Below are 55929 nucleotides of genomic sequence, written 5' to 3' on the forward strand. Positions count from 1 at the left end.
GCACGTTCCGCGTCACCTGCTCCGCCGCCGCCGAGACCAGCTCCGACTGCGACGCCGACTCCTGCGCCGACCCCGACATCTGCATCGACACGCTCGACAGCTCCTCCGACGCCGACGCCAACGCCTGGGAGCTGGCCTCGATGCCGCGCAGCGTCTCGCTCATCCGGTCCAGCGCGACGTTGAGGGCGGTGCCCATGTCGGCGACCTCGTCCTTGCCGACGACGTCGACCCGGGTGCCGAGCCGACCCTCGGCGACCTCGCGGAGGGCAGCGACGGTCTCGCCCACCGGCCGGGTGATGGAGCGCACCAGCACTCGCACCAGCCCGGTGGCCAGGACGACAGCGAGCAGCAGCCCGACGTACACCGAGCGGCGGCCGGAGTCCTTCATCGACTGGAGCTCGGCGCGCATCTCCGCGAGCCGCTCGTCGATCATCACCTTGAGCCGGTCGGTGGCGTCGTAGACCGCGCTCCAGGCTGCGCCGGCGTCACCGCCGTTGATGCTCTTCATGATCCCGGGCAGCGCCGAGACCCCGTCGGTGCGGAGCCGCTGCTGGATCTTCGCGTCCTCGGCGAAGAACTGCGTGAACTGCTCCTCGGTCTCGGCGACGACGGCCTTCTCGTCCGCGGTCAGCCCCGAGGTGTCCGCGGTGGCGAAGAGCTCCTCGACGCCCTTCTTGGCGTCCGCGAGCCCCTGGGCGTTGTAGCCGTCCGGGCCGAGCGCGCGCTCCACACCGTACGCCGCGGCGTCGGCGAGGTAGAGCCCCTGCCAGCCGGTGACGTCGTTGATGGAGATCAGCAGCTCGTCGGCGATCTGGCGGCCGTCCTGCACGGCGTTCATGTCCTCCTGGAACGCGTCCGACCGGCTCTGCGAGGAGAGCCCGTTGTAGGCGGCGGCCCCGATGCAGAGGCCGCAGAGGGTGAGGATGACAGCCAGCCGAACCCCGATCCGGAGGTTCCTCAGCCGACGGGTGATCGTGCGCATGTGTGTGTGCTTCCCGTGCTCGTGGTGACGCGCGGAAGCCGGGTCTCGACCCCCGCGCCGGTGTCATCGGCCGGGAGACGAGGTTCCTGAGGGGTTGGCCCAGTCGGCGGTTCGCGGAAGGCTCGACACGTCGATCCCCTTCCGGCGTGCTCAGAGGCGGTCGCCGTACGTCTCGACCGCGTTGTCGACCCTGACCCGCTGACGGAGCTCCGCCGGCAATGTGGTCAGTGCGTGCCGCGGGTCGTCGTAGTCCCAGTGTGGGTAGTCCGAGCTGTACATCAGCGTCCGCTCCGCATGGGCGATCTCGCAGAGCACGTGCAGGTGGTGCCGGCGCCTCGGCTCGGGCATCGGCTGGCTCGTGAACCGGACGTGGTCGACGATGTACTCGCTCGGCAGCCGGCGGACCCACGGCACCTCGTCGCGGAGCCCCTTCACGTTCTTGTCGAGCCGCCACATGACGTCGGGGACCCAGCCCAGCCCCCCCTCGGTGAGCACCACCTTCATCTCCGGGAACCGCTCGAAGACGCCGTGGCAGACGAGGCTGATGACGTTGGCCTGGAACACCTGGCTGAGCCCGGCATGCCACTCGACGTAGTAGGTGGGGGTGCCGCCGGCCATCGGCGGCGAGGTGCGGAAGATCCCCTCGCCGGAGTTGGGGTGCACCGTGACCGGCAGCCCGAGCTCTGCCGCGGCCTCGTAGACGGGGTAGTAGTGCCGCTCCCCCATGAGCAGGTTGGTGAGTGGGAGCAGCACCGCGACGAACCTCCGGTCCGCTCCGGCACGCCGGACCTCGGCCGCGGCGAGCTGCGGGTCCTGCGCCGCGACGACGAGGTTGCCGCGGTAGCGGGGATCGGCCGACAGCCAGGTGTCGGCCAGCCAGTCGTTGTACGCCGACGCGATGAGCGCCGCGGCGTCGGGATCCGGCATCGCGCCCAGCCCGAGCACCTCTCCCCCGATCAGCACGGCCCTCGACACCCGGTTGCCGTCGAGGAGCTGGTGGGCCGTGAACGCCGGGTCCGCGCCGGGCGCCGAGCCGTCGGGAGCACGCGCGTCGTCCCGCAGCACGCCGGCCTGGTTGACGTAGAGGGTGTTGCGTGGGATCGAGACGGCTTCCCGGTGGCCGACGGTGGTCAGGTTCCGCCGCTCGTCGAGGCCGAGCCGGCGACGCTCCGCCTGCGAGAGGTACGGCGACAGGTCGGCCAACCCACGCTTCATGATCGGGTGGACGTCGCAGTCGACGAGGTCGTCGGGGCCGAGCGTCTCGGTCATGCGCAGCTCCAGGCGTGGGCAACCGTTGCGGAATGACGGCCCGATCCGTCAGGGTCATGCTTAGCAAATCGTTTGGCACCGCGATAGGGGTTCGCCGTGGAGATCAGGCTGGGGAGCGTGGAGGAGCTGCGCGCCGAGGGGTGCCGGGTGGTCGAGGTCGAGGGGCGGCCGGTCGGCGTGGTGAGCGTCGGCGAGGAGTTCTTCGCGATCCACGACCGGTGCCCGCACATGGGGGCGTCGATGTGCGCCGGCTCGGTCGGCGGGACGCTCCTGGCGTCCGCCCCGCACACGCTGGTCTACGGCATGGACGGCGAGGTCATCCGCTGCCCGTGGCACGGCTGGGAGTTCGACCTCCGCTCGGGCCGGTCGCTGCTCGAGCCCGACCGCGTCGGGTTGCGCACCTACCGGGTGTCCGAGCGCGACGGCGACGTCGTGCTCCACACCTGAGCGCCCCGCCCCCTTGCGACCCCGCGCTCGTGGCTCTACGGTCGGACGCAATCGATTTGCGTGACTGCCGTCACACGCCGTCCGCACCCGTCTCGCACCACCGACTCCGAGGAGCGCCGTGATGACCGAGAGCACCGTCTCCAGACGATCCCTGCTGGTGGGAGCAGCGGCAGCGGCCGCCGCCGGCGTCGCGTCCGGGGTCGCAGCCCCCGCGGTCGCGGGGACGGGAGCCCCGTCCCTCCCGCCGACCGGGCGTGCCCCGCTGTGGAAGCAGGCTGCCCGCAAGGGCATCGTCTTCGGCTCGTCGATCGCCACCTGGCAGCTCGACAAGGGCTACCCGCGGCTGCACGCACGCGAGGCGGGATTGCTGTTCACCGAGGACGACCTGCTGTGGTACCAGCTCAAACCCAGCCCCGATGCGCCACTGAATTTTGGTCCCGGTGACCAGATCATCGACTTCGCCGAGAGCAACAAGCAGCTCACGATCGGCGCGCACCTCGCCTGGGACGAGGGGTTCGGCGAGGGGTGGACCGATGACGACCTCTGGGGGTTGAGCCGCAAGGAGGCGCGGCGGCTGCTCTACGGCGTGATCCGGAAGCAGGTCGCGCACTACAAGGGGCGGATGAACGGCTGGATCGTCGCCAACGAGGTGACCGACCCCGAGGAGCGCAACAAGCACGGGTTCCGCACCAACGTGCCGTGGTTCAGCACGATCGGCCCGAGCTATGTCGAGAAGTCCTTCCACCTGGCCGAGCAGGGCGACCCCAAGGCGCTGCGGATCATCAACGAGTTCGGCTTCGAGACGGTCAACGAGTGGGGCGACCGCCCGGAGCCACGTCGCCGCGCGTTCCTCAAGGCCGTCGACTGGCTCCTCGACCGCAAGGTGCCGGTCCAGGCCGTGGGCATCCAGGGCCACCTGCTCGCCGACGGCTTCGGCCGGAAGTTCGACGAGCGCGGCTACCGCGGCTTCCTGCGGGAGATCGCCGACCGCGACCTGAAGATCCTGATCACCGAGCTCGACGTGCTCGACGAGGGGCTGCCGCGCAACATCGTCAAGCGGGACCAGGCCGTCGCCGACACCTACCGCCGCTACCTCGACGTCACCCTCGACGAGAAGGCAGTCAAGGCGGTGGTCGCGTTCGGGCTGACCGACCGTTACACCTGGCTCGACGAGGACCAGCCGCGCGAGGACGGCGGCCACCGGCGCCCGCTGGCGTTCGACCGCCGGCTCCGTCCCAAGCCCGCATACACCGCGATCAGCAACGCGTTCAAGCACGCCCCCGAACGCCGGCAGCTCTGGAAGCTCGAGAAGGGGCGCTGAGCACCCCCGCCGCCAGCACCGAGGGGGGCGCCGAGGACGGCGGGCTATCGGAGCTCCACGACCTGCCCGAGCCGAGCGGACCGGTAGCCCGCCACCGCGACCTCCAGCGCCCGCACCCCGTCGACCCCCGACGCGCACGGCTCGAGCAGGGTGCCGGCACGCACGGACGCGACGAACGCCTCGAGCATCGCGCGGTCGGCGTCCTCGGCGAAGGACTCGTGCCGCAGCCCGGCCGGTGATCGCTCGCCGACGCCGGCCGCGACCACGTGCACGGCCTCGGCGCCGTCCCAGAGGTCCAGGGAGCCCTCCGCGCCGACCAGGCGGAGGTAGAAGTCGTGGTCCCAGGGGTTGCCGGCCGGCACCGACCAGCTCGGGTCCACGCTGCCCACCGCCCCGTTGTCGAGGCGCAGGGTGAGCACCGCGGTGTCGTCGACGTCGCACCCCCACAGCAGGGCGCCCGCCTCGGCCGACACGTGCGTGACCTCGGACCCCGTCACGTGGCGCACCGCGTCGGTGACGTGCACCGAGTGGTCGATCAGCGCGCCACCGCCGGCGGCGACCGGGTCGGTGATCCAGGCGGGGTGACCGGGCGGCAGCGGCGGGCGGCCACGGTTGCCGCCGACGACGCCGACGAGCTCCCCGATCCGGCCCTGCCGCACGGCGGCCCGGGCGCGCGCCACGAGGGGCAGGAACCGGGCGACGAACGCGACGTGGAGCTGCACGCCTGCCGCCTCGCAGCACGCCACCATCGCCTCGGCGTCCTCGACCGTCGTCGCCAGTGGCTTCTCGCAGAGCACGTGCTTGCCGGCGGCCGCGGCCCGCTCGACGTGGTCGCGATGGTCGGCGTTCGCGCTGCACACGACGACCGCGTCGACGTCCGGGCTCCCGAGGAGCACGTCGGCGTCACCGGCGTACGGCGCGGCGAAGTCCCGCTCGATCCAGCGCGTGTGCTCGCGGTCGACGTCGTGGACCCCGACGAGCCGGACCCCCTCCATCGAGGTGAACGCGCGCACGTAGGCCCAGGCGTGCGGCATGTGTGCGGCGCCGAGCACCGCGATCCCGAGCTGCCGGCTCACGTCCGCTCCCACGAGGTGAGGTCCACGGAGCGTCCGGTCCGCGCGGACTCGAGGGCGCCCAGGGCGGTGTGCAGCGCCTCGAGGGCCTCGGCAGCGGGCACCGGCGAGGGGCCACCCTGCCGGACCGCGGCGAAGAAGGCGGCGAGCTCGCTGGTGAACCCGCGGTCGGCCAGCACGTCGAACCACTCGGCGTCGCCGTCGCGCGGGTGGAGCACGCCGCCCATGAGGTGGTCGTAGCTCCATGCCACGCGGCCGGCCGTCCCGACCACCTCGCAGCCGAGCTTGAACCCGCGGCCCGCCGGGTGCGCCCAGCTGCACTCGACGTGCGCCAGGGCGCCGTTGCGGTAGCGCACGGTAGTCAGCGTGTAGGTCCGGGGACCGGCCCCGCTGTCGGCCGCCATGCAGGTCACCCGCACCGCTGGGCTCCCGACCAGCCACCGCGCGTAGTCGAAGGCGTGCACCGCCTGGTCGAGCAGCGGTCCCCCGGACACCGTCGGGTCCGCCAGCCACCCGGCCTCGCTCCAGCCCGGGAGTGCGCTGGCGGTCGAGTGCGTGACCATGCGCACCTCGCCGATCCGCCCCGACACCGCGACGTCGCGGGCCGTGCGGTGGTCGGGTTCGAACCGCGCGGCGTGACCGACCATCAGCAGCCCGGGCGCGCGCTCCGCGGCCCGCACCACCCGGCGTCCCTCCTCCATCGTGCGGGTCAACGGCTTCTCGCAGATCACGTGGCGCCCCGCGTCGAGCGCCGTGATCGTCGCCTCTGCGTGGGCCGTCGGCGGCGTGCACACGTCGACCACGTCGACGCCCGCGTCCAGCAACCCGGTGACACCGTCGACGACCTCGGCGCCGTGCTCCCGTGCGAGCCGGTCGGCCTTCCCGGCGGCCGGGTCTGCCACCGCCACGAGCCGCACACCGGGGTCGACCCGGTAGGCGCGGGCGTGCACCCCGGCGATCAGCCCGGCCCCGAGCAGCCCCACCGTGAGGGTGCGGCTCACCCCCGCCGGACCTCGATCGACGGGGCGGTGGGCTGGAGGTCCGGGCCGAAGAAGGAGAACGCCACGAGCTCCTCGGTGCCGGTGCAGGTCACCTCGTGCACCCAGGTGGCGGCCGCGTGGGTGAGCACCAGCTCGTCGCGACCGGGCACCCCACCCTCGACGTCGACGCCGGCGTACGTGCCGCTACCCGACCACACGAAGACGCTGTGCACGCCGGGCTCCTGCAGCCGGTGGGTGGCCCCGTGCGGGACGACGATCCGCTTCCCGGCGTACTTGGTGGTGTTGTAGAAGACCCAGCTCTCCTGACCGGCGCTGTCGGCGCCGAGCACCTGTTGCGGGGAGAGGTGGCGGTTCTCGTAGAACCATGGGTCCCCGTTGGTCTCCCAGTCGACGAAGCGCAGCGGGAACCGCTCCCCCTCCCGCTCGCGGTCCTGCGGCCGGACGTCCTTGAAGAGCAGCTCCTTGGAGATGATCCGGCCGGCGTTGAGCGCTTGGAACATCGCGAGCACGTCGGAGTCCTCCTGGAGCTCGAGCGTGAGCGCCGTGCCGGGCGCGTGCAGGACGCCACTGGGGACGTGGAACCCCTCACCGACGACCTGGAGCTCCGCGCGCGCGTGGCGCAGGATCAGGTCGCTGTCCCAGTCGACGAGGTAGGGCAGCAGCACCTCGTGGGCCCGCTGCTCGGCGATCCACGGGTGCACGCCGAAGAAGGTCTCGGGGTGGGCGCCGAGGTCGACGCCGCCCAGGAAGTGGTAGGACTCGTCCTTCGCGTTGCACCCGACGAGCGCGGCGTACTCCTGCGGCGGGTGGATGTGGTACGGCAACCGGGCCGCGTAGTCGAACAGCTTGGCGAGCCGGCCGAGCCCCGCCGGGTGGGAGGCGGCGTACTCCTCCCCCATGACCGCGACGGGGTCGGCGGCCACCGCGTCGCGGAGCAGCAGCCGCTCGCCGTGCTCGCCGACGAGGTGGCTGAGCCCTTCGTCGTCCGGGCCGACCCGGTTGTCCGCCCGCGTCGTCGAGGCGAGCCACCGCTCGCAGATCGCCCCGCGCTCGCCCACGTCGTAGGCGTCCTCGGGCAGCCCGAGCCGCCGTCCCGGCGGGACGAGGTCGCGGGCCACCCATGCCGGCTCGCACCGGAGGACACCATCGCCCTGCTCGAGCAGCTGCTCGAGGACGCCGCGTGTCGCAGCCGGCTCCATGTCAGCCCTTCACCCCGGTGAGCGCGATGCCCTGGACGAACTGACGCTGGAAGATCATGAAGACGATGATCATCGGCAACGTGGCGATGACCGAGCCCGCGAAGAGCAGGGTCCACGAGGTCTTGTTCTGCACGACGAAGAGCGCCAGCCCGACGGGGACCGTCATCTTCTCCGGGTCGGTCATGATGACCAGTGGCCAGAAGAAGTCCTCCCAGGCGCTCTGGAAGGTGAAGATCGCGTTGGCGGCGAGCGCGGGGGTGCACAACGGCAGCACCACGGTCCAGAAGATGCGGAACTCCCCTGCCCCGTCGATGCGCGCGGCCTCGAGCAGCTGGTCGGGGATCGACAGCATGTACTGCCGCAGCAGGAAGATCCCGAACGCCGAGACGATGCCCGGCATGATCAGCCCCCAGTAGGAGTCCAGCCACCCGTGGCCACCGTTGCCCGTCCAGTCGTTGCCGCCGAAGAACGGCACGTGCTGGATGATCAGGTAGTTCGCGATCAGGGTGATCTGCCCGGGCACCATCATCGTGGCCAGGAACAGGATGAAGATCGTGTTGCGTCCGGGGAACTTCCGCTTCGCGAAGACGTAGGCGCAGAGCGCGTTGAAGAAGGTCTGGAGGACGGTGATCGTGATCGCCACGAACGCGCTGTTGAGGAACCACCGCCACTCGCCGTGCCCCTGACCCTGCTGGGCCTTGGTCAGCTCACCGATGTTGAGGAACCCCTTGTACCCCGACGTCGTGGGGTCCTCCGGGATCCAGTGCGGGGTGGAGGAGAAGATCTCGCCCATGGGCTGGAAGGAGGCGCTCACCAGCCACGCGAAGGGCGCCACGAAGAGCAGCGCGAGCGGCGTCAGCACCAGGTAGGTCAGCAGCTTCTGTCGCAGCCCGAACTGGCTGTTGCCTTCCTTCGGTTTCTTCCTCGGCTTCTCGGGCTGGGTCACCACGGGTGCGGACGAGCGCACCTCGTGCCCGTCGACGACGCCGCTCATGCGTGCTCACGGTCGGTCACGTGTCGTACCCCTGTCTCATCAGCCGCAGCTGCAGGGCGGTGAAGACCAGCAGCATCGCGAACAGCGCGAAGGCGAGGGTGCTGGCGTAGCCCATGTCGAAGTACTTGAAGCCCCAGAGGTACATGTAATAGACCATCGTGGTCGTCTTGTTGACCGGTCCGCCGCTGGTCATGATGTAGATCTGCGTGAAGACCTGCAGCGACCCGATGATCCCGAGGACCAGCAGGAACACCGTCGTCGGGCGGAGCATCGGGATCGTGATGTACCACAGCCGCCGCAGGGGACCGCACCCGTCGATCCGGGCCGACTCGTAGAGCTCCTCGGGGATCGCCTGGAGCCCGGCGAGGTAGACGACCATCGAGAAGCCGACGCTCGCCCAGACGCTCATCAGGATGACGCCGGGCATGGCGAGGTTCTTGTCGGAGAGCCACAGCAGCGGCTCGTCGATGATGTGCAGCTCGAGCAGGTAGTGGTTGAAGAGCCCGTAGTCCCCGTTGTAGAGCCACTTCCAGAGGATCGCGGAGACCACGAAGGGCGTCACGACCGGCAGGTAGAAGGCGGTCCGGAAGATGCCACGGAACCGGAACGGCAGGTTGAGCAGGAGCGCGAGCAGCAGCCCGATCGCCATGTGCAGCGGCACCGACGCCCCGGTGAAGTACGCCGTGTTCAGCACCGACTCGACGAACCGCTCGTCACCGACCATGTCCCGGTAGTTGTCGAGGCCGACGAACGGCTTCTCCGGCTCGATGATGCTCCACCGGCGGAAGGTGAGCCAGAAGCCGAACACGAGAGCGCCCAGGGTGAAGACCGAGAAGATGATCATCCCGGGAAGCAGGAAGAAGTACGCGGACCGTTCGCCCCAGATCCGGCCGCCGAGGCCGGGTCGGTTCTCGTGCGGGATGTTCGGCTTGGCCTTCCGCCGCGACCGCCGCCCCCCGACCTCGGGGGCGGGGGTCGCGGCGTCGGTGCCGGCCGTCAGGTGCGATGCGGCCATCAGCGAGACAGGATCGCGCGGCCCTGCTCGGCAGCGCTCTCCACGGCCTCCCGGGCAGTCACGTCACCGTAGATCGCCTTGCCGAGCTCCTCGTTGAGGATGGTCTCGACCCGCGGGTACTTCGGGTTGTTCACGGTGCTCGCCACGCCGCACTCCATCAGCTCCGCGAAGGGCTTGAGGATCGGCTTCTCCTTCTCCAGGTCCTCGCTCTCGAGCAGCGACCGCGTCGGGGGCAGCAGGGTGCCCTCGGTCTTGTAGGTCCAGTCGGCGAGGTTCTCGGGACGGGAGAGGAACTCCATCCACAGCCACGCCGCGTCGGAGACCTCGGTGTCGTCGAACATGACCAATGAGTCACCGGCGATCGTGGTCTTGCAGCCGGCGTCGCCCTCCGGCAACGGAGCCGCAGCCCACTTGCCGTCGATCTGCGGGAACTCGTCGGCGAGCGTCCCGGCGAACCAGGCTCCGGCGACGTACATCGCGACGTCTCCCTGGGCGAAGGCCACGCGGCCGTCGTAGGAGTTGGAGTTGAAGTAGTCCGGCGGCGAGTACTGCGCGAGGTCCACGTAGAACTCGGCGGCCTTCATCCCCTCCTCGCTGTCGAACGCGATGTCCGTGCCGTCCTCGGTCAGCACGTCCCCGCCCGCCTGGTAGAGCCACGGGTACCAGTAGTACGCCGACTCGGTCGCGAACATCTCGAAGCCGTACTGGTCCTTGCTCTCGTCGGTGAGCTGCTCGGCGGCGTCGGCGAACTCCTCCCACGTCGCCGGGGGCTCGGCGATGCCGGCCTCCTCGAACAGGTCGGTGCGGTAGAAGAGCCCGGTGGTCTCGCCGTCGTACGGGAGCCCCCACATCGTGTCGTCGTAGGTGACGAAGGTCTTGAACGCGTCGACGTAGTCGTCGGACTTCACGACCTCGCTGCGGGACATGTAGTTCTCGAGGTCCACCAGGGCGCCGCGGGACGCGTAGTCGGCGGTGTCGCTGGCGTTGATGTAGGCCACGTCGGGCGCGTTGTTGCCGGCGATGCGGGTGCTGAGCACCTGCTGGGCCTGCTCAGCGGGAGCGTTCTCGAACTTGATCGTGATGTTCGGGTACTCCTTCTCGAACTCCGCCTTCATCTGCTTCATCTGCGGCTGGTTGCCCACCCACGAGAAGAACGTGACGGTCTGCGGCTCGGAAGGCTCCTCCACCGGCCCCTCGCCCTTGCCGACGTCGGCGCGAGGCTCGTCGTCGCCGTCACCGCCGCCGCAAGCGGCGAGCCCCGTGCCGGCCACGATGGTCAGGGCGACGATCGCCGGGATCCTCCAGGACTTGTGATACCTCACTGCACCCGCTCCCTCTTCTCGGACGGCGTCGACAGAGAGCCAGAGCGACCGGTGCAAATCGATTGGCCTCCTGGTCGGGAAGCCTGCGCCGTGGTCGGGCGTTTGTCAATGGATGAAGGTGGTGTCGGTCACACATTGTGACGTGACCGAGACGGAGCCGTGCCGTACCTCCTGCGGTAGGCGCGTCCGAAGTGCGAGAGGCTGCCGAACCCCGCCGCATGACAGACCTCGGTGACCGACAGCGAAGTCGAGGCGAGCAGCGACCGCGCGAACCGCAACCGGCTCGCCTGGAGGTACTCCTGGAACGCCATCCCGGTGTGCTGCCGGAACCGCTCGCTGAACCAGTTCGGCGACAGGTGGGCACGCGCTGCAGCGTCCGCCAGCGTGATCGGGTCGCGGAAGTGCCGGTCGACGAAGAGCACCGCGTCACGGACCCCATCCCGCTCGTCCGCACGGCCTCCTCCGGCAGGCTCGGAGCCGTCCACCGCCGCGCGGCGCGCCAGCTCCACCAGCAGGCAGGCCAGCAGCCCCTCGGCGAGGCGTGCGCTGCCCCACCGCGGATCCTCGAGCTCGGAGCGCAGCCGTGCAAGGTCGTCCGCGGCACCGGAGAACCCGTCGGCACGCCACGGGAATCCGTCGAGGCCGCCCGTTCCCAGGGCGGCGAGCTCACGCTCCATGACGGCCGGGGCGACGACGGTGTTGAAGCAGTCGAGCGGCTCCTCCCCCGTCACCTCGAGCGCGTGGAAGTCGGCGGGCGACAGCAGGAACGCGCTCCCCGGCCCGATCGTCGTCGCCTCGCCGTTGACGACGTGCCGTGCGGTGCCCGCGACGACCAGCCCGAGCTCGTAGTAGTCGTGCCAGTGGACCTCGACGCTGCCGAGGCGCGGCCGCATGACGCGGACGCCGGCGCGCGGGTGCAGCAGCGACTCCGTGCTGAACCGCTCCACGAGGTCGGTCACGAGAGATCCATCGGCGTCAAATCGATTTGGGCTCCGTTACAGTACCGCCATGTCCACACGTGAGGCGGCTGCCGGCCCGGACGGAGCGTCGTCCCCGGGCTCGCGCGTGACCATTGCGCAGGTCGCGAGCCGCGCCGGGGTGAGCCCGACGACGGTGTCGCACGTCCTGTCCGGCAAGCGCGTGGTCGGCGCCGCGACTCGGGGCACGGTGCTGGAGGCGATCCGCGAGCTCGGCTACCGGCCCAACTTCGTGGCCCGCAACCTGCGCACCCGCCAGTCCCACATGATCGCGGTCGTCGTCCCCGACATCACCAACCCGTTCTACGCCGTGCTGACGCGCGGTCTCGCCGACGCGGTCGACGCGGCGGGCTACGGCACCTACGTCTGCAACACCGACGGCCAGCACGAGCGCGAGCGCAAGTTCTTCGAGGACGTCATGGACCGCGGGGTGGACGGCATCGTCTTCGCCTCCGGCGAGACGGCCGCCGAGCTCTCGTTCGGTCCCGCGGACGCCTCGACGCCGATCATCTGCATCGGCGAGCAGCTCGACCACCCGCTGTGCGACGCGGTCGTCCCCGACGACGAGGCGGGCTCACGCGAGGCCGGCGCGTTCCTCGCCGCCCGGGGCTACACGCGGGTGGCGATGATCCAGGGGCCGCCGCACTACGGCGCTCCGCGCACCGCAGGGTTCCGGGCGGCGATGCAGGCCGCGAAGCGCAAGGTGCCCGCCCAGCGCATGGTGCGCGGCGACTGGACGCGCAAGGGCGGCTACGAGGCGATGAAGAAGCTGATGGCCCACAGCCCGCCCCCCGACGCGGTCTTCTGCGCCAACGACCTGATGGCGATCGGCGCGATGGACGTCGCCCACGAGCTGGGGCTCGCGGTCCCCGACGACCTCGCGATCGTCGGCTTCGACGACGTCGACGCCGCCACGATCGTCACGCCCCAGCTGACCACCGTGCGCAACCCGGCGTACGACGCGGGGAGCACGGCGGGCGATCTCCTGCTCAGCCGGATGTCCGGGCGCTACACCGGCAGCGGACGCACGGTGGTGCTCCCGTGCCCGCTGGTCACCCGGGGCAGCGCGTGAGGGCACGGGCCGGGGTCGAGCGACTCACGGCTCGGGGAACGTCACCACGGCCTTGACGAACCCCTCGGGCTTGTCGCGCAGCGTCGCGAACGCGTCGTCGATGCGCTCGAGCGGGAAGCGGTGGCTGACCATCCCGTCCATCGACAGCACGCCGGAGGCGAGCAACCGCATCCCGACGGACATCCCCCGCATGATCGTCGGGACCTCGCGGAAGTGGGCGTTGACGACCGTGAACGCCATCCAGTTCCACCACGCCAGCGGCAGCACCCGGTCGGGCCCCTGGTGGAACCCGACGACGGCGATCTTCCCGCTCATCCTGGTGGTGTCGCCGCAGGTCGTGAGCGCGCCCTGCGTCCCGGTGCACTCGAACGTGATGTCCGCACCGCGGCCGTCGGTCACCTCGCGCACGACGTCGGGGAGCGACTCGCGGGTCACGTCGACGACCCGGGTGGCGCCGAGCCGGGCGGCGCGCTCGAGGGCGTCGGCGCGCGCGTCGGCCACGACGACCTGGCGGGGGCCGCGCAGGGCGACGAGCTTCTGCACCAGGTTGCCCATGAACCCGGCGCCGATCAGCACGACGTCGTCGGCGAGCCGGACGTCGGCGGCCTCGACGGCGTTGGCGGCGCACGCGAGCGGCTCGCCGAGCGCCTCGTCGAGGGGCCCGTCCCCCGCCGGGAAGCAGTACGCCGCGTCCACCGCGACCAGCTCCGCGAAGCCGCGCTCGGTCACCCAGACCGCGACCCGCTCGCCGACCGCCCAGCCGGTGACCTCGAGGCCCACCGCGGCGACCACGCCGCTCACCTCGTGGCCCGGGTAGCGGGGCTCGCCGCCGGCCGGCCCGTCGATCCACGTCTCGAGCTCGGAGGCGCAGACGCCGGAGGCGACGACGCGCACCAGCAGCTGGCCGCGGCCGGCCTCCGGCGGGTCGACCTCCTCGAGGGAGAACTGCTGCGCCTCGCGCAGGACCGCGATCCTCACCCGAGCTCCCCGTCGTGGAGCACCACGATCGTGTAGACCCCGAGGCTCTCGACGTGCAGCCGGTGGACCCCGTCCTCGACGACCACGTCGAGCGGCGTCCGCCGCCCGTCCGGGGTCACCATCGTCGCGCGCTCCTTGTCCTTCGGCAGCCGGACCCGCAACGGTACGCCGGTCACCGGCCGCACCGCGTCGAGCGCGGCGTCGTAGTCGTAGTTCACCAGGTGCAGGGCGACCGACCCGTCCGCGAGGTGCTGCAGGTTGGCCGCCACCGGCGCGGACGTGTCGACCTGGCGTCCGTGGGGCAGCAGCTCGTCGACGACGTCGTGGTGTGCGGTCCGCAGGTCGCCCTCGACGGGCAGGTTCGCGGCCCTGCGGTCGGTGACCACGACCGTGCCGCCACCGGCGAGGTACTCCTCGACCCCGGCGGCCTGGGCCTCGGTGAGCGCGTGCACGTCCGGCAGGACCACGGTGGTGTAGCGGCGGAGCTCCTCGGCGGACGCCCGGTCCGGCGCGGTCACGCCGTCGGCCCAGATCACCACGTCGAACGGGACGGCCGCGCCCGCCAGCGTGCCGGTCACGACCCGGTAGGGGACGACGACGGACGCGTCGGTCGCGTTGGTCGTGTTGTCGCTGGCGTCGGCCTTGCCGATGAGCTCGCGGGTGCTCTCCACGCTGAACACGACCGCGACTTCGTTGACCGTGCGCCGTGCGAACAGCTGCTCGTGGTCGGCGAGGAATGCCTGGATCTCCGTGGCCAGCCCGTGGGGCGCGTAGAACGAGTCCTCGATGACGCTGCCCATCCACGAGCCGTAGGGCACCGACATGTTCGCCCCGAAGGCCGCCGCCTCGAAGAGCGAGAGCCGGAACAGGTCGTGCCCCTTCCCCTTCCCCAGCAGCCCGATGAGCTCGGGTACCACCCCGCCGTACGGGTTCTCGACGACGACGACGTCCTTGTCGCCGCAGAAGGCAGCGACGTAGCGGTACCACTCGGGCTGCCGGTACGTCGTGTTCCGCATCTCGGTGATGACCAGGTCGACGTCGTCGGCGAGCGCGAGGTACATCGGCTCGAGGTTGAAGAAGTTGCCGGAGACGATGATCTCCCGGCCGACCGAGCGGGCGTAGCCGCGCGCGTAGTCGGCGAGCTCGGCGAAGTAGCGCTTGATCGCACGGCACTGGAAGGCGTAGTAGTCACCGAACAGCGGCGCGGACTCCCGCCCCTCCTTGAAGTCGTGGCCGCGCTCGAGCAGCCACTCGCCGTAGTGGAAGTCACCGAGGTCGACGCCCTCGAGCTCGGGAGGCGGTTGCGTCATCGAGCGCAGGTGCTCCCGGAACCCCTTCATGCAGTCCTTGCAGAAGCACGCGCCGTACTGGAAGGCGCCCATCGGCAGCTCGGCCTCGTCGAGCTGGATCCCGTCGACGCCGGCGTCGACCTGGATCCGGATGACGGCCTTGAGGTACTCCCGCCAGACCGGGTTGTTGCGGTCCATGTAGAAGCACTGGTGCTCGCGGTCCGGGCACTCCACCCAGTGCGCGTGGCACGGCCGCTGGTGGATGTCGCGGACCACGCACTCCTCGACGAGGTCGGTGACCGGCTAGCCGTCGCTGTTGACGAGCCCCGCCGGGAAGTAGTGCTCGACGGGCTTCCAGAGCGAGGGATAGCGGTTCGACGAGAACTCGCGCAGCCCCATCCAGTCGCGCTTCCCGACGCCCCGCAGCTCGTTGATCGCCAGCACCGTGGTCTCGTCCCCGTCGAGCTCGACGGGGAACTCCCACCCCTGCGCCTCGAAGACGATGCCGAGCACCTTGATGCCCCGCTCGTGGCAGGCGGCGACGAACTCGCTGTCGTTGACGAACCCGTAGAACCGCGACCGGGCGTCCACCGGGCCGAAGGCCTCCTGCTCCAGGTAGGGCAGCGAGAGCGAGCCGCCGCCCATCGACGCCCAGACCAGCACGGTCGCGCGGTAGTCGACGAGGTCGTCGACCATCTTCAGCCGCCGCGGCGGCAGGCTCGGGTGGTAGCAGTGCTGGCGCGGGAACCAGGCGTCGAAGTAGACACCGCGGTGCATGCTGGGCCTTCCGGTCGGGGGATCAGTCGACGATCAACGGGGAGAGGGTGCGCTCGGCGATGCCCAGCCCCTGCAGGACGCGTGTCTGGTCGCCGCTCCAGACGGGGTCCTCGTGCTCGACGGAGACCACCCCGTCGTACCCCGCCTGGTAGAGCCGGTCGACCAGCCGCCGCCAGTCGACCTCACCCAGCCCGGGGATCCGGTAGCGCCACCAGCCACTGACCCACGGCTCCCGGTCGAGGACGCGGCCGAAGACGCCGTAGCGGGAACGGGCGTCGACGTGCACCTCGACGTCCTTGGCCTGCACGTGCAGCACCCGGTCGGCGTGCGCCTCGAGCGCGGCGAGCGGGTCGATCCCCAACCACACCAGGTGGGACGGGTCGTAGTTGAGCCACAGCCCGAGCCCGGCCATCCACCCCCAGAGCTCCGGCGAGTAGGCGAGGTTCGCCGGGTAGCCGTCGGGGTGCCACCCCTCCATCGGGCAGTTCTCGACGACCAGCCGGACGCCGCGGTCCGCGGCGTAGTCGACCAGGGGCGGCAGCACCTTCTCGGCCAGGCGGAGGTTCTCGGCGACGCTGCGGGACACGTCGCGGCCGACGAAGGTGCCGACGAGTCCGACGCCGAGGAGCTGGGCGGCGTCGATGCACCGCCGCAGGTGCTCGTGCGTGGCCTCTCGTACCGCGAGGTCGGCGTGGAGGTTGTTCTCGTAGTAGGCGACCGCGGAGAGCTCGAGGCCGTGGTGCGCGAACAGCTCCCGCACCCGGTGCGCCTCGACCTCGCCGAACGACTCGACGTCGAGGTGGCTCGCCTCCCAGTCCCGGCCCGGCCGGTCCGGCCAGGCGGCGACCTCGAGCGCGGAGTAGCCGTGCTCCTCCGCCCACGCGGCGATCTCCTCCAGCGGCGTGCCCGGCAGGCACGCGGTGAGGAACCCCAGCCTCATCGTGCCGGTGTCGGCACGTTGGCGTAGGTGTTGCCCGCGAGGTCGCGCCCGCGGGCGAGCCAGATGCTCCACCCCTCGTTCTGCGGCACGTCCTGCATCTTCACCGACGACGGGAAGTAGCGCATCGTGTAGCCGGTGCGACGCACGGGGCTGGTGTTGGGCTTCGCGCCGTGCACGATGCGCCCGTCGTGCATCGAGAACTCCCCGCGCTGGAGCTCGAAGTCGACCGCCTTCTCCTCGTCGACGCCCGCGATCTCGGCGTGGAACGTCTGCTCGGTCATGTCGGTGGGCACGTAGTTCGGCGAGAAGCCGCCGCTGAGGTGGCTGCCGGGGATGACCCGCATGCAGCCGTTCTCCCGGGTGCTCGGGTTCTCCAGCGCCAGCCAGATCGTCACGATGTTGTCGTAGCTGTCGAAACGCCCTTCCCAGTAGGCGCTGTCCTCGTGCCACGGAGTTGCCCGGCCGGTGAACGGGTCCTTGCTGATGAAGTGGCTCGACCACAGCGCGATGTCCGGCCCGATCAGCGGCTCGATCCAGTCGAGCACCTCGTCGGAGAGCAGGAACTCCAGCAGCCGCTCGTCGCGGTAGTGCGGCGTGTCGAGCTCGTCAGAGAGCTTGTCGCCCTTGTGGGCCAGGTGGTCGTTGAAGATCTCCTCGAGGCGGGCGAGCCGCTCCTCGGAGAACATCTGCTCGCCGGGCAGCAGGTAGCCGTTGGCGCGGAAGAACTGCACGTCGTCGGTGGTCAGCACGGTGAGGTCCTCTCGGTCGTGGTCGGCGCCGGGTTCGACGCGGCGTCTGCGGTGGACGCTACGGAGCCGCGGCTCGCCGGACGCCGCCTCTCCTCGGCACGGTTCGACGGATCTTCGGGTTCCCGGGGCGTACGACGCGTGGCGGGCCCGATCACGGCTGCTCCAGGGCCCTGATGATCTCGACGAACAGCTCCATGTCCTGCACGTAGTCCTCCGGAGTGGTCTTCGGGGTCGCGCCGGTCGTGACGACCTCGTGGAAGTACTCGAGCTCGTGGGTGTACGGGTCCTTGAGGTGCGGCCGGACGACGGAGCGCTCGTAGGAGTCGCCCACGGTCTGCTCGATCTGCAGCGTCGTCGGGAAGTGCCGCACGTACGGGGTGTCGTACTGGACCCGCATCGACGCGGTGGCGCCGAAGACCTCGAGGTGGGCGTCGAACCGCAGCTGGTCGTCGACACCGGTCTCATAGGTCACCATGAAGTCGCCGTAGTCGAGGAGCGCGACGACGTAGCCGCCGTTGCGCCACATCCGCGCCGCCGACACCCTCTGCGGCCGTCCGAGGAGCTCGCGCATCGCGGAGAGGTCGTGGCTGCCCAGCCCGCACAGCAGCCCGTAGGTCCAGCCGACCTCCTCCGGGACGTCGCCGAGCGCCTCGCGCACCAGGGCCGCCCGACGGGCCCACTTGTCGTCGATCGCGGCCTGCGGCACGTCGTCGGGACGGTCCACGTGGGCCGTCTGGTCGACGATCAACCGGTTCTCGCCGATCACGTCGTGCACCCGCGCGTAGCGGATCGGGCCGAGCTCGGGGAGCCGGCGCACGGCCTCGACGAACGCCGGGGCGAAGCGCCGCATGTAGGCGACCATCACTGTCTTGCCCGACCGGTCGCGCGCTGCGATGATCTCCTCCGCCTCGCGCGGGCTCAGGCACATCGGCTTCTCGACCAGCACGTCGAGCCCGGCGTCCAGGGCCGCCACGGTGCACTCGGCGTGGTACTCGTCGCTGTTGAGGACGAGCACGCAGTCGAGCGTCGCGGAAGCGATCATCTCGGTGGCATCGGTGTAGCGGTGCTCGACGCGGTAGCGGTCACCGACCCGCTTCACGAGCCCCGGGGAGATGTCGCAGACCGCGGCCAGCTCGTAGCGGTCCGGCAGCGACTCGATGACGGGCAGGTGGATGACCTGGGCGACCTCGCCCAGCCCGATCACCCCCACGCGCAGCTTGCTCAACTCGGAAGCCTCTCTGTCGTCGCGGGGTGGTCGTCGACCGGCGTCCACGTGGCGCCGGCGGCCGAGGAGCGCTCGACGGCGTCGAGCACCCGCTGCACCTGCAGCCCGTCGGCGAACGACGGCGTCGGCGGGGTGCCGGCGGCCACGTCCCTGACGAAGTCGGCGATCTCGTGCACGAAGGTGTGCTCGTAGCCGAGCCCGTGGCCGGGCGGCCACCACGAGCCGGTGTAGGGGTGGTCGGGCTCGGTCACGTAGATCCGGCGGAACCCGGCGTCCGCGGCCGGCCCCGTGGCGTCGTACACGTGCAGCTCGTTCATCGACTCGAAGTCGAAGGCGATGCTCCCCGCGGAGCCGTTGACCTCGACGCGCATCCCGTTCTTGCGACCAGTGGCGAACCGCGTCGCCTCGAAGGTCGCGAGCGCGCCCTGGTCGGTGCGGCCGAAGAAGACCGCGGCGTCGTCGACGGTCACCTCCCCGGTCTCCCGGCCCGCGCTCCCGCTGAGCCCCGAGGAGCTCTCCGGCAGCGGGCGCCGGTCGACGAAGGTGGTGAGGTGCCCGACGACCTCGGTCAGCCGGTGGCCGGTGAGGAACTGCGACAGGTCGATGATGTGCGCGCCGATGTCGCCGAGCGCTCCGGAACCGGCGGTCTCCTTGCGCAGCCTCCACACCAGCGGGAACTCAGGGTCGACGATCCAGTCCTGGAGGTAGTGCGCCCGGATGTGCCGCACGGTGCCCACGGCACCACGCTCGACGAGGGTCCGCGCGTAGGCGAGCGCAGGCGTGCGGCGGTAGTTGAACCCGACCGCCGAGAGGACCCCCGCGGCGCGCGCCTTCTCCGCGGCCAGCGTCATCTCCTCGGCCTCGACGACCGTGTTCGCCAGCGGCTTCTCGCAGAGCACGTGCTTGCCGGCCTCGAGGGCCGCGATCGCGATCTCCGCGTGGGTGTCGCCCGGCGTGCAGACGTCCACCACGTCGACGTCGTCGCGCTCGAGCACCTCGCGCCAGTCGGTCGTCCAGGCCGACCAGCCGAGCCGCTCGGCGGCGTCACGGGTGGCGGAGTCCGAACGGCCGCAGACGACGTTCATCGCGGGTCGGACCGGCAGGTCGAAGAACCGGTGCGCGTTGCGCCAGGCCTGCGAGTGGGCGGCGCCCATGAACGCGTAGCCGATCATCGCGACGCCCAGGGTCGGCCCCTGCTCGGCCGTCTCGTGCACGCTCATCGGGGCTCCCTCGGCACCTCGGCGCAAATCGTTTTGGCCACGCTATGTCCGCAACTCGTCCGGGTCAATGAGGCTCAGCGCCGGATGTGCATCGGGCCGAGCCCCAGGGCCGCCGCCGTCGGGAACGACGCCTGCGCGCCCGGCCGGCCGACGGCGTACGAGCCCACGCGGACACCGAGCTCGACCGCCTCGACCAGGGACCGGCCCGCGCTCAGCGCCGCCGCCAGTGCGCCGGTGAAGGCGTCGCCGGCGCCCGTGGTGTCGACGACGTCGACCTGCTCGGCCGGCACGTGGTGCACGGTGCCGTCCTCGCCCACGACGGCACCGTCCGGCCCTGCGGTGACGACCACCGAGCGCACTCGGCCGAGCAGCTGGCTGACGGCCTCCCGGGCCTTCTCCACGCCCCGCATGTCGGGCGCCGCCCTGCCCAGCAGCCCGGCCGCCTCCGACTCGTTGACGACGAGCGGGTTGCAGGCGGCGAGCACCTCGTCGGGGAGCGGCCGGTAGGGAGCGAGGTTCAGGACGACGCGGCACCCCACCTGCCCGGCCTCGCGGGCCGCGGCGACGATCGCCTCGGTGGGGATCTCGGCCTGGGTGACCACGACGCTGCGCGGACCAGCGAGCTGACGCACGGCGCAGGCGGTGGCGCCGCTCTCGAGCAGCTCGTTGGCCCCCGGCGCGACCACGATCGCGTTCTCCCCCTCCGCGTCGACGAGCACGAACGCCGTGCCGGTGGGGGTGCGGGTGGCGAGGACCTCGGTGGTGTCCACCCACGCCTTGGCGAGGTCCGCCACGAGCGCTCTGCCGTCGTCGTCCCGCCCGACGCGGCCGACCATCGCGGTGCGGGCGCCGAGCAGGCTGGCGGCGACCGCCTGGTTGCCGCCCTTGCCCCCCGAGCCCACCGACGCCTCGCCGCCGAGGACGGTCTCCCCCGGGCCCGGCAACGTGGTGACCCGGCAGACGCGGTCGCGGTTGAGCGACCCGACCACCACGACGTCGAGCGCCCTGGTCACGGCAGCGCCGCCATCCGCCCGAGGAAGAGCTCGCGGAACGCCTCGGCGTCCACCGCGGTCGCGATGCGGCAGTTCGGGGCCGGGGGGTCCTTCCACATCAGCAGGTCTGCGACGGCGACGCCGCGGGTGACCCGGCCGGCGGTCTCGACCGAGACGTGCGCGTCCTTCCACGTGACGAGGTCGGGGCGCGTGACGACCGCGACGGCGAGCGGGTCGTGGAGCGCGCAGCTTCCCTGCTCGAGCTCCTCACCCGGCTTGACCTCCTCCTGGTAGGAGATCCACCCCTCGGTCGCCTCGGCGGCGAGCGCGGCGAACCTGCCGCCCGACCGCGCCAGCTCCCGCGCATCGTCGCGGGTCAGCCTGACCCGACGCGTGACGTCGAGCCCGACGAGCCGCAGCGGAACGCCGCTGGACAGGACGACCTGCGCCGCGTGCGGGTCGCACCAGAAGTTGTACTCGCCCGGCATCGACGCGACGTTGGTCTGCTCGAGGTAGACACCCCCCATGACCACGACCTCCTTGACCGCGGAGGCCAGCCCGGGCTCGATCGTCAACGCCAGCGCGATGTTGGTCAGCGGCCCGATCGCGACGACGGTCAGCTCGCCGGGCTCGGCCGTCGCGCGGCGGACGATCTCGACCGCAGCATGCCCGGAGGTGCCGACCGGTGGCGCGTCGGGGCGCCGGAGCGCGGGGTCGAGCGGGGCGGACGCGCCGGTGACCACCGGCACGTCCTCGCGCCCGAGCAGCGCCAGCAGCTCCTTCGTCAGGCGGGTCGAGGTGACGACGTCGCTGTTGCCGCCGACCGTGGTGACCACCTCCACCTTGATCCCCGGGTCGGCGAGGGCCAGCGCCAGCGCGAACCCGTCGTCGATGTCCGAGCCCGGGGCACCCATCGCCAGGTCGGTGTCCAGGACGATCCGGCTCAGCGGCTGGCCCACAGCAGACCCCGCTCGGTGAGCGTGCGCACGTCGGGGTGGTCGAGGTCCTCGAGCTTGTGGCCCATCGTCGAGACGAACACCCGGCCCTTGCCCCACTGGCGGGTCCAGACCGCGGGACAGGTGAGCTCCTCGCGCCACGGGGTGTCGTCACGGACCCCGAACGTCGTGGTGGCGAGGACGTCGTTCAGCTCGTCGGTCAGCACCCAGTACTGCTCGGTGTCCAGCGACCAGCGGTCCAGCCCTGCGACGATCTCGTGTTCGGCGCGCTCGGGCACCACCTCGACGTCGTACTGCACGAAGCCGCCGGGGTGCGCCGCCCACTGGCCGCCGGTGAGGTGCAGGTAGTCGGGCGACCCGCGGAACGAGTCGACCACCCCGCCGTGCCACCCCGCCAGGCCGGTGCCGTTCGCCACGGCAGCCGAGAGCCCGAGCACCTGCTCGTCGGTGGCGACGCCCTGCGTGTAGCACTGCAGGACCAGGTCGGTGGCTGCCAGCTTCTCTGCGTCGGCGTACACCTCCGGCCCGTCGTGGACCTCGACCGCGAAGCCGTGCTCCTTGAGGAACGGGATGAACCGCTCGGTCGCCTCGACGGGGTTGTGCCCTTCCCAGCCGCCGCGGACGACCAGGGCCTGACGGGTGCGGGTGGTGTCCATGGCTCTCCTCGGGGTGGGTTGGAGGAACGCTAGCCAATCGATTTGCGCAGCGCCAGCGTCGGCGCTCCCGGGGCGCGCTCCCTAGGCTTGGTCGGGCGGCTGCTCGCACGGCTAGCCCTGGAGACAGCGGGAGGAACACGTCGTGGACATGGGGACGCCGGCAGGAGCGGGCGCGGCGGTGGCGGGCCGGAGGCCACGGGTCGACCGGGCCTGGCTGGTCGCCGCGGTCACCTTCCTCGTCCTGCTGGCCTCGGCCGCCTTCCGCTCCAGCCTCGGCGTGCTGCTGGTCCCGATCGAGGACGACCTCGGGTGGTCCCGCACCGACACCTCGTTCGCGGTGTCGCTGAACCTCGTGGTCTACGGCGTCGCGGCACCGTTCGCCGCCGCGCTGCTCGAACGGGTCGGCGTCCGGCGTACTGCCGTGTGGGCGCTGGTCCTCATCGCGGTCGGGTGCCTCGCCACCACCGTGATGTCTGCGCCCTGGCAGCTCTCCGCCCTGTGGGGGCTGGTGATCGGGGTCGCGACCGGCTCCGTGGCCCTGGTCTTCGGCGCGATCGTCGCGAACCGCTGGTTCGTCGCCCGACGCGGGCTCGTCGTCGGGATCCTCGGCGCCGCCTGGGCGACCGGGCAGCTGATCTTCCTGCCGCTGCTGGCCGCGGTCGTCGACGCCTTCGGGTGGCGCGCGGCGGCGCTCACGATCACCCTGGTCTGCGCGGCGCTCCTCCCCGCCGTCGTCGCGGTGCTGCGTGACCGCCCCGAGGACGTCGGGCTCCTGCCGTACGGCGCGGTGGCCGAGGAGAGCCGCGGGCGGGAGGCACCGCCGAGCGCCGCGGCCGCCGTCCTCCACGCGGTGACCGTGCTGCGCGAGGTCCTCTGGACCCGGCCGTTCCTGCTCCTCGCCGGGACGTTCTTCGTCTGCGGCTGGACGACCAACGGCATCATCAGCAGCCACTTCGTGCCGGCCGCGCACGACCACGGCATGCACGCCACCACCGCCGCCGGGCTGCTCGCGGTGGTCGGCGTCTTCGACATCGTCGGCACGATCGGCTCCGGGTGGCTGACCGACCGGCTCGACCCGCGGCTGCTGCTCGGCGTCTACTACGGGCTGCGAGGCCTGGCGCTGCTCGCGGTGCCGGCACTCCTCGGCCCGCACGTCGACCCGCCCCTCCTGGTGGTCGTGGCGCTCTTCGGGCTCGACTGGGTCGCCACCGTGCCGCCCACCGTCGTCCTGTGCCGGACGGCGTTCGGAGTCGAGCGCGCCGGCATCGTCTTCGGCTGGGTGTTCGCCGCGCACATGATCGGCGCCGGCGTCGCGGCCGCGGCCAGTGGCGCGATGCGGGCCGCGTCCGGCGACTACACCTCGGCCTGGGTGCTCGCCGGCGCCCTGGCGGTGGCAGCCGCCGGCGCGAGCCTGCTCCTGCCGCGTCCCGAGCCCCGGGTCACGCCCGCGGTTTGACGAGGATCACCACCGGATTCCTGGCACGACCCCGGCGCCGTCTGTGACCATCGGAGGCAGGGCCCCGGGCGGGCCCCCGGACGAGCGGTGCCGTACCCGGTGTGCGACAAGACGGCGCCAAGGAGTTGTCCCATGGCGTGGATCGTGCTCGTGCTCTCCGGCGTGCTCGAGGCGGTCTGGGCGACCGCGCTCGGCCGCTCCGACGGGTTCAGCAAGCCGTTGCCCACCGGGATCTTCGCGGTCTCGGTCGTCCTGAGCATGGTGGGCCTCGCCTACGCCATGCGCGACCTGCCGGTCGGCACGGCGTACGCCGTCTGGGTGGGGATCGGCGCCTCGCTGACCGTCGTCTACGCGATGGCCAGCGGCGACGAGCCGGTCTCGGTGGCGAAGGTGGTGCTCGTCTTCGGGATCATCGTCTGCGTGGCGGGGCTGAAGTACCTCCACTGACGGGTGGGCGTCACCGGTCCTCCTCGGGAGCGCCCGGCGGCGCCGGCGCGTGGAGCCCGTAGTGCACTCCCACCATGCGTACGACGAAGCAGAGCACCGCTCCCCCGACCGCGGCCGGGACCTCGGGCGCACCGAGCTCCGTCGTGACCACCAGCACGAGCGCTCCGACCAGGGCCGGGATCGCGTAGAGCTCGCTGCGGAGGACGACCGGGATCCGGCCGATCAGCACGTCGCGGAGCGTCCCACCACCCACGGCGGTGACCGCCCCGAGGATGACGGCCTGGGCGATCCCGGCGTCGAGGCTGAGCGCCTTGATCGCGCCCGCCACCGCGAAGAGGCTCAGCCCGGCTGCGTCGAGAGCCACGATCGGGTTCGTCCAGCGGTCGAGGCGGTGGCCGAGGACGAAGGCCACGAGGCTGCCCGCGGCCGCCACGGCGAGGTAGCGCCAGTCGCTGAACGTCGCCGGGGGGAGCGAGTCGAGGAAGACGTCGCGGACGATGCCTCCGCCGAGCGCGGTGATGATCCCGAGCGTCACCACCCCCACCACGTCGAGCCGCGCCACCCGGATCGCGGTCAGCGCCCCGTTCAGCGCGAAGGCGAAGACCCCGGTCAGGTCGAGCGCCAGGAACAGCGGGGAGGCGGTGTCCACGGAGCCCTCCTACCCCTGACCACCGGCGGTGATCGCCGGCGCCAGCAACGCGACCGTCCGGTCGGCCCACCCGGACCGCAGCTCGCCGTGGAGCAGGAGCTCGGCGAGGCAGGCGCCGAACAGCAGCCCCACCAAGGTCGCCGGGTCGACGTCGTGCACCCGACCGGCCTCGACGTCGGCGAGGACCGCCTGGGTGAGGGCTCGCAGCTGGTCGCTCAGCCGGCGGCGCAGCGAGTCGGTGAACGCCGGGTCGCTCCCGGTCAGCACGGCCGCGAGCCCGCCTCGTCCGATGCCGCGCTCGAGCACCGCGACCGCCTGGTCGAGCACCCAGCGCAGCTTCTCGGCGACGGGCAGCTCGGGGGCGGGCACCCCGGGGTCGACCAGCTCGTCGAGGACCGTGGCCATCAGCTCGTCGCGGCTCGCGTAACGGCGGTAGATCGTCGTCCGGGCGACCCCCGACCGCGCGGCCACCGCATCGACGTTCACCGCGCCGGGACCGGCCTCACGCAACAGCGCGAGCGCGGTGTCCCGGATCGCCCGGTCGGTCTCGGGCGACCGCGGTCTCCCCCGGCCGCTGCGGCTCGCCGACCCCTCCGGCACCTGGACTCCCTCGGAATACGTGAGGCTCGAATATTGCTACAGAGTATGTAGCGTAATACGGACGACCCGCCGGCCCGCAAGACCTGGCCGGCGCACCGAAGGAGGACGACCATGACCATGGCCGTGATGGCCCTGATGGCCCTCGCCGTCATCCTCACCTGCGGCGTCATGCTGATGTGGGGGTACTCGAAGGCGTCGCGGACGACCGCACCGCAGGACCGGCAGGAACCGCGGAACCAGCGCGAACGGCAGGTGCCTGGCCGCCGCTAGACCACTGCCGAAAGTCCATGTCGCGGCTCGACAATCGCGGCGTACAGTGCGAGCACCCCCAAGGGGCCCTGTCGACCTCCCAGCGACGGGGCCCCTCTTTTGTGCCACGACCTCCGGGCACCGCCGCTCGTCGGGCGCTCGTCGGAGTGCAGACCATTACGACGAGAGCGGGCGCGCCGGTCACCTCGTCAACGCCTCGTCGGCCGTCGGGCTGATCGGGATGCCGTGGCACGCGGCGTACAGCACGAGCAAGTTCGGGCTGCGCGGTGTCTCCGAGGTGCTCCGCTTCGACCTGGGTGCTCGACGACCGCAGCTGCCTCGAGCTCCTGCTGCTCGTCGGCCACTACGAGATGCTCGCCACGACGCCGCGCACCCTTCGGCTGCGACCGGACCCGCCACGTCACTGAGCAGCCTGTCGTAGGTTCGGGCCATGAGCCACCCGCGCGCAGGGCAGCCGGCCCGCCCCGAGGACCTCGTCGACGTCGCCCACCTGGTGACCGCCTACTACACGGGCGAGCCCGACCCCACGGCCCCCGAGCAGCGGGTCACCTTCGGGACCAGCGGCCACCGCGGCAGCAGCCTCGACCTCGCCTTCAACGAGACGCACATCGCCGCGACCACGCAGGCGATCTGCGACCACCGCCGCGAGAAGGGGTACGACGGTCCGCTGTTCGTCGGGCGTGACACCCACGCGCTCTCCGAGCCGGCGTGGGCGACCGCCCTCGAGGTGCTGGTCGCCAACGACGTGACGGTCCTGGTCGACGACCGCGACGGCTACACCCCGACCCCTGCCGTCTCCCACGCCATCCTGCGGGCGAACCACGGCCGCACCACCGGGCTCGCCGACGGCATCGTGGTGACGCCGTCGCACAACCCACCACGCGACGGCGGCTTCAAGTACAACCCGCCCAGCGGTGGACCGGCCGACAGCGACGCGACGACCGCAATTGCCGAGGCCGCGAACCGCTACATCGAGGCGGGGCTCGACGGCGTGCGCCGCGTCCCGTTCGCGCGGGCCCGTGCCGCGGCCGGCGGCCACGACTTCCTCGGCGCCTACGTCGACGACCTCCCGTCGGTGCTCGACCTCGACGCGGTGCGGGACGCCGGCCTCCGCATCGGCGCCGATCCGCTCGGCGGCGCGAGCGTGGCGTACTGGGGCGAGATCGCGGAGCGCCACCGGCTCGACCTGACGGTGGTCAACCCGTTGGTCGACCCGACGTGGCGGTTCATGACGCTGGACTGGGACGGCAAGATCCGGATGGACTGCTCGAGCCCGAGCGCCATGGCCTCGCTGATCGAGCAGCTGCGCGAGGGATCCTCGTTCCGCGTCGCCACCGGGAACGACGCCGACGCCGACAGGCACGGCATCGTCACCCCCGACGGAGGGCTGATGAACCCGAACCACTACCTCGCGGTCGCGATCTCCTACCTCTACGGCGGCGCGCGCCCCGACTGGCCCGCGACGGCCGCGATCGGCAAGACGCTCGTGTCGAGCTCGATGATCGACCGCGTCGCGGTGGAGCTCGGCCGACAGCTGACCGAGGTGCCGGTCGGCTTCAAGTGGTTCGTGCCCGGGCTGCTGTCCGGCGAGGTCGGCTTCGGCGGGGAGGAGTCCGCGGGCGCGTCGTTCCTCCGCAAGGACGGTTCGGTGTGGACCACCGACAAGGACGGGATCCTGCTGGCGCTGCTCGCCTCCGAGATCACCGCCAGGACGGGCCGCTCCCCCAGCGAGCTCTACCGCGAGCTCACCGAGCGCCACGGCGACCCGGCGTACGCCCGCGTCGACGCTCCCGCCGACCGCGAGCAGAAGGCCCGGCTCGGTGCGCTGAGCCGGGACGACGTGACCGCGACGGAGCTGGCCGGTGAGCCGATCCTCGACCGGCTGACGGCCGCGCCGGGCAACGGCGCCCGCATCGGCGGACTGAAGGTGACGACGGAGTCCGCCTGGTTCGCCGCCCGGCCGTCCGGCACGGAGGACGTGTACAAGATCTACGCCGAGTCGTTCCGGGGGCCCGAGCACCTCGCAGAGGTGCAGGCCGCGGCGCGGGAGCTGGTGGCCGCGGCGCTGGGCTGAGCCCGGTCAGGACGCGGACAGCGTCGGACGCTCGGCCTCCCGCACCAGCTTCGCGACGGCGGTCGCGGCGACGCGGCCGGCGCGGTTGCCGCCGATGGTGCTGGCCGACGGGCCGTAGCCGACGAGCTGGACGCGCGGGTCCTCGGCGGCCGTCGTCGCGCTCTGGACGTCACGGTTCGCCCTGAGCAGGCGGATCCCGCCGTGCCGGCTGCGCAGCCCGAGGGGGGCTAGGTGGCCGACGGCGGGGCGGAACCCGGTGGCCCAGAGGATCACGTCGACGGGCTCGAACGAGCCGTCGGCCCAGCGGACGCCGTCGGGCTCGATGGTCTCGAACATCGGCCGCCGCTCGTACGCCCCGAGCCGCGCCGCCTCCTGCTCCTGCGGCCGCAGCCCGATGCCGGTGACGGAGACGACGGAGCCCGGGAGCCGCCCCTCACGCACCCGCTCCTCCACCAGGGCGATCGCGGCGCGGCCGTCGAACTCCTCGATGTGGTCGCGCCACACGGGCTCGCGCCGCGTCACCCAGACGGTGTCCGTGACGGGCCGGAGCTCGCCGAGGAACTGCACCGCGCTCGCGCCGCCACCCACGACCAGCACCCGCTTGCCGCGGAAGTGCTCGGGACCCGGGTAGTCGACGGTGTGCAGCTGCTCGCCGCGGAACGAGTCCTGCCCCGGGTACCGCGGCACGAACGGACGGCTCCACGTGCCGGTGGCGTTCACCACCGTGCGGGTGGTCCAGCTCCTCGTGCCTGCGTGGACCACGAGCAGGTCACCGGCGCTCTCCACGCGATCCACCCGCACCGGTCGCACGACGGGCAGCTCGTGGGTCCGCTCGTACTCCTCGAACCAGGCGGGGATCACGACGTTGGCGCGCTCGTCGCCGCGCCCCGGCGCCGGGCCGTCGGGCAGGTCGGCGACACCGTGGACGTCGTCCATCGTCAGCGATTCCCAGCGGTGCTGCCACGCGCCGCCCGGTCGCTCGTCGGCGTCGAGCACGACATGGTCCAGCCCCAGCCGCTTCAGGTGGTACGACGCGGACAGGCCGGCCTGACCCGCGCCGATGACGACCGCGTCGAAGACCTCGCTTGGACGGTGACCCACGCGTGGTCAACGCCCGGGACCCTCGGCGTATGCCCGGGCTGTGCGGTGTCCTCGTCCTGTCGGTGGCCGCTGCCAGACTCGGGCGCATGGCCAGGCCGCCACGCATCGAGCCGTCCGCTGACGTCGTCGCCCGGATCGGCGCCACCGCCCTGACGCTGCCGGACGCGTACGAGGAGGACGCCTGGACCGGGGTGCGATGGCGGGTCCGCAAGAAGACGTTCGCGCACGTGCTGGTCGCACAGGAGGGGTACACCTCGGCGTACCGCGACATGACCGGCGTGACCGAGCCGACGACCGTGCTCACCTTCCGCTCCTCCGGCGACGAACTGATGGTCCTCGCCAACGCGGGGCCGCCGTTCTACGCGCCGCCCTGGTCGCCCACCGTCGTCGGCATGGTGCTCGACGAGGACACCGACTGGGACGAGGTGGCCGAGCTGGTCACCGAGAGCTACCTGTTCTGCGCGCCCCAGAAGCTCAGGCGACTGCTGGAGCAGTAGGACCGACTCCTCGAAGGGCGCACTCGATTTGTCCGTTTCGGCGACTCGTCGCAGCCGGCTGCTGTTCGATGGGAGCGAGCCACTCCAGGAGCGACACGTGAGCGAGTTCGACCCCTACTCGAGGCGGGAGCTACGCCGTCTTCGACGGGCATGGCTGCAGCGCAACGGGAGGCTCCTGGCGGGCGCAGCCGGCGGCACCGTCGTCATGCTCGGTTTCGCTACTGCCTTCCTCTTGCGCTTCGCGGACGGGCCCGTCGGCTGGTACGCCGTCGGAGCACTGCACGTCGGGATCGTTGCTGCTGTCCTCCACCTCCTCCATGCGGCGTTCCTGGCGCAGGACCCGAGAGCGCTGCCGCACGTCCGTGGCGCCTGGGGTGAGTAGAACACCCGGAGCGAGCTGCAGCGCGCCAGGCGTCGACGCCTGGTGTGGGGTTGGGTCGACAGCATCAGTCTCAAGGTCGGCGACCTCGACCACGTCGTGGTGACGCGCCGCGGCGGCGTGGTCGTCATCGACTCGAAGTGGCGGCACGAGGTCACGCCTCACGACGCGCAGGACATGGCGCGATCAGCACTCAAGGCGAAGCTGAGGGTCGAAGCAGTTGCCCGGAGCCTGCCGCATCTGAAGCTCGTCGGCGGGTCGACCGCAAGGCACCACATCTCGGGCGTGACACCGGTCGTCGTCATCTGGGGTGCTGCGCAGCACTCCCTTCCCGACGACGCCATGCTCGACGGCGTTGCGGTCGTGGCCGGCAAGCAGCTCGTCGCCTGGTTGCAGCAGCTGCACGGTGCCGAGATCACGAAGAACGAGGCCGTAGACCTGCTCGACGACCTCGAGCGGTTCCGCACGTCGACTGCCAGGAGCGCATGACGTTTGCTAGCCGTCAGGCGCCGTTGCCGACTGTTCCAGAGCAGCGTTTCGTGAACGGTTCCGTCGGCACCGACGACTACAATCGGCAGTATGTTCGAACAGTCGGTCGAGGAGCTCGACGCCACTGCCACCGCGGACGCGCTGGTAGCGGCGCAGCGGGCGGTGCTCGAGGCCGAGGCGGCGTTGTTCGTGCTGGCCGCGCATTGGGCCGACGTCACCGACCCCGACGCTGACTTGGCCGACCGGGATGTCGTGGTGTTGCCGGGGCAGCGGCGCAGGGTGCCGATCCGCCGCACCGGGTGTGTCGAGGGGTGCCCGTTGGTCGATGAGTACGCCGCGGCCGAGCTCGCCGCGCTGACCGGTCGGTCGACGGTGGCCGGGCAGCTGCTGATGGCTGATGCGGTCGCGGTCCGGCACCGCCACCCGCAGCTGTGGAGCGCAGTCCAGGCCGGGACGGTGCCGACCTGGGTGGCCGCGAAGGTGGCGCGCCGGTGCATCCGCGCCGACCTGACCGCGGCCCAGGCCGAGTGGGTGGACGCCGAGACCACCCCGTCGCTGGGCACGTTGCCGACGGGGCGGTTCCTGGACCTGGTGGACGCCAAGATCATTCAGGTCGACCCCGATGCGGCCGCGGGACGGGCCAAGCAGCGGTCGCTGGCGACGTTCGTGCACGCCGGTCAGGTTGACGAAGACGGCCTGCGCACGCTCGTGGCCCGCGCGTCCGCCGGTGACGTCACCTACCTGGTCGCGGTGATCGACCGGATCGCCCACCTCCTGGCCGAGCGCGGTGACCACCGCAAGATGGAGGTGCTCCGCGCCGAGGCGTTGCGGGTGCTGGCCAACCCCGCCCACGCCCTGGCGCTGCTGACCGAAGCCGCGCTGGCCGACGCCGACCCGCAGATCGAGACCCCCGGTGACCTCGGCCAAGGAGTGCTGTTCCCGCACGGCACCGCCGGTGGGATGGTCGACGCCACCGGCGCCCCGCTCCCCGCCTCCGTGACCGACGTCGCCGACCTCCCGGAGCTCGACGACCTCGAGCTGGCCACCTCACCTCAGGTGCAGGCCCTGCTCGGTAACGGTGCCGGTGCCGGTGAGGGTCTCGTCGTCGGGACGGATGGGGAGCCGGCGCCGGAGTCGGTCAACGACCCCGCGCTCCTGGAGCGGTTGATCACCGCACTACAGGAGTTCGACTCCTCGACGCTGGACCCGGTGACCGTGGTGCACGTGCACCTCTCCGAGGCCACCCTGACCACCCGGCACGGCACCGCGAGGTGTGAGGGGATCGGGCCGATGGTGCTCGCCGAGCTCCGCGACTGGCTCGCGCACCCGATCCACCCCGACCACATCACCACCCGCATCCACCTCCGCCCGGTGCTGGACGCCGCGACGGTGGTGCCGGTCGACCGGTACGAGGTCCCCGCCCCGATGAGCGAGCTCGCCACCCTCCGCACCCCGTACGAGGCGTTCCCGTTCGGCACCCTGGGCTCCCGCGGAGCCGACAACGACCACGCCCGCCCCTACGTCAAGGACGGACCACCGGGCCAGACCAGCCTGGAGAACCTCGCGAAGCTCAGCAGGTACCACCACCGGTTGAAGACCAACGGCCACTGGATCCTCCACCACCCCGACCCCGGCACCTACTGGTGGCGCACACCCCACGGCCACTGGTTCCTCGTCGACCCCGACGGCACCCACTGGCACGGCCGAGATCCCGACCTCGACCAGCAATACCGCGACGACAACAACCCCGCCGCCTGACCCACGTCGGTGGCGTGGCTGCCGCGCACGGATCGACCGCGCTTGCTCATTCGGTCACGCCCATGAGTCAGGGACGTTTTGCGCGCCCTCGACTTGGCTTCCAGGTCGGGTCAAGCAGTGTCGGGCTCTGCGGCGCCGGTACCCGAAGGCGCCACAGGCGCCGATGCTGCAGCGTCGGCCCCTCGCGTAGTCGGACCGCCCTGCGCTGTGAGCGCGATGAGCGCGAGCCCGAGGACGACGAGGAGGAGCTCAGCCGCGACTCGGTCGTCACGCGGCGCCGTCTCGGGCGAGAGGGAGGCGTTCTCAGCCGTGGCGATCACTTCGAGCAGATCCTTCGTCACCCACCCGTTCACGACCTCCTGCTGGGGGGCCGAATCCGCCATGGCGTTGTTCATCTCGTAGCGGTCCATCGCATCGGCGATCTCCGACGAGTAGTCCGCCGTGCCGGTCGACGACTCCTCGGGCTCCAGACCGAACCACACGGCGATCGCTCCGACGGCCAGGACAAGGGCGCCCACTCGGCGCGCAAGCAACAACATGTTTCCCCCGATGAGATCTGAACTGATGCCCCTATCGTCCCTGCCCCTCGGGTTCGAGGCGGCCGAACGGCCGAACTCCTGCGACGAACGCCGTCAGGGTGCGTCGGACAGCACGTTGAGGAGGCCACTGAGGGCGAGCAGGAAGGCGAAGATCGCGACGAACCGCCCGATGGTCAGCCAGAAGAAGTAGCCGGTCCGCGTGACGAGCTCCGACCACCTTCGTCCTGAGCGGGCGAAGCCAACCCTAGACCGACACACCACCGCCCCCGGTCCCACGGACCGGGGGCGGCACAGCGCGACGGGAGGTCAGGTTCCGGCGATGATCCCGGGAAGTGCCGCGTCGAACTGGTCGGCGACCGTCTTCGCCGGCAGCACGCGGCTCGCCGGCCGGGCGCTGCTCGCGAGGTCGGCGCCCCAGGCCGAAGCGCGCTGACGCTGCAACGGGGTGCCGTGGTGGCCAGGGCTTGTGAAGCTGCAGTCACCGACGGTGTAGAAGCTCACCATCGCCTCGACGACACGCTTCTTGTTGAGCGTGAAACCCTTCTTGTGCGTCGCACTATAAGTCGCCATGGCGTCAGCCATGAGCTCGGTGCGGCGGGTCGCCTCGGAGGGGTCGGCCGGGCCGCTGTCGAAGCTCCCCAGCTCGTACTGGACGTGGTGGGCGTACTCGTGCGCCATGATCACCCGCGGGCCGACGTCACCGAGGCCGATGGCGTCGTACGCCTCGATGATGCCGTCGCCGAAGACCAGCTTGTCGGGCAGCGCCTCGATGGCGGGATCGGGGTCGCCCTCACCGCTGAACGCGAAGGCGTTGAGCGTCCACAGCGGGTTGTCGTGGAAGGTGCGCTCCTCCCGCATGAACGCCGAGACGACCTGGGCTTCCTCCTCGATCTCCGCCGCCGTCATCGGCGCGATCACGCCGAACTCGACCATCGCGGTGAGCGTCTTCACGATCCGCTCGCGGTCGAGGAGGGCGTCGCCGCGCATCGCCATCAGCTGGATCTCGCCGGTGTCGACGTCGGTCCAGAACCGCGTCAGGTCGCGGAACGCGTTCTGCAGCTGGCGGGCGTGCGAGTCGAGCGCGTAGTCCGCGTCGCCGGTGGTGCCGAAGAACAGCGCGTCGTACGTCGGCACGTCGAACAGCGTGTCCTGGTGCGCGACGACGAACGAGAGCTGCTCGGCCGTCATCCCCTCGATCAGCTGGTCGACGTACGCGTCGAGCAGCGTGGGGCCGCACTCGCTCGGGGCGACCGCACCGCGGAACGCTGCCTTCGCGCGGTTCTCGACCAGCTCGCCCTGCGACGTGGCCGGCGCGTGGTCGGCGGTCGCGGTGGCGACCGGGTTGATCAGGCCGAATGAGAGCACCGCCGTGGCCGAGGCCAGGGCGATCCGAGACGTTCTCTTCACAAAGGCTCCTTCGTCGGTGATGACCGACGTAGTGGTTGTGGGTGGATTGTCCCGGACAACCTAGAGGGGCCTTCACCCGTAAGGCGAGCCCCCGGAATGCAACGAATCGGTATCAGCGGCCAGCTGACGAGGTCAGCCAGTCGGTCAGGTGGGTGGCCAGCGCCGCAGGCCGGTCGAGGTGGATCAAGTGGCCCGCGTCGTCGACGAGCCGCAGCTCGGCGCCGGTAACGAGCTGGTGCAACCGGTGCGCCCGGTCGACCGGGATCCAGGTGTCCTCCTCGCCCCAGACGACCAGCACCGGGAGGTCGAGCTGGGGGTAGAGCGGCTCGACGTCGTCGGTGTACCGCTGGTCGGCCTGCGCGATCTGCCGGTAGAACGCCGCCTGTCCCTCGGCTCCGCGCCACGGCGCCACGAGCGACTCCATGCTCTCCTCGCTCAACCCGCGGCGGCTCGCCCCGGCGATGTACGCCCGCACCACGCCCTCGTGGATGGCCGGCGGCACCGCGCTGAACACGTCGGCGTTCTCGCGCACGAGCCGGAAGAACTCCGAGCCCCATGGCGCGAGCGCGACGACGTCGACGAGCGCGAGGGAGGCGTACGCCGCGTCGTGCAGCAGGTGCGCACGCAGCGCCACCGCACCCCCGTAGTCGTGGGCGACGACGTGCGGGGCATCGAGCTCCCAGTGCTCGAGGAGCGCCGCCAGCAGCTCGCCCTGGACGTCCAGCGACACCGGGTGCTCGGGATCCTTCGACGACGCGCCGTACCCCGGCATGTCCCAGAGGTACGTCGCGAACCGGCCCGACAACGCTTCGGCGAACGGGCGCCACAGCACCGACGACCACGGTGTCCCGTGGCAGAACACGACGGCCGGACCGGAGCCGAGCCTCTCCCACCGCACCGAGCGGCCTTTCCAACCGAAGATCTGGGACAGCACGCCGCCATGGTTCCACGCGAGCCGTCCTGCGAGACTGGGCTGTGCCCTGGCGTGCCACCACCGAGGTCGACCGGTTCCTCACCGAGGCGGAACCGTTCCTCGTCCGCGACGCGGTCGCGAACAACACGCTGCTGACCGAGGCGCACTTCTGGGCACGGCTACCTGGCGCCGAAGGCGGGCTCTTCGGCTGGTGGCGGGAGCGCGGCGAGGTCGAAGCTGCCTTCGTCCTCCTCCCCGACCACCCCATGCTCTGCTCTCCCCTGCCCCGGCCTGCAGCCGCGGGGCTCGCGACCGCGGTGCCCGATGCGGTCGGTGTGGGTGTCGAGGCGAGCGACGTCGAGGCGGTGGTCGCGTCCTACGCGACCCTGGGAGTGACGCTCGGACCGGCGGCACGGCTGACCCTGCTCCGGCGGCAGGAGGCCGCGCCCATGGGTCCGTTGCCGGAGGGCCACGCCCGCCCGGCTATTCCGCGCGACCTCCCGCTGCTGCACGAGTGGTTCCGGGTGTTCCAGGCGCAGCACCCCGAGGACCGCAGCCACGTCGCGTTCGTCGTCGACCACCCGCTGCAGGACGGTGGCATCGCGGTGTGGGAGCGCGACGGGCGGCCGGTCGCCTTCGCCTCCCGCACCCCGACGGTGGCGAGCACGACCCGGATGGGGCTCGCGTTCCAGCCGGACGGCGGGGCCGAGTGTGCCGGCGCGGCGTTCGACGCAGCGTGCGCAGAGGCGGCGCGCGTCGCCGACCACGTGCTGGTCCTGTGCGGCTCCGGGACCACGCCGACCTACGAGTCGCGTGGGTTCGTGCCGGTCCTCGAGCGGGTGGTGCTGCGACGCGCGACCGGTGACCCTGGACAGAGCTGACCCCGCGGCACCAGCGTTGTCCCGTGACCCGCATCCCTCCGCCCGTCCTCGCCGTGCTGGCGATGCTCGCTCAGCGCCAGCTCAGTCCGAAGCCCCCGCCACCCACCACCGCGCGCCGGACCGCAGCCGCCACCGTGGCCCTCGCGTCGGTGGGGATCGCCGGGACCGCGTCGAACGGGTTCCGCAGGACCGGCACCACCGTCGACCCGATCCACCCCGACCGCGCGACGACGCTGGTGACCGGCGGGCCGTTCCGGTTCACCCGCAACCCGATGTACGTCGGGATGACGGGGCTCGTGCTCGCCAACGCCGTACGACGCGGGGCGTGGCTGGGCGTCGTCCCCCTGGCAGTGTTCTTCGCGGTCATGGACCGCGTGCAGATCGCGGCCGAGGAGCCGGTCCTGCGCGAGAAGTTCGGGACCGACTACGAGGAGTACCGCGCCGACGTGCCCCGCTGGCTCGACAAGAGGTCGTTGAGCCGGCTGGCGCACACGCTGGCGCCTTGACGTGACCACAGCCCCGGCAGCGGACTGGCGCCTCGCGGCAGTCCTGGTGATCCTCGTCGCCGTCGCGGTCCTGACGTCACTGCGCGCCGGGCTGGGCGTGCACCGCGACCAGGTCGTCGCAGCGCTTCGCGCGGTCGCCCAGCTGTCGGCGGTCGCGCTGGTGCTGACCGCGATGATGGCGTCCCTGGCCTGGTCGTTCGCGTTCGTGGCCGTGATGTTCCTGGTCGCCTCGATCACCTCCACGCGTCGAATGGGGGCACCGGTCGGGGAGCTGCCGTGGGTCGCGCTGGCGATCGCGGCCGGAGCCGGACCCGTCGTCGCGCTGACGTTGCTCTCGGGCGTGGTCCCGCTGACCGGAGCGGGCGTCATCCCGATCGCCGGCATCGTGATCGGCGGCTCGATGACGGCCGCCACCCTCACCGGACGCCGAGCGTTCGACGAGCTCGCCGCCCAGGCCGGCGGCTACGAGGCGGCGCTGGCCGTGGGGCTTCACTCCCCGCAGGCGGCGCTGCTGGTGCTGGAGCCCACCGCACCGGAGGCGCTGACCCCGGGGCTCGACCAGACCCGGACCGTCGGGCTCGTGACCCTGCCCGGCGCGTTCATCGGGGTGATCCTCGGTGGGGGAACCGCGCTCGAGGCGGGAGCCGCCCAGGTGCTGGTGCTCATCGGGCTGCTCGCGGCGCAGGCGCTCACCACGGCGACGTTGCTGCGGGTGATCGCGCACGCCCGCGTCGTGCGCCGATCCCTGCGCGACAGCTACCCGCGCTGACCGGCTCGGCGAGCGCTACGCGTGGGTGTCCGGCCGGCACCTGCAGGTGAGCGCGGCGCGCAGCCCGACGCCGATCTGCTCCACCGAGTCGACGGGGCCGTGCGGGAAGTGGAGCCGGAGGCTGCGGACGCCGTCGAGGCAGAGGGCGGCGAGGGTGATCCCGTAGCGGTCCAGCCGCCGTGGCACCACCGCGAGGACGTCGGCCTGGCCGTGGGCGCGGACGCAGGCCAACAGCTCCCCCGCGTGCGCGAGCTCGAGGTGGCGCAGCGTGGCTGCCGCGCACGCGCGGAGCGGGTCAGGCTCGGCGGCGGCGAACTCCGTGACGGCGACCGGCCGGACGGTGGGGCCGGCGAGCCGCACGGCCAGCAGCCGCATCCGGTACTGGCGGTGGCCGGGACGTTCGGAGGCGAGCTGCTCGAGCGGCCCGGTCAGCTCGAGCACGCGGAACGGCTCCGGCCCGCCCACCTGCACGCTGACGACGCGGCCGCCCTCGAGGAGCCGCGCGACCGGTGACTCCTCCTCGAGCCAGAGCACCGGCGACCCGTCGGGCTCCGCAGCGATCGGCACGACGGTCATGGTGCGGGCGTGGGGGCATCCTCGCGTCCGCAACGTGGCCGCCGTCGCGGCGGCGAGGGCCGTCCGTGCCTCCTCTGCCAGGGAAGGCACGTGCTCCTCGCGACCGGTCATCCGTCCTCCTCGATGGTTAGGTAACCCTTACCTAAACTCATCGAGGTGGTCCTTGGCAACGGGCGGGCCCCAGAACGACGACGTCCCGAGCCACCAGATGGCTCGGGACGTCCGTGTGTCGGGCTGACAGGATTTGAACCTGCGACCCCTTGACCCCCAGTCAAGTGCGCTACCAAGCTGCGCCACAGCCCGCCGCCCGCGGCTGCACGGGCGACGGAAACCTTACCTCAGGTCGCACGGCCGCCCGACACCGACCGGGCCAGGGTGCCGAGCGTGCTGGAGACGAGACGGTGACCGGTTTTGACCCCTGGGGCGCGTGGCGCGTCTTGGGCGACCGGCTCGCCGGTGGTCCGGTCGAGGAACCAGATGCCGTCCACGGCGGCGTAGTGGCGCGAGACCGTCGGGCTGACGTTCACACCGTTCCACCTCAGGCGGGCGGTCACCGACCTCGCGGTGTTCGCCTCGCGCACCCACCAGTGCTTCGGCCACTGGTCGGGGCGGGTGCAGGACGACACCGGCTCCTGGGTACGCGTCGAGGACGTCGTCGGCTGGGCCGAGGAAGTCCACAACCGCTGGTAACGGTCAGCGACGGCGCTCGTTGCGCTTCCGCGGCCGCACCTGCAGGTGCACCGGGGTCCCGACGAAGCCGAACTCCTCGCGCAGCCGCCGCTCCACGAACCGGGTGTACGACGCCTCGAGCACGCCCGTCGTGAACAGCACGAACGTCGGCGGCTCCGTCGAGGCCTGGGTCCCGAACATGATCCGCGACTGCTTCCCGCCGCGCACCGGGTGCGGGTGCTCGGCGACCAACCGGCCGAGGAACGAGTTCAGCTGGCCCGTGGTGATCCGGGTCTGCCACCCGCCGAGCGCGGCGTCGAGCGCGGGCACCAGCTTGTCGACGTGCCACCCGGTCCGGGCGGTGATGTTGACGCGCGGCGCCCACTGCACCCGCACCAGCTCGCGGTCGATCTCGCGGTCGAGGTAGAAGCGGCGCTCCTCGTCGACGAGGTCCCACTTGTTGAACGCGATCACCAGCGCGCGCCCGGCCTCGGCGACCGACGTGATGATCCGCTGGTCCTGCTCGGACAGCGGCTGCGAGGCGTCGACGACCATGACGCAGACCTCGGCACGCTCGATCGCGGCGCCGGTGCGGAGGGAGGCGTAGTACTCGTGCCCGGAAGCCTCCTTGACCCGCTTGCGGATGCCGGCGGTGTCGATGAACCTCCAGGTGCGACCCCCGAGCTCGATCAGCTCGTCGACGGGGTCGACGGTGGTGCCGGCGGCGTCGTCGACGACCGCCCGGTCCTCGCGTGCCAGCTTGTTGAGCAGCGACGACTTGCCGACGTTGGGCTTGCCGACGATGGCCACCCGGCGCGGGCCCCCGATCTCGGTGTCGGTCAGCTCCGGGGTCTCCGGGAGCGCCTCGAGGATCGCGTCGAGCAGGTCGCCCGACCCGCGGCCGTGGAGCGCCGAGACCGGGAAGGGCTCCCCCAGGCCGAGGTTCCACAGCGCCGCTGCCTCGGCCTCGCCGCGCAGGTCGTCGACCTTGTTGGCGGCGAGGACGACCGGCTTCCCGGACTTGCGGAGGATGCGGACGACGGCCTCGTCGGCGTCGGTGATGCCGACCGCGGCGTCGACGACGAACAGCACCGCGTCGGCGACGGAGACCGCGACCTCGGCCTGGGCGGCGATCCGCTCGGCGAGCCCGCGGGCGTCGGGGTCCCAGCCGCCGGTGTCGACGACCGTGAAGCTGCGGCCGTTCCAGTTGGCGTCGTAGGAGACCCGGTCGCGGGTCACGCCCGGCACGTCCTGCACGACGGCCTCGCGCCGCCCGATGATCCGGTTGACCAGCGTCGACTTCCCGACGTTGGGACGTCCGACGACGGCGAGGACCGGCGTGCGGACCGTGGTCTCGTCGGAGGAGGTCGGTCGGGTGCTCATGCGCGGTCCTCGGCGACGTGGTCCTCGGCGACGGCGTCGGCGTCCGCCACCAGGCCCGCGACGAGGTCGATCACCTCGTCGAGGGTCCGGTGGGTGGTGTCGATGTGCACGGCGCCGTCCGCCATGGTGAGCGGAGCGGTGGCACGGCCGGAGTCGATGCGGTCGCGCTCGAGGAGCCCGGCCTCGGCAGTGTTCACGTCCCCCAGGTGCGCGTGCTCGGCGATCCGCCGGCGGGCGCGGGCAGCCGCGTCGGCCGAGAGGTAGACCTTCACCTCGGCCTGCGGCCAGACCACCGAGCCGATGTCGCGCCCCTCGACGACGATGCCGCCCTCACCGATGATGGAGCGCTGCAGCTCGAGCAGCCGCTGCCGGACCTGTGGGACCGTGCTCACCGGGCTGACGGCGGCGGTCACCTCGGCGGAGCGGATCGGCCCGGAGACGTCGACGCCGTCCACCGCGATCGTCGGGGCGAGCGGGTCGGTGCCCGACTCGATCGACGGCTCGGCGCAGCGGGCCGCGACCGCCTCGGCGTCGTTGACGTCGACCCCCTGCTCGAGCATGAACCACGTCATCGCGCGGAACTGCGCACCGGTGTCGAGGTAGCGCAGCCCGACCCGGGACGCGACACCGCGGCAGGTGCTCGACTTGCCGGAGCCGGAGGTGCCGTCGACGGCCACCACCACGTTGCTGCTCACCAGGGTCCTTCCCGACGGGGTCCGGCGACCCTCGTCGGCCGTCGGAAGGCGCCGCGAGGGACGCGGGCGCACCAGCCGATCCTACCGGTGGACCAGCCATCCCCTGCCGGTCAGCGCCTCGAGCAGGGGGTCCGCCAGGGACGCGGCGACGGTCAGCTCGAGCAGCCCGTAGGGACGACCGGGGTCGTGGTCGATCCGGACGTCCTCGACGTTGATCCCGATCTCGCCGACGTCCCCGAACAGCCGCGCGAGCTCGCCCGGGTGGTCGGGGACCCGCACGAACACGCCGGCCTCCTCCGTCGCCGGCTGGCCGTGCTTGCGTGGGATCGCGGTGGTCCCCGCGACACCGCGCCCGAGGATCTCGCCGAGCGCCGGACGGGAGCCGGTCTCCAGGGCGTCGAGGAGGGCGTCGAGCCCGTCCCGCACCTCGCGCAGCAGCCCGGTCACCGCCGGGGCGTTCGCCGCGAGGATCTGCTGCCACAGGGCTGGGTCGCCGGCGGCGATGCGGGTGACGTCGCGGACTCCCTGGCCTGAGAGCGCGAGGTGCTCGGCCGGTGCACCCGCGAGGGCCCCGGCGACGAGCGCGGAGACGACGTGCGGCACGTGGGAGGTGCGGGCGACCGCCTCGTCGTGCTCCTCCGGGGAGAAGGTGAACGCGGTCGCCCCGCACAGCTCGGCCAGCTCGGTGACCAACGCCACCGCGTCGGTCCGCGAGGTGGCGTGCGGCGCGACCGCCCAGGGGCGGCCGTCGAACAGCGCCGCCGAGGCGGCCAGCGGGCCGGACCGCTCGCTGCCGGCCATCGGGTGGCTGCCGACGTAGCGCTCGAGCTCCTCGGGGGTGACGGTCTCGACCACCTCGGCCAGCGGCGCGCTCTTGACGCTGCCGACGTCGGTCACCACGCCGGCGGTGTCCCGCAGCTGGGAGGCGATCACGGACGCCAGGTGGTCGGGCGGCACGGCGACCACGACGAGCTGCACGTCGCGCTCGGGGATCCCCGGCGAACCGGCTCCGAGCCCGCTCGCGGTGCGGAGGTGCTCGGCGTTGGTGTCGTGAAGGAAGACCTCGACGCCGCGGGCCCGCAGCGCGAGCCCGACCGACGTACCGAGGAGACCGGCTCCGACCACGAGGACGGGTCCGGTGAGCGTCGTCCCGGTCACGCGTCCGGCACCTCGCGCACCTGGTCTCCTCCTCCGCCGACGTCCGGGCCGACTCTACCGAGCCCACGGGGGCCGGCAGGTCGCCCCGGTCCGGGATCAGACGCCCAGCGCGTGGCCGTAGCGGAACACGTTGCTGGGGTCGACGCGGCGCTTGACCGCCATCAGGCGGCGGTGCACCTCCGGCCGCCAGGCGCGGGCCACCTCGGACGGGTCGGTCGCGTCCCCGAGCCAGTTCACCAGGATCGTCCCGGTCGACCACGTCTCGAGCGCGTCGACCACCCGGCCCGTCGCCGCGCGGACCGCGTCCTGCGCACCCGGCGCCAGCACGCCGAGCGCGAGCACCGACCACGCCCCCTCGCGGCCGGCGACCGCGTTGGGCACCGCGGGCTGCCGGCCCAGGGCCCCGCCCATCAGCCGCAGCTCGACCAGAGGCAGCGGGCTGCCGGACCCGGGGCCGGCGGCCTCCAGCAGGGCCGTGACCGTGTCGGCGCCGAGCTCCCGGAGCAGCAGCCCCCGCTCGTGCACCGGCATCGGCTCGGTCGGGTCCTGGTGGATCGCGTCGGCCGCGGTCATCGGCAGCATCCCGACACCGGGCAGCACGACCTCCCCGGCCTCGAGCATCGGCGCGAGCAGCTCCGCGCCCTCCGCCTCGCTCCCCCGGTGGGCGAACCGCAGGTGCACGACCGAGCGACCGCGCAGCGGCTCGGGGAGCGCCTCCACCGGCGGTAGCCGCAGCAGCGCCAGCGACGTGCTGCTGCGCTCCGGGAGGGTGGGGGCCCAGGCCCGGAACGAGTGCAGCACCTCCGTGGCCGACTCGGCCGCGAAGAAGACCCCGCCGCCGTAGACCTCCGCGGCCGGGACCAGGGCGATCTCGACCTCGGTGGCGATCCCGAAGTTCCCCTTCCCACCGCGCACCGCCCAGAACAGCTCCGGGTCGGTGTCGGCGTCGACCCGGCGGACCTCCCCGTCGGCGGTGACCAGCTCCAGCGAGAGCACCTGGTCGGCACCGAAGCCGTACTCGCGCGACAGCAGCCCGAGGCCGCCGCCGAGCGAGTAGCCGACTACCCCGACGCCGGACGAGGAGCCGCTGACCCCCGCGAGGCCGTATGCCGCGGCTGCGTCGTTCACGGTCGCCCACCGGGCACCGCCGCCCACCCGGGCCGCACGCCGGACCGGGTCGACGACCACGGTGTCCATCCGCCGGGTCGAGACCAGCACGGCGCCGTCGATCCCCGACACCGCGCCGTGCCCGGTGGCCTGGACGGCGACGCCGAGCCGGTGGTGGACCGCCCAGGTGACCGCGGCGGCCACGTCCTCGGCGGTCGTGGCCCCGACGACCACGGCGGGGCGGAGGTCGTGGGCGAGGTTGAACGCCGCGAGCTCCTCCGCGGCGCGCGGGTCGTCCCCGGCGAGGACGGGGCCGCGCACCCGGGAAGCGAGGTCGGTGAGGTCGGTGAGGTCGGTGAGGTCGGTCGTGGTCGCGGTCGTGGTCGTGGTCATCGTGGCCTCCTCGAGTGTCGTCGCCCGGATCCTCCGGGCACGACAACGGTCGGCGCGACACGCGTCGCCGGTCCACGACCGCGTTGCTCACGGGCGTGAGGCTGCGCCTAACATCGCTGGTCATGGAGCTGCGGCAGCTGCGGTACTTCGTCGCGGTCGCCGAGGAGCTGCACTTCGCACGCGCCGCCGCGCGGCTCCTGATCGCCACCCCGTCGTTGAGCCAGCAGATCAAGGCCCTCGAGCGGAGCCTCGCACTGACCCTCTTCGACCGGTCGAGCACGGGCGTCTCGCTCACCCCCGCGGGCGCCGAGCTGCTGCCCCTGGCCCGCTCCGTGCTCGAGAGCGCGGACGAGCTGACCGACGCCGCGCAGCGCATCGCCGCGGAGCGCGCGACCGTGCTGCGGCTGGGGTTCCTGCCCTTCGCGCTGACCGCCACGACGCGGCGGCTGCTGACCGGGTTCGGCCGCTCGTCTCCGGAAGTGACGGTGCGGCTGCGGCAGTACGAGTGGGAGGACCCGTCCGCCGGGCTGCTCTCCGGCGCCACCGACGCGGCCCTGGTCCGGCTGCCGTTCACCGGCGACGAACGGCTCCACGCGCTGGTGCTCGCGGAGGAGCCGGTGCTCGCGGTGGTCGCCGAGTCGCACCCGCTCGCAGGCCATGACGAGGTGAGCCTCGCGCGGCTCGCCGAGGAGCCGTGGTTGGAGGCCGGCATCGTCACCGACCCGGTCTTCGCGGGATACTGGTACCTCCGCGACCTGCGGGACGTCGCCGCCACGACCGTGCGCAGCGGCGCCGAGACCGTCGAGGAGTGGCTGGCCGAGATCGGTTTCGGGCGGGGCGTGAACATCGTTCCGACCGGGCTCGCCGAGGAGTACCGCCGGCCGGGGCTGGCCTTCGTGCCGGTCGGCGACGCGCCGCTCTCACGGCTCGCGCTCGCCTGGCCCCGGACGGACGCGACCGCGGCGGCCACCGCGCTGGCCCGCTACGCGGCCGCAGGAAGGCGCCGGAGCGCGTCCCGCTAGAGCCGGGCCGCGTCGAGCAGCACCCCGAGCTCGTCCCGGGTCAGCTCGCGCAGCTGGCCCGCCTTCAGCCTCCGCAGCTGGACCGGCCCGATGGCGGTCCGGGTGAGCCGCCGGACCGGGTGGCCGACGTGCTCGAGGAGCCGGCGGACGATTCGGTTCCGGCCCTCATGAATTGTCAACTCGACAATAGATCGCTTGTCCGTCGCCGAGACGACCCGACAGCGGTGAACCTCGACGGGGCCGTCCTCGAGCTCCACGCCGTCCTTCAGCCGTCGGACGGTGGCGCGCTCGACGACACCGTCCACCTCCGCGACGTACGTCTTGTCCAGCTCGTACGACGGGTGGGCGACCCGCTGGGCGAAGTCACCGTCGTTGGTCAGCAGGATGAGCCCCTCGGTGTCGGTGTCGAGCCGTCCGACGTGGAAGAGCCGCTCGGGCCGGTCGGCCACGAGGTCGCCGAGGGTCCGGCGGCCCTGCGGGTCCGACATCGTCGACACGACACCGCGAGGTTTGTTGAGCACCAGGTAGACATGGGGGCTCACCGGCGGCAGCCGCTTCCCCGCCACCCGGATCACGGCCGTGCGCGGGTCGACCTTCGTGCCGAGCCGGGTCACCACCTCGCCGTCGACCTCGACCTGGCCGTCGAGCATCAGCTCCTCGCACTTGCGACGGCTCGCGACGCCCGACTGGGCCAGCAGCTTCTGGAGCCGGACCAGCCCGTCGTCGTCGACCGGCAGGTCGGCGCTCATGCCGACTGCTCGGCCGAGGGCTGCCCGGCCGCGGTCTCCTCCATCGGGACCAGCTCCTCGGGCTGGTCGAGGTCGTCGAGCTCCTCGAGGTCCGGCATCAGCGGCGCGAGCTCGGGGAGCTCGGCGAGCGAGGTGATCCCGATGCGCTCGAGGAAGTAGGAGGTGGTGCGGTAGAGCGTCGCGTTGGAGTGCGCGTCGACGCCGGCCTCCTCGATCAGCCCGCGGGACACCAGCGTGCGCATCACGCCGTCGACGTTGACGCCGCGGATCGCCGACACCCGTGCGCGACTGACCGGCTGCTTGTACGCGACGACCGCGAGCGTCTCCAGCGCAGCCTGGGTCAGCCGTGCCTGCTGGCCGTCGAGGACGAACGCCTCGACGACGGGAGCCAGCTCCTCACGGGTGTAGTACCGCCAGCCACCAGCCACATTGCGCAGCTCGAAGCCGCGGCCCTGCTCGTCGTACTCCCGGGCCAGCGCCCCCAGGGCTTCCCGCACATCGTCGGCGGGGTGGCCGACCGCCGACGCGAGCGTCAGGTGGTCCAGCGGCTGGTCGGCGACCATCAGGATCGCCTCCAGGGCAGGCCGCAGCTCCGCACGGGGTACGTCGACCAGCGTGTCCGGCGCTTCCTCGGTCACTGCTCCTCCTCGCTCGTGGCGGCGCTCTCCTCGTCAGTCTCCCCCGGCGTCGGAGCCGGGGCCTCCGGCGGGGCGCCGTCGAACTCGTCCTCGATCTCGATCTCGCCGTCCTCGCTGCCGGTCCAGCGCACGGTGAGCTCGCCGAGCGGGGTGACCTGGTCGAAGCTGACGGCGTTCTCCCGGAAGAGCTCGAGCAGCGACAGGAACCGCGCCACCTTCGTCAGCGTGTCCGGGGCGTCGCCGCACAGCGCCCGGAACGTCATCGTGCCCTGGCTGCGGAGCCGGTCCACGACGATCGTGGCCTGTTCGCGGACGCTGACGGCGGGCGCGTGCAGGTGCGCGAACGACACCTCCTCGACCGGTTTCGGCTCCATCGCCTTCGCGGCCAGCGCGGCGAACTCCTCGAGGCCGAGCCCGATGAGCACCTCGGGCAGCAGCGTCGCGTAGCGCTCCTCGAGCCCCACCGCCCGCGGGAACCGCTTGGCCTCCTGGGCGAGCCGGTCCTCGAAGACCGCGGCGACCTGCTTGAACGCGCGGTACTGCAGGAGCCGGGCGAACAGCAGGTCGCGCGCCTCGAGCAGCGCGAGGTCCTCCTCGTCCTCGACCTCGGCCTGCGGCAGCAGCCGCGCGGCCTTGAGGTCGAGCAGGGTCGAGGCGACGAGCAGGAACGACGAGGTCTGCTCGAGGTCCCAGTCGGGGCCGGCCCCCCGGATGTGCGCGATGAACTCGTCGGTGACCTGGGAGAGCGCGACCTCGGTGATGTCGAGCTTGTGCTTGGCGATCAGGCTCAGCAGCAGGTCGAACGGGCCCTCGAAGTTGTCGAGGGTGACGACGAAGCCGCCCCCGGTGCCGTCGGTCTCCGGCTCCACGTCCCCAGTGTGAGCCCCGGTGTGGGTCACGGTGTGCGCCCGGGCGGTCTCCTCCGCCGTCAGCGTGATGGTCACGCCTCCGTCAGCCGGCGCACGAGCGAGCTGTCCTCGCCGTGCGCGTCGAGGTCGGCGAGCGCCATCGCGATCGCGGCCCGGACGATGCGGCCTCGGTCGGCGGCGATGCCGTGGTGGCGGCGCAGCTCGAGCCGGGCGTGCTCGAGGTCGATCAGCTCGTCGGAGGTGACGTAGACGGTCATCTTCTCGTCGTGCTTGACGCGGCCGCTCGCCGTGCGCCCCTTCGGCTTGGCGGGCGTCTCCTTGGTGGTCGGCAGCTCGACGACCTCGGGCGCCGCATCCTCGGGCTGGTCCGGGACCGCGGTGGGCCGGAAGAGGTCGTCCGCCGCCGGCACCCTCACGCGTCGAGACAACGGACCAGCACCTCCTTGGCGAGGGTGCGGTAGGCCTCGGCGCCCGGGGAGTCGCTGGCGTAGCTGGTGATGGGCTCTCCGGCCACGGTCGAGTCGGAGAACTTCACGGTGCGCCGGATGACGGTGTGGAAGACGTCGTCGCCCCACGCCTCGACCAGCCGCTGCATCACCTCGCGGGCGTGCAGGGTCCGGCCGTCGAACATCGTGCCGAGGACCCCGTCGACCTGCAGCCGCGGGTTGAGCCGCTCACGCACCTTGTCGATCGTGCCCTTGAGCAGCGCGACCCCGCGCAGCGCGAAGTACTCGCACTCCAGCGGCACGATGACCCCGTCGGCCGCGGTGAGCGCGTTGACGGTCAGCAGCCCGAGCGAAGGCTGGCAGTCGATGAGGATGACGTCGTACTCGTTGCGGGCGTCCTGCAGCACCCGGGCCAGGGACTGCTCACGCGCGACCTCGTGGACGAGCTGCACCTCGGCGGCCGACAGGTCGATGTTCGAGGGGAGCAGGTCGACGCCGGGCACGTCGGTGCTGACGATGACGTCCTCGAGGCGGACGTCGCGCTCCATCAGCAGGTTGTAGACGCTCAGCTGGATCTCGTGCGGGTTCATCCCGAGCCCCACCGACAGCGATCCCTGGGGGTCGAAGTCGACGAGCAGCACCTTGCGGCCGTACTCCGCGAGGCTGGCGCCGAGGTTGATCGTCGTCGTGGTCTTGCCGACGCCGCCCTTCTGGTTGCACATCGCGATCACGCGGGCGTTGCCGTGGATGCCGATCGGACGCGGCTCCGGAAGGTCGGGCCACGGGCGGCCGGTCGGGCCGAGCACCACCTCGGGCTCGGCCGCGGCCGCCGGGGCAGGTTCCTCGCGGCGCGGGAACGGGATCGGCTCCGCGGGCTGCTCGTCGACGGGGCGTTGCGGAGGGGCGGGCGTCCTCACCAGCGGCGGCATCTCGGTGGCGCTGGACCCGTGGTTGCCGGGGCCGAAGTGGTTCACGAATGCTCCCTCTCGTCGTACGGACTCGAGGGCAAGCCAACAACGCGACCGGCGGCGATCCGCGGAGGCGCGCCGTCGCTTTGTCGACATTCCGGAACGCTAGGCCCGCGCGTGACCCTGGGTGATGGGGCACGCGGCGAGGTCCAGCGTCGAGCCCCTCATCGGCTCGTCACCGTGATCGTCTTCTTCTTCGGCGCGAGGGCCTTCGAGCCGGCGTACTTCACGACGAGCTTGTGGGTGCCCTTCGCGAGCTTCGGCAGCCGGAGCGAGATGACGCCCTTGTGCTTGGCCTTGAGCTTGCCGACGGCGAGCTGCTTCTTGCCGCGCAGGATCATCACCTTGCCCGTGGGCTTGGCGGTGCCGCCGACCGTGATCCTGGCCGTGCCGGCCTTGTTGCGGAACGCCTTGACCTTCGCGGCCAGCTTGGTGACCAGGCCCTTCTGCACGTGGACGCCGACGAACGGGATGACGTAGTCCATGGGGCCGGTGTCGCTCTTGGACACCGCGACCTGGATGTGGTCGCCGGACTCCTTCACCGGGCAGGGCGCGTCCCCGCTGAGCCGCTCGCGGCACTGCGGCTCGCGGGTGGCCATCCCCTTCATGACCCGGGTCGCGCGGACCGGCACCTGGAGCTCGAACGACTGGCCCTGGCGGACCTCGATCGGACCACCCTGGGGGTACGCCGCGCTCTTGAGGCCGACCAGGACGCCGTACTGCCCCTTGTCGAAGACGAGGTTCTTCGTCGAGTAGCTGCTGCCGCCGCCGTCCAGGGCGAGCTTGCGCCACCGGACGGGGTTCTTCGCGCTGTCGGCGTAGGCCAGCCCTGCCGGGAGGACCAGCTCGGGCATGACGACCGGCGTCTTGGCGCACGGAAGCCCGGGCAGCCCGACCTCGACCTTGAAGTAGAACGTCTCCCCGACCTTGGGGACCTTGCCGCCGTTGCCGGCGAACGAGACGCGGGCCGTGTAGCCGGGCGCGGGCTGGCCGGTGATGCAGCTGATGATCGTGTCCTGGACCCAGGCGCCGTCGACCCAGGTCTGCTCGGCGGCACCGGCGGGCGCGGGCCCGACGAGGCCGGCGGTGGTCGCCAGGGCCGCGGCGCCGGCGGTCAGCCGGGCGGCGCGGACGCGGGCGGATCGGATGCGGGCGGATCGGATGCGGTGGTCCCGGATCCGGGCGCGGGTGGGGGTCATGGTGTCCTCCGGAAGGTGCTGAAGCGGTGCCAGGAACCTTCGTCGAGGCGCCTTGCAGCCTTCTTGTGGTTCGCTGACGGCTCCGCTGACACCCGGGTGCGAGAATCGCGCGGCGGGCGGAGAGCAGGGGGCCACGTGGGCGCAGAGTGGGGCATCAGGGTCCTCGGGACCGTGGACGCGGTCCTCGGTGACCGCGTCGTCGACGTCGGCGCCCGACGCAACCGCGAGGTGCTGGCGGCGCTCGCCCTCGACGCGGGCCGGGTCGTCCCGGCGCCGGTCCTCGTGGACCGCATCTGGGCCGACGGCGGCACCGGCGCCTCGACCGCCAACCTGCACGCGATCGTCTCCCGGCTCCGCAGCCGGCTCGTCGGTGCCGGGATCGAGGACGCGGTCGTCACGCGGCCGCCCGGGTACCTGCTCCAGGTCGACCCCGACCAGGTCGACGCGCTGCGGTTCGGACGGCTGGTGAGCACGGCTCGCCAGCTCCGCGCGGACGGCGACGTCCGGACGGCCCGCGCGGCGGTGCAGGAGGCGCTGGACCTGTGGCGTGGCACGGCGTACTCGAACGTCTCGTGCGCCTTCAGCGACCTCGAGGCCGCGCGCCTCGAGGAGCAGCGGCTCGGGGCCGTCGAGCTCTCCGTCGAGCTCGACCTCGCCCTCGGGCGCGACGCCGAGGTCGCCGAGCAGCTGGTGCCCCTCGTCGAGCAACACCCGCTGCGGGAGGGGCTGCGCGGCTCGCTGATGACCGCGCTCTACCGCACCGGGCGCCAGGCCGACGCGCTGCAGGTCTACGAGCAGGGCCGGGCCGTGCTCGCCGAGGAGCTCGGCCTCGACCCGGGCCCCGAGCTGCAGCGGCTCCACCAGCGCGTGCTGACCCAGGACGAGGCGCTGCTGCCACCCTCGACCCCGGCTCCTGACCGGACGGAGCTCGACGCGACCGGGCCGCTCACCCGTCCGGCGCCCGCACGGTCGCGGGCGCTGGTGGTGCCGCCGACCCGGCTGTACGGGCGGGAGGCCGACGTGGCCGCGGTGACCTCGCTCCTCCGCACCGACGCCCGGCTCGTGACCCTGGTGGGTCCCGGCGGGGTGGGCAAGACGCGGCTCGCCGCGGCCGTCACCGACGCGGTCGCCGAGCACTTCCCCGACGGCACCGTGCAGGTCTCCTTGGCGCCGGTGTCCGACGCGTCCGACGTCGTCGCCACCGTGGGGCGGGCCGTCGGGCTGACCGGTGACGACGAGCTGGACGCCGTGGCCGCCCACATCGGCGAGGCGCGGCAGCTGCTCGTGCTCGACAACTTCGAGCACGTGATGGACGCGGCCACCGACGTCGGTCGGCTGGTCGCGCTGTGCCCGCAGCTGACGGTGCTGGTGACGAGCCGGTCGCCGCTGAGGGTGCGTGCCGAGCGGGAGCACGCCGTGGACCCGCTCGGTCTGCCGCCGCTGGCGGCCCGGACGAGCGAGGAGCTGGCCGCGGCCCCCGCGGGCGCGCTGCTCCTCGACCGGGCCCGCAGCGTCGAGCCGCGCGCGGGCTCGACCCCCGACGACGTCGAGGCGCTCGCGGAGCTCTGCCACCGGCTCTCGGGGCTGCCGCTGGCGATCGAGCTCGTCACCGCTCGGATGCGCACCCTGCCGCCCCGCGCCCTGCTGCGGCGGCTCGACGCCGCGCTGTCCGCGGAGGGTGCGCGCGACCTCCCCCAGCGCCAGCGCACGATGCGGGCCGCCCTCGACTGGAGCCACGGGCTGCTCGACGCCGACCAGCAGCGGATGTTCACCCTGCTCGGCACCTTCCGCGGCGGTGCGGAGCTGTCCGCTGTCGAAGCGGTGGCCACCGCCGGCGACGACCTGCCCGCCGACGACGTCCTGACCCTCCTGGACGACCTGGTGGCCCAGTCGCTGGTGCGGGTGCGCCACGGCGCGGGCGGCGCCACCCGCTTCGACATGCTCGAGCCGGTGGCGCAGTACGCGCGGTCGCTCCTCGACGAGGAGCGCTCCGCCCGGCTGCGCCGAGCGCATGCCGCGACGTTCCGGGAGCTGGCGTGCGAGGCGGCGGTGGGCTACGAGCTGGCGGACCAGGTGGCCTGGCTGGACCGCACCGAGGCCGACGAGGCGAACCTCGTCGCCGCGGTCGAGAGCGCCGTCGAGCTCGGGGATGCCGACACGGCGGCGACGATCACCTGGTCGCTGTGGCTCTACTGGTGGCTGCGCGGCGGCGTCGCCGTGGGACGCCGGCTCGCCGAGCTCTGCCTCACCCAGCCGCTGTCCCCGCCGGTGCACCCGCGCGGGACGCTGGCGGCGGCCACCATGTCCTACGCCCAGGGCGACCACGCGGCGGCCTCCGCCCACTGGGCCGAGGCGCTCCGCCTCGGCGAGGAGCTCGGCGACGAGGAGGTGCTGGCCAAGGCGAGCGCCGGCACCGGGCTCGCCGCCATGGCCGCCGGTGACCTCGAGCTCGCCGCACGCCAGTTCCGCACCGCCCTCGGGCACACCGAGAAGGCCGGGGCGGAGGGCGTCTGGATGGCCTCGCTCACCCACGTCTGGCTCGGGACCACGCTGCTGGTGCAGGGCCGGCCGACCGAGGCGGCGTCAGCGGTCCGCAAGGGGCTCGAGATCGCCCGGGCCCGGGGAGACCGGCTCGCGACGTACGTCGCGCTCTACAACCTCTCGCAGGCGGCGCTCGCCGCCGGCGACGACCGCTCCGCCCGCCAGCACGTGCTCCAGGGGCTGGTGCTCTCGGAGGAGACCGGCGACCGGGCGAACCTCGCGCACTGCCTGGAGATGCTCGCGCTGGTCGAGTTCCGCGCCCAGGCGCACCGACGGGTGGCCACCCTGCTCGGCGGTGCGCAGGCGCTGCGCGAGGAGGTGGGCTCGGTCTACGGCTACTACCTGCCCGACGAGTCGCTCCGCGCCGCGGCGGAGAAGGCGGCCCTCGAGAACCTGGGACCGGAGGAGCACGCCGCCGCGGTCGAGCGTGGCCGTGCGATGGGCGACGCCGAGCTGGTCCGCTACGCCCGCCGCGAGCTCCCCGACGGCTGAGCGCGCCGGATCACTCCAGGGCGCGGGGATGGGCGGTCGCGTAGACCTCGCGCAGCGAGTCCACCGTCACCAGCGTGTAGACCTGGGTCGTGGTCACCGAGGCGTGGCCGAGCAGCTCCTGGACGACCCGCACGTCGGCGCCGCCCTCGAGCAGGTGGGTCGCGAACGAGTGGCGCAACGTGTGCGGCGACACCTCGGCCTTCACGCCCGCCCGCTCGGCCGCCCGCACCAGCACGGTCCAGGCGCTCTGCCGCGACAGCCGTCCCCCGCGGGCGTTGAGGAAGAGCGCGGGCCCCGAGGCCGGAGCGGCGAGCGTCGGCCTGGCACGTACGAGGTACGCCTCGACCGCCTCCCGGGCCATCGACCCGAACGGCACCACCCGTTCCTTGCGCCCCTTGCCGCGCAGCAGCACCGACCGCGTCTCCAGGTCGACGTCGTCCACGTCGAGCCCGACGGCCTCGGAGATCCGCGCCCCCGAGGCGTAGAGCAGCTCGAGCAGCGCCCGGTCCCGGAGCGCCAGGGCCGTCCCCGGCGCACCTGCCGCGTCCAGGATCCGCTCGATGTCCGCGAGCGGCAACGCCTTCGGCAGCCGCTTCGCCGGCGACGGGGGGCGTACGGCGGCCGCCGGGTCGACCTCCGCGAGGCCGTCACGGACGGCGAACTTGTGGAACCCGCGGACCGCCACCACCGCCCGACCGGCGCTCGAGGCGGACAGCGGCGGGTGGTCGGCGTCGCCCTCGCGGAGATGGGCGAGGAACTCGGTGACGACCTGCTCCCCCACGGCCGCGAGGTCGTCGACGCCGCGGGCCGCGAGGAACGCGACGTAGCGCCGCAGGTCGCGCCGGTAGGACTTCAGCGTGTTGTCCGCGAGCCCGCGTTCGACGGCGAGGTGGTCGAGGTAGGTCCGCAGGGCGACCTGGAGCGGCCCCGGCCCGGCCACGACCGGCGCGCTCAGCCCAGGACCTCGTCGAGCGAGGACGATGCCAGGCCGTGCGCCTCGGCGACCCACTCGTTGGTCACCGCGCCGCCGTGGACGTTCAGCCCGAGGGCCAGCGACCGGTCGTCGCGGCAGGCCTGGTGCCACCCCTTGTCCGCAAGCGCCACCGCGTAGGGCAGCGTCACGTTGGTCAACGCGTAGGTCGAGGTGTGCGGCACGGCGCCCGGCATGTTGGCCACGCAGTAGAACACCGAGTCGTGCACCGGGTAGGTCGGGTCGTCGTGGGTGGTGGGACGCGAGTCCTCGAAGCAGCCGCCCTGGTCGATCGAGATGTCCACCAGTACGGAGCCGGGCTTCATCCGCGACACCAGGTCGTTGGAGACCAGCGTCGGCGCCTTCGCCCCCGGCACCAGCACCGCCCCGATCACCAGGTCGGCGTCGATCACCGCGCGCTCGATCTCGTAGCGGTTCGACGCCACCGTCTGCATGTGGCCCTGGTAGATCCGGTCGGCCTGCCGGAGCCGCTCGATGTTCTTGTCGAGCAGGAGCACCTCGGCCTGCATCCCGAGCGCGATCGCGGCGGCGTTCATCCCGGACACCCCGGCACCGATCACCACGACCTTCGCCGCGTAGACGCCCGAGACCCCGCCCATGAGGATCCCGCGCCCGCCCTGGGCGCGCATCAGCGTGTGCGCCCCCACCTGCGGCGCGAGCCGGCCGGCGACCTCGCTCATCGGCGCCAGCAGCGGCAGCGCCTGGTCGGCGGTCTGCACCGTCTCGTAGGCGATCGCGGTGACCCCGCGCTCCATGAGCTTCTCGGTCAACGGCTTGTCTGCCGCGAGGTGCAGGTAGGTGAAGAGCAGCTGCCCTTCCCGCATCCGGTCGTACTCCTCGGCGATGGGCTCCTTGACCTTGAGCACCATGTCGCCGGCCGCCCACACCTCGTCGGCCGACTCGAGCAGCTTCGCGCCGGCCTCGACGTACTGCTCGTCGGGGATCGAGGAGCCCAGCCCGGCCCCGGACTCGACGAACACCTCGTGCCCGTGGACCACCAGCTCGTGCACCCCGGCCGGCGTCATCGCGACGCGGTACTCGTGGTTCTTGACTTCCTTCGGCACGCCGACGCGCATCGACCCGTCTCCTCGCTGTGAGCGCCGCCACGTTCCGCGGCACGGCTGCGGCGAGTCTAGACCCCTGCCCCCCACAACGGAATCAGCGCCGGTTCACGCGCTGCGGGCGCGATTCCGAAGGATTTCGTAGGTCAGGACTGCGGTTGCCAGCGGTCCGTCGGTCAGCCGCCGCTCCAACACGCCGTCGACAAGCTCGTCGACCGGCACCCACTCCGCCGTCATGTCCGCCTCCTCGTGCTGCGGCTCGAACCCCCCACGGTCCGGTACGGCGGTCAGCGACCGGGCGAGGTAGACCTCGATGCGCTCGGAGTTGATCCCGGGCGAGGTGTGCAGCGTGTTGAGGTGGTCCCACTCGTCGGCCCGGACCGCGCCCTCCTCGAGCAGCTCGCGCTCGGCAGCGACCTGCGGGTCCTCCCCCGGCTCGTCGAGGAGCCCCGCCGGCAGCTCGACGAACCGCGTGCCCGTCGGGTGGCGGTACTGCCGGAGCACCAGCGCCCGCTCCTCGTCGTCGACCGCGAGCACCACGACGGCGCCGGGGTGCTCCATCACGAGCCGCCAGAACCGCTCCGCGCGCCCCGGCGCGCTGATCAAGTCGTTGCGCACCGCGAACGGCGCCGGGCCGCGCCAGACGTCGCGCGACTCGTGGACCGGCCAGCGCTCCGGCTGGTCGGCGAGCTTCCCCGTCACGCCGGGCTCACTGTTGGACCACAGGTGCCTCGTCGGTGCGGCGCAGGACGTCGCCGACGGGGATCTCCAGCTCCTTCTGCCGGGCGATCGCGGCCCCGACCAGCCCGCTGAAGAGCGGGTGCGGCCGGGTCGGGCGGGAGCGCAGCTCGGGGTGCGCCTGGGTCGAGACGTAGTACGGGTGCACGTCGCGGGGCAGCTCGACGTACTCCACCAGCCCGTTCTCGGGGCCGACGCCGGAGAAGACGAGCCCGGCCTCCTCGAGCTGGTCGCGGTAGCCGTTGTTCACCTCGTAGCGGTGCCGGTGGCGCTCCTCGACCCGCGTCGCCGCGTAGGTCTCGGCGACGACGCTGCCCGGGGTGAGGTCGGCGGGGTAGAGCCCCAGGCGCATCGTGCCCCCCAGGTCGCCGCCACCCTCGACGTACGCCTTCTGCTCGGCCATCGTCGCGATCACCGGCTCCGGGGAGTCGGGGTCGAACTCGGTGGAGCCGGCCTTCTCGAGCCCGACGACGTTGCGGGCGTACTCGATGACCATGCACTGCAGCCCCAGGCAGATGCCGAGCGTCGGGATCGCGTGCTCGCGGGCGTACTGCAGGGCGCCGATCTTGCCGTCGATGCCGCGGATCCCGAACCCACCGGGCACCAGCACGGCGTCGACCTCGGAGAGGTGGCGGGCCGCGCCCTCGCGGGTCTGGCACTCGTCGGAGGGAACCCACGAGATCCGCACCCGGGCCTCGTGCGCGAACCCGCCGGCGCGGAGCGCCTCGGCGACCGAGAGGTACGCGTCGGGCAGGTCGACGTACTTCCCGACGAGCGCGACGGTCACCTCCTCCAGCGGGTGGTGCACCCGGCGGAGCAGGTCGTCCCAGCGGGTCCAGTCGACGTCGCGGAACGGCAGGTTGAGCCGGCGCACGACGTAGGCGTCGAGCCCCTCGGAGTGGAGCACCTTGGGGATGTCGTAGATCGACGGGGCGTCGACCGCCGCGACGACCGCCTCGGCGTCGACGTCGCACATCAGCGAGATCTTCCGCTTCAGACCGTCCGGGACGTGCCGGTCGGCGCGGATCACGATCGCGTCGGGCTG

At 72.3% G+C, this 55929-nt stretch carries 59 protein-coding genes, 1 tRNA gene and 1 riboswitch (1 of these 61 only partly in view); of the genes, 17 read left to right on the forward strand and 43 right to left on the reverse strand.

All coding sequences use genetic code 11. The features are described from left to right. Together FIP57_RS17150 and FIP57_RS17155 are read right to left on the reverse strand one after the other, a co-directional pair. Nucleotides 1-982, reverse strand: a 982-nt coding sequence (locus FIP57_RS17150) for a HAMP domain-containing protein (RefSeq protein WP_148574783.1), incomplete at its 3' end; no start/stop codon positions are given. A gap of 150 nt (nt 983-1132) precedes the next feature. Beyond that, a complete protein-coding gene (locus tag FIP57_RS17155) occupies nt 1133-2251 on the reverse strand; it encodes an amidohydrolase family protein (protein WP_148574784.1) in 1119 nt (372 codons plus the stop codon). Nucleotides 2252-2347: 96 nt separating this feature from the next. Between FIP57_RS17155 and FIP57_RS17160 the strand changes: the two genes are divergently transcribed. Beyond that, on the forward strand, nt 2348-2698 hold the full coding sequence (locus tag FIP57_RS17160) for a Rieske (2Fe-2S) protein (protein WP_148574785.1): 351 nt from the start codon (nt 2348-2350) through the stop codon (nt 2696-2698). 121 nt (nt 2699-2819) lie between these two features. Next, complete coding sequence (locus FIP57_RS17165; RefSeq protein WP_148574786.1) at nt 2820-4019, forward strand: endo-1,4-beta-xylanase; 1200 nt, start codon at nt 2820-2822, stop codon at nt 4017-4019. Nucleotides 4020-4063: 44 nt separating this feature from the next. Here FIP57_RS17165 and FIP57_RS17170 read toward each other — a convergent pair whose 3' ends face one another. The 7 genes from FIP57_RS17170 to FIP57_RS17200 all read right to left on the reverse strand — a co-directional run bounded on the left by FIP57_RS17170 (nt 4064) and on the right by FIP57_RS17200 (nt 11582). Continuing rightward, nucleotides 4064-5095, reverse strand: coding sequence for a Gfo/Idh/MocA family protein (locus FIP57_RS17170; protein ID WP_148574787.1), 1032 nt, complete (start codon nt 5093-5095; stop codon nt 4064-4066). Continuing rightward, entirely contained in the window at nt 5092-6093 is a 1002-nt protein-coding gene (locus tag FIP57_RS23330; protein WP_162529845.1) for a Gfo/Idh/MocA family protein, read from the reverse strand. The genes FIP57_RS17170 and FIP57_RS23330 overlap by 4 nt, the downstream gene beginning before the upstream one ends. Beyond that, nucleotides 6090-7292 carry a cupin domain-containing protein gene (locus tag FIP57_RS17180; RefSeq protein ID WP_148574788.1) on the reverse strand — a complete coding sequence of 401 codons (1203 nt, stop codon included), beginning with the start codon at nt 7290-7292 and terminating at the stop codon, nt 6090-6092. The genes FIP57_RS23330 and FIP57_RS17180 overlap by 4 nt, the downstream gene beginning before the upstream one ends. Nucleotide 7293: 1 nt before the next feature. Beyond that, nucleotides 7294-8286 carry a carbohydrate ABC transporter permease gene (locus FIP57_RS17185; protein ID WP_148574789.1) on the reverse strand — a complete coding sequence of 331 codons (993 nt, stop codon included), beginning with the start codon at nt 8284-8286 and terminating at the stop codon, nt 7294-7296. A 16-nt stretch (nt 8287-8302) separates the two neighbouring features. Next, entirely contained in the window at nt 8303-9301 is a 999-nt protein-coding gene (locus FIP57_RS17190) for a carbohydrate ABC transporter permease (RefSeq protein ID WP_148574790.1), read from the reverse strand. After that, nucleotides 9301-10623: an ABC transporter substrate-binding protein gene (locus FIP57_RS17195; protein ID WP_148574791.1), complete on the reverse strand. Its 1323-nt coding sequence runs from the start codon at nt 10621-10623 to the stop codon at nt 9301-9303. Before FIP57_RS17195 ends, FIP57_RS17190 begins: the two co-directional genes overlap by 1 nt. 128 nt (nt 10624-10751) lie before the next feature. Continuing rightward, nucleotides 10752-11582, reverse strand: coding sequence for a helix-turn-helix transcriptional regulator (locus FIP57_RS17200; protein ID WP_148574792.1), 831 nt, complete (start codon nt 11580-11582; stop codon nt 10752-10754). Nucleotides 11583-11631: 49 nt separating this feature from the next. Here FIP57_RS17200 and FIP57_RS17205 point away from each other — a divergent pair, with 49 nt between their 5' ends. Continuing rightward, nucleotides 11632-12672: a LacI family DNA-binding transcriptional regulator gene (locus FIP57_RS17205; protein WP_162529846.1), complete on the forward strand. Its 1041-nt coding sequence runs from the start codon at nt 11632-11634 to the stop codon at nt 12670-12672. 24 nt (nt 12673-12696) lie between these two features. Here FIP57_RS17205 and FIP57_RS23335 read toward each other — a convergent pair whose 3' ends face one another. The 10 genes from FIP57_RS23335 to FIP57_RS17255 form a co-directional block, all read right to left on the reverse strand. After that, entirely contained in the window at nt 12697-13650 is a 954-nt protein-coding gene (locus FIP57_RS23335) for a zinc-binding dehydrogenase (protein WP_162529847.1), read from the reverse strand. Beyond that, nucleotides 13647-15215: a hypothetical protein gene (locus FIP57_RS23340; protein WP_162529848.1), complete on the reverse strand. Its 1569-nt coding sequence runs from the start codon at nt 15213-15215 to the stop codon at nt 13647-13649. Before FIP57_RS23340 ends, FIP57_RS23335 begins: the two co-directional genes overlap by 4 nt. A gap of 27 nt (nt 15216-15242) precedes the next feature. Next, complete coding sequence (locus FIP57_RS17220; protein ID WP_148574794.1) at nt 15243-15716, reverse strand: hypothetical protein; 474 nt, start codon at nt 15714-15716, stop codon at nt 15243-15245. A 22-nt stretch (nt 15717-15738) separates the two neighbouring features. After that, nucleotides 15739-16656 (reverse strand): sugar phosphate isomerase/epimerase family protein, encoded by a 918-nt coding sequence (locus FIP57_RS17225; RefSeq protein WP_148574795.1) that lies wholly within the window; start codon nt 16654-16656, stop codon nt 15739-15741. After that, nucleotides 16653-17405, reverse strand: a complete 753-nt coding sequence (locus FIP57_RS17230) for a phytanoyl-CoA dioxygenase family protein (RefSeq protein ID WP_203231322.1) — start codon at nt 17403-17405, stop codon at nt 16653-16655. The genes FIP57_RS17225 and FIP57_RS17230 overlap by 4 nt, the downstream gene beginning before the upstream one ends. Before the next feature lie 151 nt (nt 17406-17556). After that, complete coding sequence (locus FIP57_RS17235; RefSeq protein ID WP_148574796.1) at nt 17557-18630, reverse strand: Gfo/Idh/MocA family protein; 1074 nt, start codon at nt 18628-18630, stop codon at nt 17557-17559. After that, on the reverse strand, nt 18627-19850 hold the full coding sequence (locus FIP57_RS17240) for a Gfo/Idh/MocA family protein (protein ID WP_148574797.1): 1224 nt from the start codon (nt 19848-19850) through the stop codon (nt 18627-18629). The genes FIP57_RS17235 and FIP57_RS17240 overlap by 4 nt, the downstream gene beginning before the upstream one ends. 74 nt (nt 19851-19924) lie before the next feature. After that, nucleotides 19925-20863: a ribokinase gene (locus FIP57_RS17245; protein WP_148574798.1), complete on the reverse strand. Its 939-nt coding sequence runs from the start codon at nt 20861-20863 to the stop codon at nt 19925-19927. Next, nucleotides 20860-21801 carry a nucleoside hydrolase gene (locus tag FIP57_RS17250; RefSeq protein WP_148574799.1) on the reverse strand — a complete coding sequence of 314 codons (942 nt, stop codon included), beginning with the start codon at nt 21799-21801 and terminating at the stop codon, nt 20860-20862. Before FIP57_RS17250 ends, FIP57_RS17245 begins: the two co-directional genes overlap by 4 nt. After that, nucleotides 21786-22454 carry a ThuA domain-containing protein gene (locus FIP57_RS17255; RefSeq protein WP_148574800.1) on the reverse strand — a complete coding sequence of 223 codons (669 nt, stop codon included), beginning with the start codon at nt 22452-22454 and terminating at the stop codon, nt 21786-21788. The genes FIP57_RS17250 and FIP57_RS17255 overlap by 16 nt, the downstream gene beginning before the upstream one ends. A 148-nt stretch (nt 22455-22602) precedes the next feature. Here FIP57_RS17255 and FIP57_RS17260 point away from each other — a divergent pair, with 148 nt between their 5' ends. Together FIP57_RS17260 and FIP57_RS17265 are read left to right on the forward strand one after the other, a co-directional pair. After that, a complete protein-coding gene (locus tag FIP57_RS17260) occupies nt 22603-23910 on the forward strand; it encodes an MFS transporter (RefSeq protein WP_148574983.1) in 1308 nt (435 codons plus the stop codon). Nucleotides 23911-23966: 56 nt separating this feature from the next. Continuing rightward, nucleotides 23967-24031: riboswitch (guanidine-III (ykkC-III) riboswitch) on the forward strand. 11 nt (nt 24032-24042) lie between these two features. After that, nucleotides 24043-24357 carry a DMT family transporter gene (locus tag FIP57_RS17265; RefSeq protein ID WP_148574801.1) on the forward strand — a complete coding sequence of 105 codons (315 nt, stop codon included), beginning with the start codon at nt 24043-24045 and terminating at the stop codon, nt 24355-24357. A gap of 10 nt (nt 24358-24367) precedes the next feature. Here the strand turns inward: FIP57_RS17265 and FIP57_RS17270 are convergent, their stop codons facing one another. After that, entirely contained in the window at nt 24368-25006 is a 639-nt protein-coding gene (locus FIP57_RS17270; protein ID WP_148574802.1) for a trimeric intracellular cation channel family protein, read from the reverse strand. Between the two features lie 9 nt (nt 25007-25015). After that, nucleotides 25016-25606 carry a TetR/AcrR family transcriptional regulator gene (locus FIP57_RS17275; protein ID WP_148574803.1) on the reverse strand — a complete coding sequence of 197 codons (591 nt, stop codon included), beginning with the start codon at nt 25604-25606 and terminating at the stop codon, nt 25016-25018. Nucleotides 25607-25717: 111 nt separating this feature from the next. On the opposite strand from FIP57_RS17275, the gene FIP57_RS23345 reads away from it, so the two are divergent. Then, complete coding sequence (locus tag FIP57_RS23345; RefSeq protein ID WP_162529849.1) at nt 25718-25876, forward strand: hypothetical protein; 159 nt, start codon at nt 25718-25720, stop codon at nt 25874-25876. Between the two features lie 430 nt (nt 25877-26306). Then, nucleotides 26307-27950: a phosphoglucomutase (alpha-D-glucose-1,6-bisphosphate-dependent) gene (pgm, locus tag FIP57_RS17290; RefSeq protein ID WP_148574804.1), complete on the forward strand. Its 1644-nt coding sequence runs from the start codon at nt 26307-26309 to the stop codon at nt 27948-27950. A gap of 6 nt (nt 27951-27956) precedes the next feature. Here the strand turns inward: pgm and FIP57_RS17295 are convergent, their stop codons facing one another. Then, nucleotides 27957-29051 (reverse strand): FAD-dependent oxidoreductase, encoded by a 1095-nt coding sequence (locus tag FIP57_RS17295; protein ID WP_148574805.1) that lies wholly within the window; start codon nt 29049-29051, stop codon nt 27957-27959. A gap of 86 nt (nt 29052-29137) precedes the next feature. Here FIP57_RS17295 and FIP57_RS17300 point away from each other — a divergent pair, with 86 nt between their 5' ends. From FIP57_RS17300 to FIP57_RS17315, 4 genes are all read left to right on the forward strand, one after another. After that, entirely contained in the window at nt 29138-29548 is a 411-nt protein-coding gene (locus FIP57_RS17300) for an MmcQ/YjbR family DNA-binding protein (RefSeq protein ID WP_148574806.1), read from the forward strand. A gap of 97 nt (nt 29549-29645) precedes the next feature. After that, nucleotides 29646-29930, forward strand: coding sequence for a hypothetical protein (locus FIP57_RS17305; RefSeq protein ID WP_148574807.1), 285 nt, complete (start codon nt 29646-29648; stop codon nt 29928-29930). Between the two features lie 42 nt (nt 29931-29972). Continuing rightward, nucleotides 29973-30416 carry a hypothetical protein gene (locus tag FIP57_RS17310; protein WP_203231323.1) on the forward strand — a complete coding sequence of 148 codons (444 nt, stop codon included), beginning with the start codon at nt 29973-29975 and terminating at the stop codon, nt 30414-30416. 90 nt (nt 30417-30506) lie between these two features. Continuing rightward, entirely contained in the window at nt 30507-32174 is a 1668-nt protein-coding gene (locus FIP57_RS17315) for a hypothetical protein (RefSeq protein WP_148574809.1), read from the forward strand. A 110-nt stretch (nt 32175-32284) separates the two neighbouring features. Here the strand turns inward: FIP57_RS17315 and FIP57_RS17320 are convergent, their stop codons facing one another. The 4 genes from FIP57_RS17320 to FIP57_RS17330 form a co-directional block, all read right to left on the reverse strand. Next, nucleotides 32285-32713, reverse strand: coding sequence for a hypothetical protein (locus FIP57_RS17320; protein WP_148574810.1), 429 nt, complete (start codon nt 32711-32713; stop codon nt 32285-32287). A 93-nt stretch (nt 32714-32806) separates the two neighbouring features. Beyond that, nucleotides 32807-32974, reverse strand: coding sequence for a hypothetical protein (locus FIP57_RS23350; RefSeq protein WP_162529850.1), 168 nt, complete (start codon nt 32972-32974; stop codon nt 32807-32809). Nucleotides 32975-33019: 45 nt separating this feature from the next. Next, nucleotides 33020-34120: a neutral zinc metallopeptidase gene (locus tag FIP57_RS17325; RefSeq protein WP_148574811.1), complete on the reverse strand. Its 1101-nt coding sequence runs from the start codon at nt 34118-34120 to the stop codon at nt 33020-33022. A 112-nt stretch (nt 34121-34232) separates the two neighbouring features. Continuing rightward, nucleotides 34233-35054, reverse strand: a complete 822-nt coding sequence (locus FIP57_RS17330; RefSeq protein ID WP_203231324.1) for an alpha/beta fold hydrolase — start codon at nt 35052-35054, stop codon at nt 34233-34235. Nucleotides 35055-35095: 41 nt separating this feature from the next. Between FIP57_RS17330 and FIP57_RS17335 the strand changes: the two genes are divergently transcribed. Genes FIP57_RS17335 through FIP57_RS17345 form a run of 3 tightly spaced genes read left to right on the forward strand, consistent with a single transcriptional unit; the run spans nt 35096 to nt 37189 of the window. Beyond that, a complete protein-coding gene (locus FIP57_RS17335; RefSeq protein ID WP_148574812.1) occupies nt 35096-35914 on the forward strand; it encodes a hypothetical protein in 819 nt (272 codons plus the stop codon). A 23-nt stretch (nt 35915-35937) separates the two neighbouring features. After that, nucleotides 35938-36420, forward strand: coding sequence for a methyltransferase family protein (locus FIP57_RS17340; protein ID WP_238993556.1), 483 nt, complete (start codon nt 35938-35940; stop codon nt 36418-36420). A 1-nt stretch (nt 36421) separates the two neighbouring features. After that, nucleotides 36422-37189 carry an ABC transporter permease gene (locus tag FIP57_RS17345; RefSeq protein ID WP_148574813.1) on the forward strand — a complete coding sequence of 256 codons (768 nt, stop codon included), beginning with the start codon at nt 36422-36424 and terminating at the stop codon, nt 37187-37189. A 15-nt stretch (nt 37190-37204) separates the two neighbouring features. On the opposite strand, the gene FIP57_RS17350 is transcribed toward FIP57_RS17345, so the two are convergent. From FIP57_RS17350 to FIP57_RS17360, 3 genes are all read right to left on the reverse strand, one after another. Further along, on the reverse strand, nt 37205-37876 hold the full coding sequence (locus FIP57_RS17350; protein WP_148574814.1) for a DUF2470 domain-containing protein: 672 nt from the start codon (nt 37874-37876) through the stop codon (nt 37205-37207). A 118-nt stretch (nt 37877-37994) separates the two neighbouring features. Then, a tRNA-Pro gene (locus FIP57_RS17355) sits at nt 37995-38068 on the reverse strand. Nucleotides 38069-38103: 35 nt separating this feature from the next. Further along, a complete protein-coding gene (locus tag FIP57_RS17360; RefSeq protein ID WP_148574815.1) occupies nt 38104-38292 on the reverse strand; it encodes a hypothetical protein in 189 nt (62 codons plus the stop codon). 37 nt (nt 38293-38329) lie between these two features. Between FIP57_RS17360 and FIP57_RS17365 the strand changes: the two genes are divergently transcribed. After that, the gene (locus FIP57_RS17365; RefSeq protein ID WP_238993557.1) at nt 38330-38455 is read left to right on the forward strand and encodes a DUF2804 family protein; all 126 of its coding nucleotides are present in this window, start codon (nt 38330-38332) and stop codon (nt 38453-38455) included. Nucleotides 38456-38458: 3 nt separating this feature from the next. Here the strand turns inward: FIP57_RS17365 and der are convergent, their stop codons facing one another. From der to FIP57_RS17385, 4 genes are all read right to left on the reverse strand, one after another. Next, nucleotides 38459-39817 carry a ribosome biogenesis GTPase Der gene (gene der / locus FIP57_RS17370; protein WP_148574817.1) on the reverse strand — a complete coding sequence of 453 codons (1359 nt, stop codon included), beginning with the start codon at nt 39815-39817 and terminating at the stop codon, nt 38459-38461. After that, nucleotides 39814-40512 carry a (d)CMP kinase gene (gene cmk, locus FIP57_RS17375; RefSeq protein WP_203231325.1) on the reverse strand — a complete coding sequence of 233 codons (699 nt, stop codon included), beginning with the start codon at nt 40510-40512 and terminating at the stop codon, nt 39814-39816. Before cmk ends, der begins: the two co-directional genes overlap by 4 nt. A gap of 81 nt (nt 40513-40593) precedes the next feature. Next, nucleotides 40594-41670 carry a prephenate dehydrogenase gene (locus tag FIP57_RS17380; protein ID WP_148574818.1) on the reverse strand — a complete coding sequence of 359 codons (1077 nt, stop codon included), beginning with the start codon at nt 41668-41670 and terminating at the stop codon, nt 40594-40596. 96 nt (nt 41671-41766) lie between these two features. Next, nucleotides 41767-43170, reverse strand: a complete 1404-nt coding sequence (locus FIP57_RS17385) for an FAD-binding oxidoreductase (protein ID WP_148574819.1) — start codon at nt 43168-43170, stop codon at nt 41767-41769. A gap of 122 nt (nt 43171-43292) precedes the next feature. Between FIP57_RS17385 and FIP57_RS17390 the strand changes: the two genes are divergently transcribed. Further along, complete coding sequence (locus FIP57_RS17390; protein WP_148574820.1) at nt 43293-44192, forward strand: LysR family transcriptional regulator; 900 nt, start codon at nt 43293-43295, stop codon at nt 44190-44192. On the opposite strand, the gene FIP57_RS17395 is transcribed toward FIP57_RS17390, so the two are convergent. The 6 genes from FIP57_RS17395 to FIP57_RS24350 form a co-directional block, all read right to left on the reverse strand. Continuing rightward, on the reverse strand, nt 44189-44941 hold the full coding sequence (locus tag FIP57_RS17395; RefSeq protein WP_148574821.1) for a pseudouridine synthase: 753 nt from the start codon (nt 44939-44941) through the stop codon (nt 44189-44191). The genes FIP57_RS17390 and FIP57_RS17395 overlap by 4 nt on opposite strands. Then, entirely contained in the window at nt 44938-45579 is a 642-nt protein-coding gene (gene scpB, locus FIP57_RS17400; RefSeq protein ID WP_238993558.1) for an SMC-Scp complex subunit ScpB, read from the reverse strand. The genes FIP57_RS17395 and scpB overlap by 4 nt, the downstream gene beginning before the upstream one ends. Further along, the gene (locus FIP57_RS17405; protein WP_420846703.1) at nt 45576-46523 is read right to left on the reverse strand and encodes a segregation and condensation protein A; all 948 of its coding nucleotides are present in this window, start codon (nt 46521-46523) and stop codon (nt 45576-45578) included. The genes scpB and FIP57_RS17405 overlap by 4 nt, the downstream gene beginning before the upstream one ends. Beyond that, nucleotides 46520-46858 (reverse strand): hypothetical protein, encoded by a 339-nt coding sequence (locus tag FIP57_RS17410; protein WP_420846706.1) that lies wholly within the window; start codon nt 46856-46858, stop codon nt 46520-46522. The genes FIP57_RS17405 and FIP57_RS17410 overlap by 4 nt, the downstream gene beginning before the upstream one ends. 2 nt (nt 46859-46860) lie before the next feature. Continuing rightward, the gene (locus FIP57_RS17415; protein ID WP_148574988.1) at nt 46861-47823 is read right to left on the reverse strand and encodes a ParA family protein; all 963 of its coding nucleotides are present in this window, start codon (nt 47821-47823) and stop codon (nt 46861-46863) included. 203 nt (nt 47824-48026) lie between these two features. After that, nucleotides 48027-49061, reverse strand: coding sequence for an Ig-like domain-containing protein (locus FIP57_RS24350; protein WP_148574823.1), 1035 nt, complete (start codon nt 49059-49061; stop codon nt 48027-48029). A gap of 135 nt (nt 49062-49196) precedes the next feature. Here FIP57_RS24350 and FIP57_RS17425 point away from each other — a divergent pair, with 135 nt between their 5' ends. Further along, on the forward strand, nt 49197-52094 hold the full coding sequence (locus FIP57_RS17425; RefSeq protein ID WP_162529851.1) for an AfsR/SARP family transcriptional regulator: 2898 nt from the start codon (nt 49197-49199) through the stop codon (nt 52092-52094). Nucleotides 52095-52104: 10 nt separating this feature from the next. Here the strand turns inward: FIP57_RS17425 and xerD are convergent, their stop codons facing one another. The 4 genes from xerD to FIP57_RS17445 all read right to left on the reverse strand — a co-directional run. Further along, on the reverse strand, nt 52105-53034 hold the full coding sequence (xerD, locus tag FIP57_RS17430) for a site-specific tyrosine recombinase XerD (protein ID WP_238993560.1): 930 nt from the start codon (nt 53032-53034) through the stop codon (nt 52105-52107). 11 nt (nt 53035-53045) lie between these two features. After that, on the reverse strand, nt 53046-54161 hold the full coding sequence (ald, locus tag FIP57_RS17435) for an alanine dehydrogenase (RefSeq protein ID WP_148574825.1): 1116 nt from the start codon (nt 54159-54161) through the stop codon (nt 53046-53048). A 93-nt stretch (nt 54162-54254) separates the two neighbouring features. Then, complete coding sequence (locus tag FIP57_RS17440) at nt 54255-54848, reverse strand: NUDIX domain-containing protein (RefSeq protein ID WP_148574826.1); 594 nt, start codon at nt 54846-54848, stop codon at nt 54255-54257. A gap of 7 nt (nt 54849-54855) precedes the next feature. Then, nucleotides 54856-55929: the 3' portion of a CTP synthase gene (locus FIP57_RS17445; protein ID WP_148574827.1), read on the reverse strand. It continues 636 nt past the right edge of the window; only the last 1074 of its 1710 coding nucleotides appear in the window; its start codon lies off the right edge, out of view; the stop codon is at nt 54856-54858.

The sequence above is a fragment of the Nocardioides caldifontis genome (assembly GCF_008087345.1).
GTDB lineage: Bacteria > Actinomycetota > Actinomycetes > Propionibacteriales > Nocardioidaceae > Marmoricola_A > Marmoricola_A caldifontis.

Bases quoted from the DNA above. Each gene is read 5' to 3' on its own strand.
- FIP57_RS17155 (WP_148574784.1), bottom strand. From the start codon at position 2,251: ATGACCGAGACGCTCGGCCCCGACGACCTCGTCGACTGCGACGTCCAC.
- FIP57_RS17165 (WP_148574786.1), top strand. From the start codon at position 2,820: ATGACCGAGAGCACCGTCTCCAGACGATCCCTGCTGGTGGGAGCAGCG.
- FIP57_RS17180 (WP_148574788.1), bottom strand. From the start codon at position 7,292: ATGGAGCCGGCTGCGACACGCGGCGTCCTCGAGCAGCTGCTCGAGCAG.
- FIP57_RS17185 (WP_148574789.1), bottom strand. From the start codon at position 8,286: ATGAGCGGCGTCGTCGACGGGCACGAGGTGCGCTCGTCCGCACCCGTG.
- FIP57_RS17190 (WP_148574790.1), bottom strand. From the start codon at position 9,301: ATGGCCGCATCGCACCTGACGGCCGGCACCGACGCCGCGACCCCCGCC.
- FIP57_RS17205 (WP_162529846.1), top strand. From the start codon at position 11,632: ATGTCCACACGTGAGGCGGCTGCCGGCCCGGACGGAGCGTCGTCCCCG.
- FIP57_RS17220 (WP_148574794.1), bottom strand. From the start codon at position 15,716: ATGCACCGCGGTGTCTACTTCGACGCCTGGTTCCCGCGCCAGCACTGC.
- FIP57_RS17225 (WP_148574795.1), bottom strand. From the start codon at position 16,656: ATGAGGCTGGGGTTCCTCACCGCGTGCCTGCCGGGCACGCCGCTGGAG.
- FIP57_RS17240 (WP_148574797.1), bottom strand. From the start codon at position 19,850: ATGAGCGTGCACGAGACGGCCGAGCAGGGGCCGACCCTGGGCGTCGCG.
- FIP57_RS17255 (WP_148574800.1), bottom strand. From the start codon at position 22,454: ATGGACACCACCCGCACCCGTCAGGCCCTGGTCGTCCGCGGCGGCTGG.
- FIP57_RS17260 (WP_148574983.1), top strand. From the start codon at position 22,603: ATGGGGACGCCGGCAGGAGCGGGCGCGGCGGTGGCGGGCCGGAGGCCA.
- FIP57_RS17265 (WP_148574801.1), top strand. From the start codon at position 24,043: ATGGCGTGGATCGTGCTCGTGCTCTCCGGCGTGCTCGAGGCGGTCTGG.
- FIP57_RS23345 (WP_162529849.1), top strand. From the start codon at position 25,718: ATGACCATGGCCGTGATGGCCCTGATGGCCCTCGCCGTCATCCTCACC.
- pgm (WP_148574804.1), top strand. From the start codon at position 26,307: ATGAGCCACCCGCGCGCAGGGCAGCCGGCCCGCCCCGAGGACCTCGTC.
- FIP57_RS17300 (WP_148574806.1), top strand. From the start codon at position 29,138: ATGGCCAGGCCGCCACGCATCGAGCCGTCCGCTGACGTCGTCGCCCGG.
- FIP57_RS17315 (WP_148574809.1), top strand. From the start codon at position 30,507: ATGTTCGAACAGTCGGTCGAGGAGCTCGACGCCACTGCCACCGCGGAC.
- FIP57_RS17320 (WP_148574810.1), bottom strand. From the start codon at position 32,713: ATGTTGTTGCTTGCGCGCCGAGTGGGCGCCCTTGTCCTGGCCGTCGGA.
- FIP57_RS17350 (WP_148574814.1), bottom strand. From the start codon at position 37,876: ATGACCGGTCGCGAGGAGCACGTGCCTTCCCTGGCAGAGGAGGCACGG.
- der (WP_148574817.1), bottom strand. From the start codon at position 39,817: ATGAGCACCCGACCGACCTCCTCCGACGAGACCACGGTCCGCACGCCG.
- FIP57_RS17385 (WP_148574819.1), bottom strand. From the start codon at position 43,170: ATGACCACGACCACGACCGCGACCACGACCGACCTCACCGACCTCACC.
- FIP57_RS17390 (WP_148574820.1), top strand. From the start codon at position 43,293: ATGGAGCTGCGGCAGCTGCGGTACTTCGTCGCGGTCGCCGAGGAGCTG.
- FIP57_RS17395 (WP_148574821.1), bottom strand. From the start codon at position 44,941: ATGAGCGCCGACCTGCCGGTCGACGACGACGGGCTGGTCCGGCTCCAG.
- FIP57_RS17415 (WP_148574988.1), bottom strand. From the start codon at position 47,823: ATGCCGCCGCTGGTGAGGACGCCCGCCCCTCCGCAACGCCCCGTCGAC.
- FIP57_RS24350 (WP_148574823.1), bottom strand. From the start codon at position 49,061: ATGACCCCCACCCGCGCCCGGATCCGGGACCACCGCATCCGATCCGCC.
- ald (WP_148574825.1), bottom strand. From the start codon at position 54,161: ATGCGCGTCGGCGTGCCGAAGGAAGTCAAGAACCACGAGTACCGCGTC.